Annotated in this window: 55 protein-coding genes (2 of these 55 only partly in view); 25 read left to right on the forward strand and 30 right to left on the reverse strand. The window is 71.2% G+C overall.

Features of this window, described 5'->3' with window-relative positions; genetic code table 11:
- The 8 genes from AB5J73_RS10480 to AB5J73_RS10515 all read right to left on the reverse strand — a co-directional run.
- Window positions 1-96, reverse strand: partial view of an ABC transporter substrate-binding protein gene (locus AB5J73_RS10480; protein ID WP_370969500.1) — the start only. Its footprint begins 684 nt before the window's first position; 96 of the gene's 780 nt are visible here — the first part of the coding sequence; the start codon lies at window positions 94-96; its stop codon lies off the left edge, out of view.
- 7 nt (window positions 97-103) lie between these two features.
- Window positions 104-871 (reverse strand): ABC transporter substrate-binding protein, encoded by a 768-nt coding sequence (locus AB5J73_RS10485; RefSeq protein WP_370969501.1) that lies wholly within the window; start codon window positions 869-871, stop codon window positions 104-106.
- Between the two features lies 1 nt (window position 872).
- Entirely contained in the window at window positions 873-1,691 is an 819-nt protein-coding gene (locus AB5J73_RS10490; protein WP_160694923.1) for an ABC transporter substrate-binding protein, read from the reverse strand.
- Window positions 1,692-1,805: 114 nt separating this feature from the next.
- Window positions 1,806-3,233: an adenylosuccinate lyase gene (purB, locus tag AB5J73_RS10495; protein WP_370969502.1), complete on the reverse strand. Its 1,428-nt coding sequence runs from the start codon at window positions 3,231-3,233 to the stop codon at window positions 1,806-1,808.
- On the reverse strand, window positions 3,230-4,072 hold the full coding sequence (locus tag AB5J73_RS10500) for a DUF4380 domain-containing protein (protein ID WP_370969503.1): 843 nt from the start codon (window positions 4,070-4,072) through the stop codon (window positions 3,230-3,232). Before AB5J73_RS10500 ends, purB begins: the two co-directional genes overlap by 4 nt.
- On the reverse strand, window positions 4,066-5,211 hold the full coding sequence (gene dgoD / locus AB5J73_RS10505) for a galactonate dehydratase (RefSeq protein WP_370969504.1): 1,146 nt from the start codon (window positions 5,209-5,211) through the stop codon (window positions 4,066-4,068). Before dgoD ends, AB5J73_RS10500 begins: the two co-directional genes overlap by 7 nt.
- A gap of 13 nt (window positions 5,212-5,224) precedes the next feature.
- A complete protein-coding gene (locus AB5J73_RS10510; protein ID WP_370969505.1) occupies window positions 5,225-5,908 on the reverse strand; it encodes an SDR family NAD(P)-dependent oxidoreductase in 684 nt (227 codons plus the stop codon).
- Between the two features lie 16 nt (window positions 5,909-5,924).
- Entirely contained in the window at window positions 5,925-7,964 is a 2,040-nt protein-coding gene (locus AB5J73_RS10515; protein ID WP_370969506.1) for a hypothetical protein, read from the reverse strand.
- 112 nt (window positions 7,965-8,076) lie between these two features.
- On the opposite strand from AB5J73_RS10515, the gene AB5J73_RS10520 reads away from it, so the two are divergent.
- Both AB5J73_RS10520 and AB5J73_RS10525 read left to right on the forward strand, forming a co-directional pair.
- The gene (locus AB5J73_RS10520) at window positions 8,077-8,694 is read left to right on the forward strand and encodes a bifunctional 4-hydroxy-2-oxoglutarate aldolase/2-dehydro-3-deoxy-phosphogluconate aldolase (protein WP_370969507.1); all 618 of its coding nucleotides are present in this window, start codon (window positions 8,077-8,079) and stop codon (window positions 8,692-8,694) included.
- On the forward strand, window positions 8,687-9,688 hold the full coding sequence (locus tag AB5J73_RS10525; RefSeq protein ID WP_370969508.1) for a lactonase family protein: 1,002 nt from the start codon (window positions 8,687-8,689) through the stop codon (window positions 9,686-9,688). Before AB5J73_RS10520 ends, AB5J73_RS10525 begins: the two co-directional genes overlap by 8 nt.
- On the opposite strand, the gene AB5J73_RS10530 is transcribed toward AB5J73_RS10525, so the two are convergent.
- Genes AB5J73_RS10530 through AB5J73_RS10545 form a run of 4 tightly spaced genes read right to left on the reverse strand, consistent with a single transcriptional unit; the run spans window position 9,640 to window position 14,738 of the window.
- Entirely contained in the window at window positions 9,640-11,691 is a 2,052-nt protein-coding gene (locus AB5J73_RS10530; protein WP_370969509.1) for an alpha-galactosidase, read from the reverse strand. The genes AB5J73_RS10525 and AB5J73_RS10530 overlap by 49 nt on opposite strands.
- A 14-nt stretch (window positions 11,692-11,705) precedes the next feature.
- Complete coding sequence (locus AB5J73_RS10535; RefSeq protein WP_370969510.1) at window positions 11,706-12,524, reverse strand: carbohydrate ABC transporter permease; 819 nt, start codon at window positions 12,522-12,524, stop codon at window positions 11,706-11,708.
- Window positions 12,521-13,438, reverse strand: coding sequence for a carbohydrate ABC transporter permease (locus AB5J73_RS10540; protein WP_370969511.1), 918 nt, complete (start codon window positions 13,436-13,438; stop codon window positions 12,521-12,523). Before AB5J73_RS10540 ends, AB5J73_RS10535 begins: the two co-directional genes overlap by 4 nt.
- 1 nt (window position 13,439) lies before the next feature.
- A complete protein-coding gene (locus AB5J73_RS10545) occupies window positions 13,440-14,738 on the reverse strand; it encodes an ABC transporter substrate-binding protein (RefSeq protein ID WP_370969512.1) in 1,299 nt (432 codons plus the stop codon).
- A gap of 171 nt (window positions 14,739-14,909) precedes the next feature.
- Between AB5J73_RS10545 and AB5J73_RS10550 the strand changes: the two genes are divergently transcribed.
- Window positions 14,910-15,611 carry a FadR/GntR family transcriptional regulator gene (locus tag AB5J73_RS10550; RefSeq protein ID WP_370969513.1) on the forward strand — a complete coding sequence of 234 codons (702 nt, stop codon included), beginning with the start codon at window positions 14,910-14,912 and terminating at the stop codon, window positions 15,609-15,611.
- Between the two features lie 4 nt (window positions 15,612-15,615).
- Here AB5J73_RS10550 and AB5J73_RS10555 read toward each other — a convergent pair whose 3' ends face one another.
- Genes AB5J73_RS10555 through AB5J73_RS10565 form a run of 3 tightly spaced genes read right to left on the reverse strand, consistent with a single transcriptional unit; the run spans window position 15,616 to window position 17,459 of the window.
- Complete coding sequence (locus AB5J73_RS10555) at window positions 15,616-16,206, reverse strand: TetR/AcrR family transcriptional regulator (protein ID WP_370969514.1); 591 nt, start codon at window positions 16,204-16,206, stop codon at window positions 15,616-15,618.
- Window positions 16,207-16,240: 34 nt separating this feature from the next.
- A complete protein-coding gene (locus tag AB5J73_RS10560) occupies window positions 16,241-16,957 on the reverse strand; it encodes a hypothetical protein (RefSeq protein ID WP_370969515.1) in 717 nt (238 codons plus the stop codon).
- Window positions 16,950-17,459 (reverse strand): SigE family RNA polymerase sigma factor, encoded by a 510-nt coding sequence (locus tag AB5J73_RS10565; RefSeq protein ID WP_370969516.1) that lies wholly within the window; start codon window positions 17,457-17,459, stop codon window positions 16,950-16,952. The genes AB5J73_RS10560 and AB5J73_RS10565 overlap by 8 nt, the downstream gene beginning before the upstream one ends.
- A 136-nt stretch (window positions 17,460-17,595) precedes the next feature.
- On the opposite strand from AB5J73_RS10565, the gene AB5J73_RS10570 reads away from it, so the two are divergent.
- The 3 genes from AB5J73_RS10570 (at window position 17,596) to AB5J73_RS10580 (ending at window position 20,121) form a co-directional block, all read left to right on the forward strand.
- Window positions 17,596-18,618, forward strand: a complete 1,023-nt coding sequence (locus AB5J73_RS10570; RefSeq protein ID WP_370969517.1) for a low specificity L-threonine aldolase — start codon at window positions 17,596-17,598, stop codon at window positions 18,616-18,618.
- A 17-nt stretch (window positions 18,619-18,635) separates the two neighbouring features.
- A complete protein-coding gene (locus AB5J73_RS10575; RefSeq protein WP_370969518.1) occupies window positions 18,636-19,214 on the forward strand; it encodes an HAD family hydrolase in 579 nt (192 codons plus the stop codon).
- 91 nt (window positions 19,215-19,305) lie between these two features.
- Window positions 19,306-20,121, forward strand: coding sequence for an SAM-dependent methyltransferase (locus AB5J73_RS10580; RefSeq protein WP_370969519.1), 816 nt, complete (start codon window positions 19,306-19,308; stop codon window positions 20,119-20,121).
- A 3-nt stretch (window positions 20,122-20,124) separates the two neighbouring features.
- Here AB5J73_RS10580 and AB5J73_RS10585 read toward each other — a convergent pair whose 3' ends face one another.
- From AB5J73_RS10585 to purD, 9 genes are all read right to left on the reverse strand, one after another.
- Window positions 20,125-20,313 (reverse strand): hypothetical protein, encoded by a 189-nt coding sequence (locus tag AB5J73_RS10585; RefSeq protein WP_290050468.1) that lies wholly within the window; start codon window positions 20,311-20,313, stop codon window positions 20,125-20,127.
- 101 nt (window positions 20,314-20,414) lie between these two features.
- Entirely contained in the window at window positions 20,415-21,593 is a 1,179-nt protein-coding gene (locus AB5J73_RS10590) for a pyridoxal phosphate-dependent aminotransferase (protein WP_370969520.1), read from the reverse strand.
- Between the two features lie 15 nt (window positions 21,594-21,608).
- Window positions 21,609-22,748: a transglycosylase SLT domain-containing protein gene (locus AB5J73_RS10595; protein WP_370969521.1), complete on the reverse strand. Its 1,140-nt coding sequence runs from the start codon at window positions 22,746-22,748 to the stop codon at window positions 21,609-21,611.
- 20 nt (window positions 22,749-22,768) lie between these two features.
- On the reverse strand, window positions 22,769-23,080 hold the full coding sequence (locus tag AB5J73_RS10600) for a hypothetical protein (protein ID WP_364610656.1): 312 nt from the start codon (window positions 23,078-23,080) through the stop codon (window positions 22,769-22,771).
- A 134-nt stretch (window positions 23,081-23,214) separates the two neighbouring features.
- Entirely contained in the window at window positions 23,215-23,973 is a 759-nt protein-coding gene (locus AB5J73_RS10605) for an ESX secretion-associated protein EspG (RefSeq protein ID WP_370969522.1), read from the reverse strand.
- A 2-nt stretch (window positions 23,974-23,975) separates the two neighbouring features.
- Window positions 23,976-25,547 (reverse strand): hypothetical protein, encoded by a 1,572-nt coding sequence (locus AB5J73_RS10610; RefSeq protein WP_370969523.1) that lies wholly within the window; start codon window positions 25,545-25,547, stop codon window positions 23,976-23,978.
- A gap of 9 nt (window positions 25,548-25,556) precedes the next feature.
- Window positions 25,557-26,123 carry a DUF3558 domain-containing protein gene (locus tag AB5J73_RS10615; protein WP_370973057.1) on the reverse strand — a complete coding sequence of 189 codons (567 nt, stop codon included), beginning with the start codon at window positions 26,121-26,123 and terminating at the stop codon, window positions 25,557-25,559.
- Between the two features lie 25 nt (window positions 26,124-26,148).
- Window positions 26,149-26,529 carry a hypothetical protein gene (locus AB5J73_RS10620; RefSeq protein WP_370969524.1) on the reverse strand — a complete coding sequence of 127 codons (381 nt, stop codon included), beginning with the start codon at window positions 26,527-26,529 and terminating at the stop codon, window positions 26,149-26,151.
- 124 nt (window positions 26,530-26,653) lie between these two features.
- Entirely contained in the window at window positions 26,654-27,928 is a 1,275-nt protein-coding gene (gene purD, locus AB5J73_RS10625) for a phosphoribosylamine--glycine ligase (protein WP_370969525.1), read from the reverse strand.
- 212 nt (window positions 27,929-28,140) lie between these two features.
- On the opposite strand from purD, the gene AB5J73_RS10630 reads away from it, so the two are divergent.
- The 3 genes from AB5J73_RS10630 to AB5J73_RS10640 all read left to right on the forward strand — a co-directional run bounded on the left by AB5J73_RS10630 (window position 28,141) and on the right by AB5J73_RS10640 (window position 31,862).
- A complete protein-coding gene (locus tag AB5J73_RS10630; protein WP_370969526.1) occupies window positions 28,141-29,277 on the forward strand; it encodes a glycerophosphodiester phosphodiesterase in 1,137 nt (378 codons plus the stop codon).
- Window positions 29,278-29,317: 40 nt separating this feature from the next.
- On the forward strand, window positions 29,318-30,247 hold the full coding sequence (locus tag AB5J73_RS10635) for a serine hydrolase domain-containing protein (RefSeq protein ID WP_370969527.1): 930 nt from the start codon (window positions 29,318-29,320) through the stop codon (window positions 30,245-30,247).
- 70 nt (window positions 30,248-30,317) lie between these two features.
- The gene (locus AB5J73_RS10640; RefSeq protein WP_370969528.1) at window positions 30,318-31,862 is read left to right on the forward strand and encodes an amino acid permease; all 1,545 of its coding nucleotides are present in this window, start codon (window positions 30,318-30,320) and stop codon (window positions 31,860-31,862) included.
- Between the two features lie 76 nt (window positions 31,863-31,938).
- On the opposite strand, the gene AB5J73_RS10645 is transcribed toward AB5J73_RS10640, so the two are convergent.
- A complete protein-coding gene (locus AB5J73_RS10645) occupies window positions 31,939-33,174 on the reverse strand; it encodes an MFS transporter (protein ID WP_370969529.1) in 1,236 nt (411 codons plus the stop codon).
- Between the two features lie 150 nt (window positions 33,175-33,324).
- Here AB5J73_RS10645 and AB5J73_RS10650 point away from each other — a divergent pair, with 150 nt between their 5' ends.
- Complete coding sequence (locus AB5J73_RS10650) at window positions 33,325-34,959, forward strand: Na+/H+ antiporter (protein WP_370969530.1); 1,635 nt, start codon at window positions 33,325-33,327, stop codon at window positions 34,957-34,959.
- Here the strand turns inward: AB5J73_RS10650 and AB5J73_RS10655 are convergent.
- Window positions 34,940-35,842 (reverse strand): TIGR03564 family F420-dependent LLM class oxidoreductase, encoded by a 903-nt coding sequence (locus AB5J73_RS10655; RefSeq protein WP_370969531.1) that lies wholly within the window; start codon window positions 35,840-35,842, stop codon window positions 34,940-34,942. The two genes, AB5J73_RS10650 and AB5J73_RS10655, sit on opposite strands and share 20 nt — an antisense overlap.
- Before the next feature lie 120 nt (window positions 35,843-35,962).
- Here AB5J73_RS10655 and AB5J73_RS10660 point away from each other — a divergent pair, with 120 nt between their 5' ends.
- The gene (locus AB5J73_RS10660) at window positions 35,963-36,460 is read left to right on the forward strand and encodes an OsmC family protein (protein WP_370969532.1); all 498 of its coding nucleotides are present in this window, start codon (window positions 35,963-35,965) and stop codon (window positions 36,458-36,460) included.
- Between the two features lies 1 nt (window position 36,461).
- Here AB5J73_RS10660 and AB5J73_RS10665 read toward each other — a convergent pair whose 3' ends face one another.
- Window positions 36,462-37,748 carry an adenylosuccinate synthase gene (locus AB5J73_RS10665; RefSeq protein WP_370969533.1) on the reverse strand — a complete coding sequence of 429 codons (1,287 nt, stop codon included), beginning with the start codon at window positions 37,746-37,748 and terminating at the stop codon, window positions 36,462-36,464.
- Window positions 37,749-37,860: 112 nt separating this feature from the next.
- Here AB5J73_RS10665 and AB5J73_RS10670 point away from each other — a divergent pair, with 112 nt between their 5' ends.
- The 8 genes from AB5J73_RS10670 to AB5J73_RS10705 all read left to right on the forward strand — a co-directional run bounded on the left by AB5J73_RS10670 (window position 37,861) and on the right by AB5J73_RS10705 (window position 46,432).
- A complete protein-coding gene (locus AB5J73_RS10670; protein ID WP_370973059.1) occupies window positions 37,861-38,505 on the forward strand; it encodes a hypothetical protein in 645 nt (214 codons plus the stop codon).
- 140 nt (window positions 38,506-38,645) lie between these two features.
- Entirely contained in the window at window positions 38,646-39,284 is a 639-nt protein-coding gene (locus tag AB5J73_RS10675) for an HNH endonuclease family protein (protein ID WP_370969534.1), read from the forward strand.
- 126 nt (window positions 39,285-39,410) lie between these two features.
- Entirely contained in the window at window positions 39,411-41,018 is a 1,608-nt protein-coding gene (locus tag AB5J73_RS10680) for an ABC transporter substrate-binding protein (protein WP_370969535.1), read from the forward strand.
- The gene (locus tag AB5J73_RS10685; protein WP_370973061.1) at window positions 41,015-41,968 is read left to right on the forward strand and encodes an ABC transporter permease; all 954 of its coding nucleotides are present in this window, start codon (window positions 41,015-41,017) and stop codon (window positions 41,966-41,968) included. Before AB5J73_RS10680 ends, AB5J73_RS10685 begins: the two co-directional genes overlap by 4 nt.
- Entirely contained in the window at window positions 41,961-42,800 is an 840-nt protein-coding gene (locus tag AB5J73_RS10690; RefSeq protein ID WP_370969536.1) for an ABC transporter permease, read from the forward strand. The genes AB5J73_RS10685 and AB5J73_RS10690 overlap by 8 nt, the downstream gene beginning before the upstream one ends.
- Window positions 42,797-44,347, forward strand: coding sequence for a dipeptide ABC transporter ATP-binding protein (locus AB5J73_RS10695; RefSeq protein ID WP_370969537.1), 1,551 nt, complete (start codon window positions 42,797-42,799; stop codon window positions 44,345-44,347). The genes AB5J73_RS10690 and AB5J73_RS10695 overlap by 4 nt, the downstream gene beginning before the upstream one ends.
- Before the next feature lie 68 nt (window positions 44,348-44,415).
- Window positions 44,416-45,309, forward strand: coding sequence for a glycosyl hydrolase family 18 protein (locus tag AB5J73_RS10700; RefSeq protein ID WP_370969538.1), 894 nt, complete (start codon window positions 44,416-44,418; stop codon window positions 45,307-45,309).
- 16 nt (window positions 45,310-45,325) lie between these two features.
- The gene (locus tag AB5J73_RS10705) at window positions 45,326-46,432 is read left to right on the forward strand and encodes a glycosyltransferase (protein WP_370969539.1); all 1,107 of its coding nucleotides are present in this window, start codon (window positions 45,326-45,328) and stop codon (window positions 46,430-46,432) included.
- Here the strand turns inward: AB5J73_RS10705 and AB5J73_RS10710 are convergent.
- Window positions 46,416-48,302, reverse strand: coding sequence for an FAD/NAD(P)-binding protein (locus AB5J73_RS10710; RefSeq protein WP_370969540.1), 1,887 nt, complete (start codon window positions 48,300-48,302; stop codon window positions 46,416-46,418). The genes AB5J73_RS10705 and AB5J73_RS10710 overlap by 17 nt on opposite strands.
- Window positions 48,303-48,551: 249 nt before the next feature.
- On the opposite strand from AB5J73_RS10710, the gene AB5J73_RS10715 reads away from it, so the two are divergent.
- From AB5J73_RS10715 to AB5J73_RS10730, 4 genes are all read left to right on the forward strand, one after another.
- A complete protein-coding gene (locus AB5J73_RS10715) occupies window positions 48,552-48,791 on the forward strand; it encodes a hypothetical protein (RefSeq protein WP_370969541.1) in 240 nt (79 codons plus the stop codon).
- Between the two features lie 78 nt (window positions 48,792-48,869).
- Window positions 48,870-50,015 (forward strand): LLM class flavin-dependent oxidoreductase, encoded by a 1,146-nt coding sequence (locus AB5J73_RS10720; protein WP_370969542.1) that lies wholly within the window; start codon window positions 48,870-48,872, stop codon window positions 50,013-50,015.
- Between the two features lie 327 nt (window positions 50,016-50,342).
- Window positions 50,343-51,602 carry an MFS transporter gene (locus AB5J73_RS10725; protein WP_370969543.1) on the forward strand — a complete coding sequence of 420 codons (1,260 nt, stop codon included), beginning with the start codon at window positions 50,343-50,345 and terminating at the stop codon, window positions 51,600-51,602.
- Window positions 51,603-51,920: 318 nt separating this feature from the next.
- Complete coding sequence (locus AB5J73_RS10730) at window positions 51,921-53,090, forward strand: GGDEF domain-containing protein (RefSeq protein ID WP_370969544.1); 1,170 nt, start codon at window positions 51,921-51,923, stop codon at window positions 53,088-53,090.
- A 12-nt stretch (window positions 53,091-53,102) separates the two neighbouring features.
- Here AB5J73_RS10730 and AB5J73_RS10735 read toward each other — a convergent pair whose 3' ends face one another.
- Window positions 53,103-53,747 carry a TetR/AcrR family transcriptional regulator gene (locus tag AB5J73_RS10735; protein ID WP_370969545.1) on the reverse strand — a complete coding sequence of 215 codons (645 nt, stop codon included), beginning with the start codon at window positions 53,745-53,747 and terminating at the stop codon, window positions 53,103-53,105.
- A gap of 87 nt (window positions 53,748-53,834) precedes the next feature.
- On the opposite strand from AB5J73_RS10735, the gene AB5J73_RS10740 reads away from it, so the two are divergent.
- Window positions 53,835-55,058, forward strand: a complete 1,224-nt coding sequence (locus tag AB5J73_RS10740; protein ID WP_370969546.1) for a lipase family protein — start codon at window positions 53,835-53,837, stop codon at window positions 55,056-55,058.
- Between the two features lie 53 nt (window positions 55,059-55,111).
- On the opposite strand, the gene AB5J73_RS10745 is transcribed toward AB5J73_RS10740, so the two are convergent.
- Window positions 55,112-55,522 carry a DUF3151 domain-containing protein gene (locus tag AB5J73_RS10745; protein WP_370969547.1) on the reverse strand — a complete coding sequence of 137 codons (411 nt, stop codon included), beginning with the start codon at window positions 55,520-55,522 and terminating at the stop codon, window positions 55,112-55,114.
- Between the two features lie 220 nt (window positions 55,523-55,742).
- On the opposite strand from AB5J73_RS10745, the gene AB5J73_RS10750 reads away from it, so the two are divergent.
- Window positions 55,743-55,815, forward strand: the 5' portion of a protein-coding gene (locus AB5J73_RS10750; protein WP_370969548.1) for a hypothetical protein. The gene runs 1,100 nt beyond the window's last position; 73 of the gene's 1,173 nt are visible here — the first part of the coding sequence; the start codon lies at window positions 55,743-55,745; its stop codon lies off the right edge, out of view.

Below are 55,815 nucleotides of genomic sequence, written 5' to 3' on the forward strand. Positions count from 1 at the left end.
CCGCAGGGTCTTGCCGTCGCCGCTGTCCGAGCCGCCGCACGCGGTGAGCGCGGCCAGCAAGGTCGCGGTGAGCGCCGTGACCAGTGTCTTCTTCATGCTTCTCCTAACCCTGGAACCCGGCCGGCACCGGAGCGGTCGGCAGGAACTGCTGGTGCAGCTTAAGCCAGGTCCCGTCGGAGATCACCTGCTTGAGCCCGTCGTTGACCTTCCCGAGCAGTTCGGCGTTGCCCTTCTTCACGGCGAAACCGTGCGGCACGTCGGTGACGAAGCTCTTCACGACGACGAGCTTGGCGTCCGGGTTGTCGGTGACGTTCTTCTCGGCGATGCTCTGGTCGAGGATGTACGCGTCGACGGCGCCGGTCTTGAGCGCGGTCAGCGCGGCCGCGTAGTCGGGGAAGCGCACGGCCTGCGCGGCGGGCACGGTGCTGGTCAGCCAGTGGTCGCCGACGGTCGCCTGGATGACGGCGACGCGCTTGCCCGCCAGGCCCTTCTCGTCGGTGACCGGGGTGCCCTGCTTGGCCTGGATGCTCATCGTCTCGAAGTCGTAGGCCGCGGAGAAGTCGACCGTCTTCTTGCGCTCGTCGGTCTGCGCGATCGCCGAGCTGGCGATGTCGAAGCGGCCGGAGGCGACCTGCCCGAGCAGCGCGGAGAAGTCGGTCGAGGCGAACTCCAGCTTCAGGTTCTGCTTGGCCGCGATGGCCTTGAGCAGCTCGTTGTCGAAGCCGGTGTAGTTCCCGTCCTTCAGGTAGACGTTGGGCGGCGCGTCGCTCAGCGTCCCCACGCGCAGCGTCGAGGAAGCGCTCTCGGAACCCCCGCCGCACGCGGTGAGCGTGAGGGCGGCGGCCAGCACGGTGACGATCAGCTTCTTCATGTCACGCACCCGCGTTCTTGACCGGCAGCCCGGGGCCGCCCTGCTGGAGTTCCTTCGACAGCGGCGTGTTCTTGTAGAACTGGCCGTAGATCCGGGCGACCGTACCGTCGGCGACGGCTTTCCGCAGGCCGTCGTTGAGCTTGTTCAGCAGATCGGTGTTCGTCTTGGCGACCGCGAACGCCGACGGGGTGTCCTTGTCCTCGACCGTGTAGCCGAGCTCCAGCGGCACGCCGGGGTTCTGGTCCAGGTACTTCTGGCCGATGTCCTGCGGCACGACCCAGCCGTCGAGCGTGCCGTTCTTCAGCTGCGCGAAGCCCGCGTTGTAGTCGGGGAAGCGGACGACCTGCGCACCGGCGGTCTTGCCGGCGAGCTCGTCCTGCACCGAACCCTGGACCACGCCGAGGCGCTTGCCCGACAGCGCGGCGACGTCCTTGAGGTTGGCGCCCTTCGCCGTGACGACGGTGGTGAAGCCGGTGTTGTAGCCGTCGGAGAAGGCGACCGTCTTCTTGCGCGCCTCGGTGCTCGAGATCGTCGAGCTGCCGATGTCGAACTTGCCGGTCGCGACGCCGGCCAGCAGGCTGGAGAACTCGGTGCCGACGAACTCGACCTCGAAGCCCTCACGCTTGGCGATGTCGCGCAGCAACTCGTTGTCGTAGCCGGTGAAGCGGCCGTTCTCCAGGTAGATCGACGGCGGGGCGTCGCTCAGGGTCCCGACGCGCAGGGTCTTCGTCCCCGCGTCGGAACCACCGCAGGCGGCCAGGGTCAACGTCAGCGCGCCCGCGGTGAGGGCGGCGGCGATCTTGGACAGCGTGGATCTCATCGCTTCTTCCATGGTGAGGACTGGCGCTTCACAGCGCTCCGTGGTCAGCGATCGAGATTAGGGATTTCGCCCGTTCGAGTGGATTCGTTCCATTCTGTGGACGGGTGCGTCAGCTCACAAGATCGGCTGCGGCGCGTAGCCCGCCGCTTCGGGGAACCGCTCGAGCAGCTGCGTGACGCGCTCGGCCACCTGCGCCACCTGGCGCCCGGCCGTCCCGGTGAACGAGATCCGGTCGGCGAGGAGTTTGTCCAGCTCACCGCGGTCGAGCGGGATGCGCTCGTCGGCGGCGAAGCGGTCGAGGAGGTCGTTGTCGGCGCGGCCTTCGCGCATCTCGAGCGCGACGGCGACGGCGTGCTCCTTGATCGCTTCGTGGGCCGTCTCACGCCCGACGCCACCGCGGACCGACGCCATGAGCACCTTCGTCGTCGTCAGGAACGGCAGGTAGCGATCCAGCTCACGCTCGATCACCGCCGGGAAGGCGCCGAACTCGGTGAGCACCGTGAGGAAGGTCTCCAGCAGGCCGTCGAGCGCGAAGAACGCGTCCGGCAGCGCGACGCGGCGGACGACCGAGTCGGAGACGTCGCCCTCGTTCCACTGGTCGCCGGCCAGCTCGCCGATCATCGACAGGTAGCCGCGCAGCACGACGGCGAGGCCGTTCACGCGCTCGCACGAGCGGGTGTTCATCTTGTGCGGCATGGCCGACGAGCCGACCTGGCCGGGCTTGAAGCCCTCGGTGACCAGCTCGTGGCCCGCCATCAGCCGGATCGTCTTGGCCAGGCTGGACGGCGCCGCGGCGAGCTGGACCACAGTGGACAGCACGTCGAAGTCGAGCGAGCGCGGGTACACCTGGCCGACGCTGGTGAACCGGCGGTTGAAGCCGAGGTGCTGCATCACGCGGTCTTCGAGCTGGTCCAAAGTGGACTCGTCGCCGAGCAGGTCGAGCATGTCCTGCGCGGTGCCGACCGGGCCCTTGATGCCGCGCAGCGGGTACCGCTCGATCAGGTTGTCGAGCCGCTCGAAGGCGACCAGCAGCTCGTCGGCGGCGGTGGCGAACCGCTTGCCGAGCGTGGTGGCCTGCGCGGCGACGTTGTGCGAACGCCCGGCCATGACGGTGTCCGTGTGCTCGACGGCGAGCGCGGCCAGCCGCGCCAGCACCGCGGCGACGCGGGTGCGGACCAGCTCGAGCGAGCGGAGCAGCTGCAGCTGCTCGACGTTCTCGGTGAGGTCGCGCGAGGTCATGCCCTTGTGGACGTGCTCCTGCCCGGCGAGCTCGCTGAACTCCTCGATCCGCGCCTTGACGTCGTGCCGGGTGACGCGCTCCCGCTCGGCGATCGAGTTCAGCCGCACGTCGTCGACGACCCGCTCGTACGCCTCGACGACCCCGTCGGGCACCTCGACGCCGAGGTCCTTCTGCGCCTTGAGGACGGCGAGCCAGAGCTGCCGTTCGAGGACGACCTTCTGCTCCGGCGACCAGAGCGAGACCAGCTCCGCCGAGGCGTAGCGGGCGGCGAGCACGTTCGGAATGCGGGGCTTGTCCGTCACGCCCTAACGATACCTGTGCAGGTCAGGCTCATCGAAGCACCCGGGGCCAGCACGGTCAGCGGGCCGAGCACCTCCAGCTCGACGATCCGCGCCGGCGGGTCCAGGTCACCCAGCTCCGCGAGCGGCGAAGGCAGCGGGTGCTCCAGCCAGATCTCCAGCGGCGAGCCCTCGTCCGGGTACTCCCCGGCCGGATCCACGTCGAAGGAGAGCGTCAACGCCCCGTACGTCACCCACCCCGCCGTGCCCGGCACGCCCAGCTTGCCGACGACGTCCTGCGGCGGCACGACCAGCCGGTCACCGTCCACTGTGTACTCCGGCGTGCCGGTGCCCGCCACCAGCGCGACGACCTCGGGCGTCCGGAGCCCCGCGGTGACCGCGCCGCCGCCCGGGAGCTGGGTCACGTTCCACAGCGCCCAGCGCACCCGGCGCCCGGACACGTTCTCCGCGCGCAGGTCCAGCCGGTAGCCGTCGTCGAGGATCGTGATCGCGCGCGTGAGCCGCAAGCCGGTGCGCGGGTCCGGTGCGCTGGTCATGGTCACCGTGTCGCCGTTCGTCACCGCGGTGTACGGGCCGGAGTCGAGGACCGGGTCGGGCGGGCCGGGCCACTGGTCCGGACCATCCCACCCCTGCGGCGCGGGCCACGTCTTGTCGCCGCCGTAGTTGACCCAGTCGCCCATCCGGCCGGAGTTCGGGCCGTACTCGCCGCGCAGGTCGTCGCCGAGCAGCGCCGGGTCGCGCCAGAGCAGCTCGGCGTCGCGGTACCGCACCGACAGGAGCCGGCCGCCCAGCTCCGGGACCAGGCCGAGGCGCAGGTCGCCGCGCTCGAGCCAGGTCACCATTCGGCGAGGCTCCCGTCGTCGTGGCGCCACACCGGCGAGCGCCACGCGTGCCCGGTTTCGTCGGCGCGGCGGACGGCCGCTTCGTCGACCTCGATGCCGAGCCCGGGCTTCAGCGGCCGGGCCGCGTAGCCGTCCTGGAAGGCGAAGAGCGACGGGTCCACGAGGTACTGGTGCTCGCGGCCCTCGTGGTAGTGCATGCCGACGCTCTGTTCCTGGATCAGGAAGTTCGGCGTCGCGAACGCCACCTGCAGCGAGGCCGCCAGGGAGATCGGGCCCAGCGGGCAGTGCGGTGCGAGCGAAGCGCCGTACACCTCCGCGAGCGCGCCGATCCGCCGCAGCTCGGAAATGCCGCCGGCGTGCGAGGGGTCCGGCTGGACCACCGCGACGCCGGCGTCGAGCACCGGCTTGAACTCCCAGCGCGAGTAGAGCCGTTCGCCGACCGCGATCGGCACGGTGGACGCCTCGACCACCGAGCGCAGCGCGTCGCCTTGGGTCTCCGGCAGGATCGGTTCCTCGACGAACATCGGCTGGACCTCTTCGAGCAGCCTGACCAGCCGCCGGGCCATCGCCGGGGAGACGCGGCCGTGGAAGTCGATCGCCAGGTCGCGGTGCGGGCCGAGCACCTCCCGCGCCTCCCACGCGCGCGCCACCGCCGCCTCGGCTTCGGCGGGCGACGCGATCGCCGTCAGCGGGCCGGCGACGTTCATCTTCACCGCGGTGAACCCGGCTTCGACCTGCGCGGACACGGCTTCGCGGATGCCGGACGGCCGGTCGCCGCCGACCCAGCTGTAGACGCGGACGCGGTCGCGGACCGGGCCGCCGAGCAGCTCGTGGACCGGCGCGTCGCGGACCTTGCCCGCGATGTCCCACAGCGCGTGGTCGTAGCCCGCCAAAGCACTCGAAAGCACCGGCCCGCCGCGGTAGAAGCCGCCGCGGCGCAGCACCTGCCAGTGGTCCTCGATCCGCAGCGGGTCCTGGCCGATCAGCAGCTCGGACAGCTCGTGCACGGCCGCGCGCACGGTCTCCGCGCGGCCCTCGACCACGGGCTCGCCCCAGCCGCAGACGCCCTCGTCGGTGCTGAGCTTGAGGAACAGCCAGCGCGGCGCGACCAGAAACGTTTCAACCCCGGTGATCTTCACCCGTGTCCCCCATCTACGCGGAATCCTTGGCGGCGGACCAGCCGCCGTCGACGGTCAGCTCGGCCCCGGTGACGAACGACGCGGCGGCCGAGAGCAGGAAGGCGATCACGTTCGCCACCTCGGCCGGGTCACCGAGCCGGCCCACCGGCGTCGCCCGCGCGCTGCGTTCGCGGTCCGCCGCCGAGATGCGGTTCCAGGCTTCGGTCAGCACCGGCCCCGGCAGCACGGAGTTGACGCGCACGTCGGGCGCGTATTCGACGGCCAGCTGCCGGGCCAGCGCGACCAGCGCGCCCTTGCTCGCGGCGTACGCGGGGTGGCCCGGCAGCCCGAAGTGGGCGTGCACCGACGAGACCAGCACGACCGCGCCGCGCCGTTCGCGAAGGGAGGGCAGGCAGGCTTTCAGCGCGAGGTACGTGCCGGTCAGGTTGACGTCGAGCTGGCGCTGCCACTCGGCGCGGTCGATCTCGTGCAGGGGCCCGGTGCTGGGGACGTAGGCGTTGCTGACCAGGGCGTCCACCTCACCGATGCCGGCCCAGGTCGTTTCGTCGGTGACGCTGCCCCGGATCGGGACGACGCCGTCGGGGAGTTCGGCGATGTCCACGCCCAGCACGCGGTAGCCGTCTGCGAGGAGCTTCCGGGCGGTCGCTTTGCCGATCCCGGACGCCGCTCCGGTCACCACCGCGGTGCGCGTGGACATCGCCGCTCTCCTGTTCCTAGAACTTCGCTACGTGGACATGGTCGTCCGGTCCGCGGGCGGCGAACCACAGCGACGCGCCGTCGGCCGCCGCCCCCAGGGTGCCCACGATGCTCCCGCTCGGGTACTCCGGCCGCTTGAACCAGCCCGCCCAGGAGCCGGTCCAGTCGTTGGCCCACAGCGTGTAGTCGCTCGCGGACGCGGTGAGCGCGACCTTCGCGCCGACGGCGACGAGCGTCGGGCTGCTGCTGACCGTGCCGCCGATGGACGTCCAGTCGGACCAGCTGCCGCCGGTCTTCGTGCGAGCCCAGACGCTGTCGTCGGCGGTCCGGACGGCGACGACCGTGCCGCTCGTCGACGTCGCCGCGCCGGGCCGGCCGTAGCTCGGCTTGCCACCCGGGGCGCCGAGACCGGACCACTGACCCGTGCTGGTCCGCTGCCAGACCTGACCGTCGGCGCCACGCGCGAAGACCGTTCCGTCGGTGGTCGCGGACGGCGAGTCGGTGAGCGTGCCGCCGAGCCGCTTCCAGTCGCCCCAGCTCTTCTGGTAGCTGCGCTGGTAGAGGGCGTTGTCGAGGCCGCGAACGTAGACGTCGACGCCGGTCGCGGTGGCGATGGCGGCGGGCTGGCCGAGGAACCCGCCGCCGACCTGGCGCGGCCCGTCGAGACCGGTCTGCTGGAGGTTCCCGGCGCGGTCGCGGAAGAACGTGACGGTCTTCCCGCCGGTGCGGACCACCGCGGGGCTGGCCGACGCGGGCCCGGCCACGTCGGCGCCGGGGACGAGGTCGGTGCCGTGCAGGCGCAGGAACGCCGTTCCGTGCGCGGGCACGGTGACCGAGTACTCGCCGGTGGCGCTGCCGCGGTCGGCGCGGGCCCGGAGGTCGCGAACGGACACCCGGCCGGTGAGCCCGGCGTCGGCGAACTGGAGCGTCATCCGCGTCGGCGCCTCACCGCGGTTGAGCAGCACGACCGCGCGGTCGCCGGAGCGGGAGAGGACCTTGCTGTAGGTGTCCGTGGTGCCGGTCGTCGCGACGCGGACGCCCTGGGTGCCGAGGCCGTCCTGGTTGACGCCGATGATCTCCGGGTTCTTCAGGGTCTTGAGCATCGACGGGGGCAGCGTGCGCGGGTCCGAGCCGAGGATCAGCGGGGAGGCCATTTCCGCCCACATGACGAACTGGGTGGTCGACTCCTCTTCGTTCAGCTCGTAGGTGCCCTGCTCGGTCTTGCGCATCGGGATCAGGTAGTCGGGGTCGTTGTAGTGGCCGGGCCCGTTCGCCTCGGGGTGCGCGGCGTTGGCGTCCATGTTGCGCAGGACGTCCTTCCAGATGCCTTCGTACGGCGTGCCGAACGCGATGTCCGTGCTGGTGCGCCAGGAGTCGGCGACGAGCGGGCCGTAGCTGTAGGCGATGCCGGCGACCTGGTCCGGGCCGTGCGGGACGCCCCACTCGTCGGTGACCGGGTTGCAGACGTTCAGCACCATCGGGCGGCCCGCCTTCGCGAGGGCCCGGCTGAACTGCGTGAACGCCTCGGCGGGCTTGAGGTTCTGGGCGATGCCGCAGAGGAAGTCGACCTTGACCGCGTCGAACTTCCAGCTCGCGAAGCGCTTGGTGTCCTGCTCGTAGTAGCCGCCGGAGCCGGCCGCGCAGTTCTTGCCGTCGGAGGCACCCGCGTCGGTGTAGATGCCGGCCTTGAGGCCCTTGCCGTGCAGATAGCTGACCAAAGTGGACAGTCCGCTGGGGAACTTGGCGGTGTCCTCGTGGAGGTTTCCGCTCGCGTCACGGGGTTCGGGCGCGGTCCAGCCGCCGTCGATCCAGACGTAGCGGTAGCCGGCGTCGCGCAGGCCGCCGGCGACGAGGAAGTCCGCGACGGACTTGACGGACGCCTCGCTGGGCGCGCCGAGGCCGTAGTAGGTGTTCCAGCCCATGTACGGGGTCCTCGCGACCCCGCTGTCGTAGTAGTCGGGTGCGCCTTGGTCTGCCGCCGGGGTCGCGTGCGCGGGTACCGCCGTGCAGGTGGCGGCGACCGCGGCGACCACCGCGAGGGTTCTCTTCAGGAGCATGTGCCGGACGCCTTTCTCCGGTGAACTGCGAGCCGGGAGCAGCATGCCGGGGCGCCTCGGCCGCCGTCAAGAATAAATCCTAAATTAAGATTTCACGCGGTAGGCTGGCCCGATGAGCTATCGATGGGAGATCACCGCGAACGCGTTGCGCCAGGGCGTCGTCGGCATCGTCCGGACGCACGACGCGGAATCGGCGGTGTCCGCGGCCCGCGCGATCCTGGAGGCCGGGTTGCGCTCGGTGGAGCTGCCGCTGACCAACCCCGGCGCGCTCGACGCGATCTCCGGGCTCTCGGCGGCCTACCCGGACGCGACGATCGGCGCCGGCACCGTCCTCGACGAGGCCTCCGCGGTGCTCGCGATCCGCGCGGGCGCCCGGTTCCTCGTGTCCCCGTCGGTCGACGCGGGCGTGATCCGCACCGCTCACCGGTACGGCGCGGCGGCGTTCCCGGGCGCCGGCTCGGTGACCGAAATCGTTCAGGCGCTGACGGAAGGCGCCGACGCGGTGAAGGTGTTCCCGGCCTCCGCGTTGTCGCCGTCGTGGGTGTCGGACGTGCGGGCGGCGCTGCCGCAGGCCCCGCTGGTACCCACCGGCGGCATCGCGCCGGAAGACGTGCCAGGCTGGCTGGCAGCGGGCGCGGTGGCGTGCGGGGTCGGTTCGGCGCTGACCCGGGGCACCGCCGCGGAGATCGCCGCCCGGGTCGGAACGCTGTTGAGGAGCGCGCATGGCTGAACTGGTCTTCGTCGGGTGCTACACCGGTGAAGCGGGGAACGGCACGGGGATCACGACGTTCTCCCGGTCCGCCTCCGGTTCGCTGACGGAAGTGGCGTCGCTGCCGCTGGAGTGTCCTTCGTGGCTGGTGCGGCACCCGTCGCTGCCGGTGCTGTACGCGGTGAACGAGACCGCGACCGGGTCCGTGACGGCGTTGTCGTTCGACGCTTCGGGCTCGTTGTCCGTGCTCGGCGCGCTGGAGACGGGCGGGGCGCACCCGTGCCACCTGGCGGTGACCCCGGACGGCCGGTTCCTGCTGTGCGCCAACTACACCGGCGGCAGCCTCGCGGTGTTCTCGCTGTCGCCCTCGGGCGCTTTGCTTTCGCGGACCGCGCTGGCGCAGCACACCGGCAGCGGGCCGCGCACCGATCGCCAAGAGGCGGCCCACGTCCACATGGCGCTCCCCGGCCCGGGCATCGTGAGCGCGGTCGACCTGGGCACCGACGAGATCCGCAGCTACACGCTCACCCCGTCGGGCGGCCTGGAACCGCTGGCGGTGTCTTCCCTGCCGCCGGGCACCGGCCCGCGCCAGCTGGTCCGGCGGCCGGGAACGGACCTCGCCTACGTCGTCGGGGAGCTGGCCGGCACGCTGGTGACGGTCCGGGAAACGGCCCCGGGCGCGTTTTCGGTGGTCGCTTCGACCGCGTCGACCGTCAAGCCGCCTTCGGTGCCGAACCTGGTGGCGCACGTGGAACTGGCCGACTCGCGCCTGTACCTGTCGAACCGCGGCCCCGACTGCGTGACGGAGTTCGCCCTCGACGAGGCGGCCGCGGTGGCGGACCAGCCGTGCGGGGCGAATCCCCGGCACTTCGCGTTGGTGGACGGGACGTGCTACGTGGCGGCGCAGTCGGAGGACGCGATCACGGCGTTCACGCTGACCGCGTCCGGGGAGTCGGAGCTGCGGTACTACCCGACGGGGTCACCGACGTTCGTGCTGCCGGTTTCCCTGCCCTGACGGCGCAGGACCACGACGTCGGCGTCGTGGTCCGCCGTCCAGTCGAACGGGAGGCCCGCGTACTTGAGGTGCGCACCCGAGTACCGGGCCCCCTTTCCGTCCACATAGGACGACTCCGCGCACACCGCGAGCCGCACCCGGGAGGACCGGGCCGGGGTCAGTGGGGCCCCCGTCAACGGGCCCGTGCTCCACGCGAGCACGACCACCGTGTCGCCGTCCTCCGAGGTGTACTGCGTGGCCGCGGTCGGCGCCGTGGGGGCCGACCGCACCCGGGCCGTGCCGTGGTGGAGCACGTCGCGGATCGACTTGTACGCCGTGATCAGCGCGGCCGCCTCGGAATTCTGCGCCGGGGTCCAGCGTGAGAGATCCGCGCCGATGCCCAGCACGCCCGCCATCGCCGTGACGAAGCGGAAGCGCAGCGAGCGGGGGCGGGGGTCGAAGACGCCCGGGGAGTCCGTCACCCAGGAGCTCATCAGGTGCGGTGCGTGCATCAGCAGGAACCCGTCCTGGATCGCGAGGCGGTCCAGCGGCCCGGTGTTGTCGCTCGGCCACACCACGTCCGCGCGGGCCACCGTCGCCAGGTCGGTCCGGCCGCCGCCGCCCGCGCACGCCTCCACCGTCACGTGCGGGTGGGAAGCGCGCAGGTGGTCCAGCACCGACAGGTACCCCGCGACGTGCTCGGCGTCCAGGTCCGCGAACGGCGAGCCCGGGCGGCCGCGTTCGGTCGGCGGGCGGTTCATGTCCCACTTCAGGTACGAAATCGGATACGTCGTCAGCAATGAGTCCAGAGTGGACTTCACGAAGTCCACCACCGAAGGAAGCCCCAGGTCCAGCAGCAGCTGGTTGCGGATCAACGTCAGCGGGCGGCCGTCGATGCGGTACACCCAGTCCGGGTGCTCCGCGTACAGCCGTGACTTCGGGCTGACCGCCTCCGGCTCGACCCACAAGCCGAACTCCAGGCCCAGTTCCCGCACCGAGTCGACGAACGCGCCGAACGCCGGTTCCGCGGGCGTCCAGTCGCCGAGGCCGCCGGTGTCGTCGTCGCGGCCGGTGAACCAGCCGTCGTCCACCACGAACAGCTCGACGCCGAGGTCCGCCGCCCGCTTCGCCAGCTCCAGCTGGTGCGAGGCCCGGACGTCGAAGCCGGTCGCCTCCCACGAGTTGTACAACACCGGACGCGGGCGCTGCCACCGCGAACCCGCCAGGACACGGTCGTAGTCGTGCCACACCGCGGCCAGTCCCGCCAGTCCGTCCGCACTGGACGCCAGAGCGACGCGCGGGGTGGCCAGGGTGGCACCCGGTTCCAAGAGAACCGGGCCCGGTGAGGGCAGCCGCCCGGCCCGGACGCGCGTCAACCCCGAAGGCTCGACGTCCGCCTCGATGGACCACGAACCCGGCCATTCCAGCGAGACGCCGAAAGCGGGCCCACCGGACGCGTCCTGCACCGCCAGCCACGGCACGTGCGCGTGCCCGGGGACGCCGAAGCGGCTCTCCATCCGGAAGCCGCCCGCGGGCAGGTCCAGCGAGCGGCGGGTGAACTCCTGCGACCACTGGCCGGTCAAGTACGTCAAGCGGGCGCCGGAAACCGTCGGCACGCAGACGCCCGCCGAGCCGAGCCGGTCGAACTCCAAAGTGGACGATCCCGTGTTCTCGAACTCGACCCAGCGGGTGAGCACGTCGGTCTCCGGGACCGCGCGGTAGCAGAGCACGGCCCGCAAGCCGGAAACCTCGTCCACGAAGGCCAGGCGCAGGTCAGCACCCGAAGAAGCCGAGTCGAACCGCCACCACGAGCCACCGCGCACGGCGACGTCCGCGCCGGAGAACGGGCGCAGGCCCAGCGGGGCGTACTCCACCGGCGCCGCGTCGGCTTCGGTGATGAAGTGCACGGCACCGCGGTTGGCGAACACCGACGGCCCGTCCTCGATCCCGGCCGGTCCCCACGCGATGAGCTCGGCCCACCGGGCGGACGGATCCAGCGCCACGGTGTACGAAGTCGTCGCCATCGACACGGTCCACGTCACTTGATCGCCCCGATCGCGAGCCCGGAAATGAAGTGCTTCTGGAACCGCAGGAACACGGCCACGGTCGGGACGGCCGCGAGGACCGACCCCGCCGCGATCACGTTCCAGTTGGACACGTACTGCCCCTGCAGGCCGAGCAGCGCCGGCGTCACCGGCATCACCGAGCCGGTGCGCAGCACGGTGATCGACCACAGCAGGTCGTTGAACGTCCAGGTGAACGCCAGCGCGCCGAGCGCCGCGAGCGCCGGGCGGGTCATCGGCAGGATGATCCGCCAGAAGATCTGGACGACACCGGCGCCGTCGATCAGCGCGGCCTGCTGCACCTCGTCCGGGATCGACCGCATGAACCCCTGCAGCACGAACGTGTAGAACCCCAGTCCGAACCCGACCTGGACGACGATCAGCGCGGTCAGCGTGTCGTAGATGCCGAGCAGCTCGGCCAGCTTCGCCACCGGTACCAGCAGGATCTGCGGCGGCAGCAGGTTGCCGGACAGCATCACCAGGATCAGCGTGCGGCGAAACGGGATCGCGTACCGGCTCAGCGCGAACGCCGCCGCCGCGCTCAGCAGCAGCGCGAGCAGCACCGTCGGGATGGTGACGAGCAGGCTGTTCAGCATCGCGTGCCCACCGCCGCCCTCGCCCCACGCCTGGCCGAAGCCGTCGAGCGTGAACGACGAAGGCAGCGCGCCCAGCCCGTTCGACGCGATGTCCGGAAAGGACCGGACGCTCGTGGTCAGCACGAGCAGGATCGGCAGCAGCCACAGCACCGCGAGCCCGCCCGCGACCAGGTGGAAACCGAAGGTCCGCGGCTTCACGAGTCCTCCCGGAAGGCACGCACGAGGTAGGTGACGATCACGCCGAACGCCAGCACGAAGATCACCACGGCCAGCGCGGACGCGTAGCCGAGCCGCAGCGACTGGAACGCCGTCGCGTACATGTACGTGCTGAGCAGCTCGGACGAGTGGTACGGCCCGCCCTTCGTCATCGACCAGACGACGTCGAAGGAGCGCAGGGAGTCGATGATGATCACCGACAGGACGACGGAGTTGACGCTGCGCAGCTGCGGCCACGTCACGTTGCGGAACTGCTGCCACGCGGTGGCACCGTCCAATTTGGCCGCCTCGTAGAGCGCCGGGTCGATGCCCTTGAGCCCGGCCAGGTACAGCACCATGACGTACCCGACCTGGCGCCACAGCGCCGGCACGAGCACCGCGTACAGCGCGGTCTTCGGGTCGGCCAGCCACGAGTGCTGCCAGCTTTCCAGCCCGAGCGCGCCGAGCACCTTGTTGAAGACGCCGTCCGGCTGGTAGATCACCTGCCAGATCAGCGACGTCGCGACCAGCGAGAACACCACCGGCGTGAACAGCGCGGCCCGGTAGAACCCGACCCCGCGCCGCTCGCGCTGCAGGAGCGTGGCCAACGCGAGCCCGCCGGCCGCCGAGAGCCCGCCGAAGAGCACCAGCCAGATCACCGTGTCCAGCGCGGCGGTCTTGAAGATGTCGTCGGAGAACATCTCGGCGAAGTTCCCGAAGCCGACGAACGCCGGCGCCGAGACGCCGTCCCAGTTCGTCAGCGCCAGGTAGAACCCCTGCAGCGCGGGCCAGAACACCCAGAACCCCTCGACCAGGAGGGGTACCAGGACGAACGCGAGCAGCACGGGCGAGACGCGGCGACGGCGCTTCGGGGCCCGCGCCGCCGTCTTCGGCCGTTCGGCGGTCAGCACCGCCATGTCAGGACTGCCAGACCTTCTGCGCGGCGGTCTGCCAGTCGGCCAGGATCGAGTCGAGCTCGTTCGGCTTCTGGATGAACCGGATCAGCGCGGCGTCGGCGGTCGGCTGCAGCGCGTCGGAGGAGTCGCGGTTGAAGAACTGCGTGATCTCCTTGGCGTCCGCGAGCATCTTCCGTCCCTTTTGGACCAGTGGTGTGCCGGTGTCCTTCGCGGACGGGTTGGTCGGCAGCACGGTGCCGGAGGAGTTCTTGATGTAGAGCTCCTGCGCCTCGGCGGTCGCGACGTAGGAGAACCACTCCTTGACCTCGGCGACGTGCGGCGTGCGCGCGCTGGCGAAGAAGCCGTCGGTCGGGCCCTCTTCGGCGACCGGCACCGCGGGGTCGAGGATCGGGAACTGGAAGAAGTCGAGGTCGCCGAGCGCGTCCTTCGGCGCGGCGTCGGCGAAGAACGTGCCGGTCAGGACCATGCCGGTGCGGCCCTGCAGCAGCACGGTGGTGGCGTCCTGGAACGCGATCGCGGTGCCGTTCGGGTCGAAGTACGGCAGGGCCTGGCGCCACGGGTCGAAGACCTTCTTGACGCGCGGGTCGTCGAAGCGCTGCTTGCCCGCGAGCAACTCGCGGTGGAAGGGCGCGCCGTTGATCCGGATGTTCAGGTAGTCGAACCACGCCGACGCGGTCCACGGCGTGTTGCCGCCCGCGCCGAGGCCGATCGGCGCGATCCCCTTGCCCTTCAGGGTTTCGCAGAGCGCGAGGAACTCGGTCCAGTTCGTCGGCGGCTGGACGCCCCACTTCGCGAAGTTGGACTTCCGGTAGAAGAAGCCCCACCAGTAGTAGGACGTCGGGACGAAGACCTGGTGCCCGGCACCGTCGCCGGAGAGCGCGCGGAAGGCGGCGCTGTAGCCGTCCATGGTCTGCCAGACGTCGCCGATGTCGAGAAGCAGGCCCTTGCGGGCGTAGCCGGACAGCAGCGAACCCGGGTACCACGTGTAGGTGTCGGGCGGGTTGGCCGCGGTGAGGTAGCTGGGCAGCTGGGTGCGGAAGGTTTCCGACGCCACCGTGTTCACGGTCGCCGTCGCGCCGCCCTTCTCGCCGAACGCCTTGGCCAGCGCCTCGATGGCCTTCTTGGCTTCGGGCGAGGACAGGTTCGACTGGACGGTGACCGCGCCGGCGGCCTGCTTGACCGGGCCGTTGGACGCGGAAGTGGCGCAGGCGGCGAGGAAGCTGCTCGAGCCGATGGCCCCCAGCCCGGCGAGGCTCGCGTTGCGCAGGAAACGACGGCGGGACAGGCCGGCACTCGTCATGTCGTGACCCCTTTGTCTTGGCGCGCTGTCTAGGTGCCCGCACGGGCGTGACTGCTGCCAAAGAGTGCAACCGGGCGCCGCCGCTGTCAAGATGTATTCATAATTTATGACGACTTCGCAGGCAGCGTAGGATGACGGTCCGCCAGTCCGCCAGCTGAGAGGGCCCCTCCATTGACCGAACACCGGCCACGCGGGTTGCACGGCCAGACCGTGGAGGCACTGGCCAGCCGGATCCTCTCCGACGAGTGGGGCGAGGGAACCGTCCTCGACCTGCCGGCACTGCGCGAAGAGCTCGACATCAGCCTGACCGCGCTGCGCGAAGCGCTGAAAGTGCTGGCCGCGAAGGGCATGATCGACGCCCGGCAGAAGCGCGGCACGTTCGTCCAGCCGCGCGAGAAGTGGAACATGCTCGACGCCGACGTGATGCGCTGGCAGACCGCGGCCGCCGACGACCCGGGCCTGCTCGACGAGCTCACCGAAGTCCGCGCGGTCGTGGAGCCCGCCGCGGCCCGGATCGCCGCCGGGCGCGCGTCGGAGGAGGACGTCGAGGGGCTGCGGGAAGCGCTCGCCGACATGGCCGCGGCCGCCGGCGACGCGGAGGCGAGCGTCCAGGCCGACCTCGCCTTCCACCGGCGGCTGATGGCCGCCACCCACAACAACTTCCTGATGCGGATGGAGCGGGTCATCGCGATCGGCCTGGCCGAGCGCGACAAGCTGGTGCACGGGGCGTCATCGGCGGAGGACCCGGTGCCGAGCCACCGGAAGGTCTTCGACGCGATCGTGTCCGGCGACCCCGCGGCAGCCGAGCAGGCGATGCTGGCCCTGGTCACGAAGTCCCGCGACGACCTCGAGCGGGCTCAGCGCAAGTCGTGAGCGCTCAGGCCAGCGCGGCCTGGAGCATGCGGGCCGCGGCCGCGCGGGGTTCGGGGTCGATCTCGATCAGCGCGTTCACGACCGCGCCGTCGACCAGGGCGATCAGCCGCTCGAGGTCGGTGGCGGAGACCGGCGTGCCCGAGCGGGCGAAGATCTCCGTCAGCAGCTCGTTGAGCTGGGCCGACAGCGTCCGCATCAACGGCCGCAGGTAGGGCCGGCGGCCGGTCGCGACCAGCCGCTCGTAGCGCAGGAGGACGGCTTCGGCGTCGGCCTCCGGGTCGCCGCTCTCCGGGCCCAGCAGCATCTCCAGCACCAGCTCGACCGTCGCCTGCACGCCGCGGTTGCGGGTCGCCAGCTCCTCGAGCCGGCGGCGACCCGTCTCCAGCTCGGCGTTCGCGTGGTGCTCGACGGCCGCCGTGACGAGCTCCTCGAGCGAGTCGAAGTAGTACGTCGTCGACGCGAGCGGCAGGCCGGCCCGTTCGGCGACCGCCCGGTGCCGGACGGCGTCGAACCCGCCCTCGGCGAGCAGCTTCGCGGCGGCCTCGACGAGCGCGGCGCGGCGTCGCTCCCCCTTCGGGGTGGTCGCTCCGGTCATGGCCGGTCATTCTGCCAACCGGGCGAACCCGGGCTCAGAAGCGGGCCGCGAGTGCGCGCGCGAACTGGTCCACTTGCCCCGCGTACGGCGCTGTCGCCCCGGCGGCAGGCACGCTGACCAGCAGGAGCTGCCCGCCGGACGCCGTGGGGACCTGCGCCGTGACCGTGCCGGCCGGCTGGGACTTGAAGACCACCGGGATGCCCTTCGGGTACACCGCCGCGGCCACTTCGCCACCCGGCACCGGGAACCCGGCGGATCGCGAGGCCGTCGAACAGGCGCCGCCCGGGGACGCCTGGGAAGCGGCGACGGGGACGGGGAGCTCGCCAGCGAGGGCGATGGCGAGCTCCCCGTCCACCTGTTCGCACCCGGAGGCGCCTTCGGCCAGGTGGCCGGTCTTCCCGCCCCCGTCACCCCCCTGCTGAGGTGGCTGGGCCGGGAAGTTCGGTGACTCCCCACCGACTTGAGGACGCATCGAGCCGTCCCCGGGTTGCGCGGAGCCGGCTTCCGATTGCGCCGACACGGCGTTGTCCTTGGCCGCGGTCAACGATCCCGGGGTACCCCCGGACAGCACTCCGTACGCACCGAATCCGACGACGACCAGCGCGGCGGCGCTCACGCCCGCCGTGATCCGGTTGCGGCGGCGCACGGTCTGGCGGCGGGACTCGCGGACGACGTCGTCCTGGGAGAACGTGGGTGCGGGCGCCTCCGGCGGCGCGGCGGAGAACAACGAGCGCAGCTCCTGCTCATCCATTGGTCTCCACCTCCCGTTCCAGCACCTGCTTGAGGTTGGCCAGCCCGCGCGCGGTCTGGCTCTTCACGTTGCCTTCGCTGCAGCCCAGCGCCTTCGCCGCGCTGGTCACGTCGAGTCCTTCGAAGTACCGCATGACCAGCACCGCCCGCTGCCTGGGCGGCACTTCCTTCAACGCCGCGAGCAGGTCTTCCCTGGTCGCGACGAGGTCGTCGAGGCCGGGCGAGTCGTCGGCCGGTTCCGGCAGCGTCTCGGTCTGCCACTCCCGCCGCCACGGACGCCGCGATTCGTCGATCGACGCCCGGACGAGCGTCTTGCGGACGTACGCGTCGGTCGCCGCGCGATCCCTGATCTTCGTCCACCTCCGGTGCAGTGCGACGAACGCCGTCTGCGCGAGGTCGTCCGCCCGGTGCCAGTCTCCGCAGAGCATGTACGCGGTCCGGCGCACGGCGTCCCGCCTGGCGGCGAAGTACTCCGCGAACTCCTCCTCGTCGCGCTGGTCCACGCGCAGTCGTGCTCCGCTCTGTTGTCGTTCGCCCATGAGGACGGAATCAGGGGCGTCCACGGTTGCACGGACCGAGTGGGTTCGACCACCCGAGGGCTGATTGATCCCCGCGAGGTGGGTGTGATGTGATCGCTCTGTGACCTTCACCCTGCCGCCGCTGGATTTCCGCTCCGACACCGTCACCCGTCCGGATGAAACGATGCGCGCGGCGATGGCGTCGGCCGAGGTCGGCGACAACGTCCTCGAGCACGACCCGACGGTCGCCGCCCTGGAGGAGCGGGCCGCCCACGTCCTGGGCATGGCCGCCGCGCTCTGGGTGCCGAGCGGGACGATGGCCAACCTGATCGCGCTCAGCCTGCACCTGCAGCGCGGCGACCGGTTCCTGGCCACCCGCGGCGCGCACGTGCTGAACAACGAGCTGGGCTCGGCCGCGTGGCTGGCCGGCGGCATGCCGGACATCCTCGAGCACGACGGCGGCCCGGGCCGCCCGTCTCCCGACGCCCTCGCGGCCGCGATCGGACAACCCGGGCCGTACTTCACATTACGGACATCGCTGCTCTGCCTGGAGAACACCCACAACGCGGCCGGCGGCGCCGTGACCCCGCCGGACGAGCACGCCCAGCTGCTGTCCGTCGCGAAGGAAGCCGGCCTGACCGTGCACCTCGACGGCGCCCGGCTCTGGCAGGCCGCGGTGGCGCTGGAGGTGCCGCCCGCCGCGCTGACCGTCGGCGTCGACACCGTGTCGGCCTGCTTCAGCAAGGGCCTCGGCGCGCCGGTCGGCTCGGTGGTCGCCGGCAGCAAGACGTTCGTCGAGCGGGCCCGCCGGATGCGCCAGATGCTCGGCGGCGGCGTCCGGCAGGGCGGCGTGCTGGCCGCGGCCTGCCTGGTCGGGCTGGACCGCGTCCCGGAGCTGGCCGACTCGCACGAGAACGCCGCGCGCCTCGCCGACGGGCTGCGCGAGTACGGCTGGCCGACGAACTCGCCGGACACCAACATCGTGCTCGCCGAGGTCCCCGACATCCCGACCGCGCTGAACTGGCTCGACTCGCTCGGGATCCGCGCGGTGCCGATGGCGGGCAAGGTCCGGTTCGTCACCCACCGGGACCTCAGCGCGACCGACGTCGAAGAAGCCCTGCGCCGGATCAAGGCCGGCGCCTGAAACACCCGGGGGACCCCGTGAACTGGATCGTGTTCGACTACGGCGACGTGCTGAGCAAGCCGAGCGCCGCCCGCCCCGACCTGGCCGCGGCGATGGGCGCGCCGCTGCCGGAGTTCGAAAAGGCGTACTGGGACCTCCGGCTGCCGTACGACGCCGGCGGCACGCCGCTGGAGTACTGGCAGACCGTGGGCAAGGCGCTCGGCGTGCCGGTCGACGAAGCGCTGTCGGCCGAGCTGACCCGCATCGACGTCGAGGGCTGGGGCCACCTGGAGCCGTCGTCGGAAGCCCTGCTCGAGACGCTCTCCGAAGCCGGCGCGGCGCTGGCGCTGCTGTCGAACGCGCCTTCGGTGTTCGGCGAATGGGTCCGCGCGCAGGACTGGGTGCGGCACTTCCGCGTGACGCTGTTCTCCGGCGACGTCCGGTGCGTCAAGCCGGACGCGAAGATCTTCCACCTGCTGCTCGACGAGCTCGGCGCGGAGCCGGCGGACTGCCTGTTCTTCGACGACCGGGAGTCCAATGTGGACGGCGCACGGGCGGTGGGGCTCAAGGCCCAGGTGTGGAACGGCGCCGACGCGGCCCAGGCCTGGCTGGGCTGAAACTCACCCACCCCGCACGGCCGCCTACCCGCCGTGATCCACGTGTCCTAGGCTGGGCGCGTCCCCCGCCGACTTACCCGGTAGGTAGCCCATGGCGACGAGCGAACGACCGTCGGCCCGCGTCGACTTCGACCGGCCGAGCATCGCTCGCGTCTCGGACGCGTTGCTGGGCGGGCAGAACAACTACGAGGCCGACCGCGCCGTCCTGCGGCAGATCCTCGACATCGCGCCGGAGGCCCCGGCGATGGCGCGGGAGCTGCGGCAGTGGCTCGTCCGCGCCGTCCGCTACCTGACCGAACGGCTGGGCGTCGACCAGTTCGCCGACCTCGGCTCGGGCTTCCCGACGGTGGAGAACACCCACCAGGTGGCGCAGAAGTACAACCCGGAAGCGCACGTCGTCTACGTCGACGACGACCCGGTGGTGGAAGCGCACGGGCGGGCCCTGCTCGTCGACAACGACTTCACGCACTTCTGCGGCACCGACCCCCTGAACCCCGGCGAGACGCTCGCCGGGCTGGGGCGGTTCCTCGACCTCGACCGCCCCGCCGGGCTCGTCCTGTGCGGGGTCGTCGACCACGTCGCCGACCTCCAGCAGGCGCAGCAGGTGGTCAAGTCCTACGCCGGCGCGCTGGCCCCGGGCTCGTACCTGCTCCTGCTGCACCGCCACAACCCGCTCGACGCCACCGAGGCCGCCACCGTCGCGGCGGCGCTGGAGGACCGGTTCGGCCGTACCGATCTCGCCACGCGCTACCGCTCGCGGGCCGAGATCGCGTCCTTCTTCGACGGGCTCGAGCTGCTCGAACCCGGCTTGACCGAGCCGCACCTGTGGTGGCCGGACGGGCCGCGCCTGGCGCCGCTGACGCCGGTCAACCGGACGGCGCTGGGCGGCGTGGCGCGGATCCCGTAGAACTCAGTAACGGTTGATGCGCTTGGTGTCCTTGTTGCCGGTGATCGCCTTGTAGCCGGCCGCGCCGAGGAAGGCGATGCCGCCGATGATGGCGATCCACAGGACGGCCTTGAACACGAACCCGATCACGGCGCCCAGCACCATGAACGCCACCCAGGCGACGATCAGGCCGCCGACGATCTTCCAGAACATGGTTCCTCCGCTGTGTCCCCGTGGCCCCACCGGCCCGGTGACTCCAATGTGCCACCTCCGGCGGGGAAACTCCCTCTCGACGGCCAACGTTCGGGGTTAAATCAGGGTTCCCCCTGGCCGAGCCACGCGCCGAGCCGCCGGACGCCTTCGTCGATGTCCTCGGCGCTGCCGGCGAAGGAGAACCGCACGTACTTCCCGCCGTCGACCGGGTCGAAGTCGACGCCGGGGGTGATGGCGAGCCCGGTGTCGGCGAGCAGCCGCTGGCACCAGCTCAGGCTGTCTTCGGTGTACGCGCTGACGTCGGCATACGCGTAGAAGGCGCCGTCCGCGGGCGCGAGCTCGGTCAGGCCGATGCGCCGCAGGCCGGCGAAGAGCCGGTCGCGGTTGGCACGGTACCGCTCGACGTGCGTGTCGGCTTCCGCGTACGCCTCGGGCGTGAAGGCGGCGAGGGCCGCGTACTGCGAGACGGCGGGCGGGCAGATGGTGAAGTTGCCGGTCAGGACGTCGATCGCGCGGTGGAGGCGCTGCGGCGCGAGCATCCAGCCGAGCCGCCAGCCGGTCATCGCGAAGTACTTGGAGAAGCTGCCGAGCACGATCGGCTCCCGGCCGTACTGCCACGCGCAGTCGAGCTCGGCACCGTAGGAGATGCCGTGGTAGATCTCGTCGCTGATCAGCTGCACGCCGTGCGACGCGCACCACCCGGTGATGGCGGCCAGCTCCCCGGGCGGCAGCACGGTCCCGGTCGGGTTGCCGGGGCTCGCGACGATCAGGCCGTCGATCGGCCCGAGCTCGTCGAGGAGCCCGACGGTCGGCTGGAAGTTCGTCTCGGCGGTGGTGGCGAACTCGACGACTTCGCAGCCCAGCACGGAGAGCAGGTTGCGGTAGGCCGGGTAGCCGGGGCGCGCCATGGCGACCTTCGCGCCGGGGTCGAAGGCGCTGAGGAAGGCGAGCAGGAAGCCCCCGGAGGACCCGGTCGTCAGGACGACGTCGTGCGCCTGGACGTCGACGTCGTACCGCTGCCGGTAGTGCCCGGCCACGGCCTCGCGCAGCTCGGGGATGCCGAGCTGTTCGGTGTAGCCGAGGGTGCTGTCCCGCAGGGCGTTTGCCGCGGCTTCCAGCACCGGCTTCGGCGCGGGCGCGGAGGGCTGCCCGGCCGCGAGCGACACGAGGTCACCGTGGCTGCGCTGCCGCGCACCGGCCGCGGAGAGGACGTCCATGACGTGGAAGGGCGGCACGCCGGCCCGCAGCGCGGGACCGGCGAAGGCTCCGAGGTCGACCATGCGGCCAGGCTAGTTCTAGTAGCCCCGGTAGGCACCGCCGTGGGCCATGGCCTTGATGCCCGGCACGTTGTCGAGGCTGCCGTACCGGTCGAACGAGTACCGGACGCCCGCGATGATGTTGTCGACCGGGTTGTAGATGTTGTCGTGCCCGGCCAGCTTGTGCGCGTTGAAGGTCGAGTCGATGCACTGCATGAGCCCCTTGGATGGGTGCCCGGCGGCGGCATTGGAATCCCAGTTGTTTATAGCGTTGGGGTTCCCGCCCGACTCGTGCTGGATGATCGCCCAGATCTTGGGGATGTCGGCGTCGGTCACCGGGATGCCCGCGGCCTGGAGGGCCTTCATGGCTTCCTGGATCCACTGCTGGACGTTGCCCGGGGGCGGGGAAGAGGGCGGGCCGCCGCTGGGGCCGAGGCCGCCACCGCCCCCGCCGCCACCACCGCCGCCTCCACCACCGCCACCGCCGTGGGAGGAGCCGTTGCTGTGGATGCCGCCGGTGCTCTTGGGGGCCGCGGCGGAGCTGCTCGGCAGCGGGACCTGGTCGTAGCCGCCCTCGATCTGCTGGGACATCAGCTTCTGCGACGCCTTGATCGCGGTGTCGGCCTGGGTCTGCAGGCCGGTCACGTCCCCGTCGAAGCCCGCGGTGATGGTGTGGATGTCGGCCGCGGCCTTCGCCTTGATCTCCGCGGAGGTCTGGGCCGGCGCCGGCTGGTTCTGATCGCGTTCGTGCGCCGCGGCCGCCTGGTCCGCCGCCTTCATCGCGGTCTCGGCCGTCGCGTTGCGCTCGTTGACCGCCTTCTCCGCGGCGAGCTGCTTGTCCCCGACGTTCTTCTTGATCTGGTCGAGGGTCGACGCGAGGTCGTCGAGGTCCTTGGCGACGTCCTCGAGGTGGGTCTGCACCTTGGTCCCGGCGTCGCGGACCTGGCGGACGTACTTGAAGAATTCGTCGGCCGCCGGACCGGCCCACACGCCGCCGTTGAGCGCTTCCGTCGAATTCTTCAGCGACGCGGTGTGGTCACCGGCGTTCTTGCCCGCCTCGCGGAACTGCGTCGCGGCAGCGGTGATTTTTCCCAAATCGACCTTTTCGACCTGATCGACCTTCTTCATGAAGGCTTCCCAGTTGTCCGGCGTTCCGGCGCCGCCCGGGTTCAATCCCACTCTGGTGCCCCCTGCTCAGTTCACTTGTCGACGTGCAGCTTGAGGTCGCTCGCCCCGACCTGGTCGGTCTCGGCGATCAGCCCCGCGGCCTTGCGCATGGCGAACCCCAGTGCCTCCATGTGCTTGCCCGCGGCGTCGAACTGGCTGTGCACGCCGTCCTTGAACTTGCCGACCGCGCCGTGCGCGTCACCCTTGTCGTCCATGCCGCCGAAGGGGCTTTCCTTCTCGTGGTCCAAGCCGGTGACCTTCTGCTTGGACTTTTCGAACTCGTCCTTGAGCTTCTCCACCTGGCCGGCCGCGATGGCCATCGAGTCGGCGTCGTAGACAGGCACGGTTCGTCATCCCCTTCGGAAAACTTGTGTCCGCCCGGTCAGACGTCGTCATGACCAAGACGGTTCCCGCGCTTACTTTATGACTTCCCGAGGGGTGCGCGTACGGTTCCCGGCCAACTTCCACCCGGCGGGGCTCAGGCCTCCGCCATCAGTTCCCGGATCCTCGTCGCGAGCAGGGCGTTGTCCGCCGGGGTCACCGTCGCCCACTCGCGGCCGTCCCGGTCGGTCTCCACCTGGAACAGGTAGCGGCCCGAGTCCGTGTCGAAGAACGCCACGACCCGGCCCGCGCGGTGGACGACGCCGTCGCGGCCCACGCGCTCCGCGCCGAACTGGCCGCGGGCTTCCTGGCCCAGCAGCATCCCCGACAGCTCCTGGGCCTGGAACAGCGCCACGCCGCGGTCCTCCAGCGCCGTCACCAGCGCCTTCGGGTCGCCCTTCGCCGCCGCGTCGGCCGACTTCAGCGTCGAATACGGGATGCTCACCGTCTGGCCGACGCCCGGGGCCAGGTCGCCCGCCACCGAGACCGCCGCCTCCGGGAGGGCGTCTTCCGTGGCCGGGATCAGCCACACCTCCGCGTTGTCCACCACCGCCAGCACCGCCTGGCCGCGGTGGCTGACCGCGCGGCCGCGGATCTCGCGTTCCGCCCAGACCCAGACGTCGACGCCGAACTGGGGGCGGGCCAGCAGGTGGAGCAGGTCGGTCAGCTCGCCGGACGGGCGGCGGTTGCGGGCCAGGCGCCGCTCGCCGAGCGACGCCCACGCCGACTCGACCAGCTCCGACCGCTCGGTGCGGGTGGTTCCTTCGCTCGGCACGTCGATCGCGACGTGCCGCCGGGGCAGTTCGAACGACTCCCAGAGCACGTCGAACTCGGACGCGGACAGCACCAGCGACACGGTCAGCGACCGTCCGAACCGTGGTCGCCGATCACGTCGGGGGAAACCATCCGCTGGTCGGCGAACAGGTCCTGGTCGTCGACGCCGAAGCGGCGGACGTGCTCGGCGTCCTCCTCCTGCGGGGCCGCCTCCGACAGGAACTTCGCCTCGCCGCGCTGCTGCTTCGGGCTGATCTGCTCGGACTTCCGCAGCGCGACGGCCTCCTCCTCGGGCAGCTCGCCGACCGGCAGCGGCCGCACCGGGCCCTTCGGCTGGCTCTTTTCCCGCCGCTGGCGTTCCTTGTCGCCGCTGAGCGCGCCACCGGCGGCGCCCGCGCCGACCGCCGCCGCGCCCGCGCCGATTTCGCCCGGGGTCGCGCCCGGCTTCGCCACGAAGCCGCGTTCGGCCGTGAACTGGCCGGGCTGGAGCGGAGCCTGCGGCATCGAGCCGACCGTGCGGCCCTTGGCCAGCAGGCCGTCGGGGCCGCGGCTGAGCGAGCTGTCGACGCCGCCCGAACCGGTGGACGTGCCACCGCCCCCGAGGGACTTGATCGGCGCCGTCGCCGGGTTCGAGCCGGGCGGCAGGGAACCGGGCGCGCCCGGCGGGACGAACTGCTCGCCGCCGCCGACGGCCAGGCCGGGCGAGAAGTGCGTGGAATCGCCGCCGGACGGGCCGCGGCCCGGGGTGTTGACCCAGCCGGGCGCGGGCGTCGACGTCGGCGGCTTCACACCGGACGGCGTCGTCGTCGACGAAGGTGTCGTGTGCTGCGCGGCCGGCGCGGTCACCGAGCCGGTCTGCCGCGACGACCCGATGGGCCGGGACGGCGGCTGCTGCTGCGCCGCGACGCCGTAGACCGGGGTCGGCGGGTCGGCGTGCACCTGGTGCGCGACCGGCTGCACCACCGGCGGGTCGACGTGCACCGACCGGACCTTGTCCGACGCGGGCCGCACGCCGCCGTCCGGCGTCACCGCGACCGCCGCGCCGGCGACGTCGAGCACGCCCGGCGTGACCCCCGGTGCGGCCAGCTTCAGCGACTCGGGGTCGGACAGCGACTGCGTCGAGAGCAGGTTCGTGCCGCTCTCCTGCGCGTACTCGTTGAGCGCCTGCTGCGCCTGCGCCTTGGCGTTGTTCGCCGCCTCGACCTGCCGGGCGTGGTCGGTCTCGAAACCGATGAGGGACAGCAGCAGCCCGTCGGTCAGCGTGTAGCCGCCCGCGCCCTTCCGGACCGTCTCGGCGTCCGGGAGCTTGTACTTGGTGCGGTTGAAGGACTCGCCCTGCTCGAAGACCATTTCCGCGGCGTGCGCGACCTTCGTGGTGGCGTCCTGGGAGAACCCGGCCTGCTCGGTCAGCACCTGGCCGGCCGCGCCCCCGGCCTGGCTCTGCCACTCGACGCCGAGCTTCAGCAGCTGCGCGCGCAGCGTCTGGTCGGTGTGGGCGAGCGCGGTCGCGACGGCTTTCAGCGCGTCGACGGCGGTGCCGATGCTGCCGGTGCCGTCGCCGTTGACGATCCGCGTGATCTGGTCGGCGATCGCGGTGTTGGTCCAGCCGTCGAACCGGTGGTTCTGGATCCCGGCCGCGAGCTCGGAGAATTCCACGCGCCCTCCCTAGTTGCGTGCTTTCAAGGTCTGCAGCGCCAGGTCGGCGGCGTGCGCCGACATGTCGCACAGCTGCGGCTGGGTGAGCTTGCCGCGGGTGATGGGGAACGTCCGGATGGTCAGCGTCCGGCCCTTCGCGACGCCGACGAGGGTGCTGCAGTCGGCCGGATCGGCGGCCGCGCGGTAGCTCGTCAACGCCGGGTAGCCACCGATCGCCTTCGGTTCGGTGGTCATGCTGTTCTTGCGCCGGGCCCCGGTGATCCACTCGTCGAGGTCCGCGGTCACCGCGCCCACCTGGTAGCCGTGGAACGGCTCCTCGCGGTCGGCGTCGAGCACGCAGACCGGTCCGTCGGCGCTGTCGGCCTGCCGGGGCGTGCTGCTGATCTTCATCGCGTCGAGCTGCACCTGCGGGAAGAGGTCGCAGAGGTCGACGCCCTGCACCGGCAGGTCGGCCGGGCGCTGCGGCAGCTGGGCGGCCTTCGCGCTCTGCGACGCCGCGGTGGCGGCCGTCTCGATCGGGTACGGCGTGCCGTCCTTGTCCGCGGAGCAGCCGGCGAGCGCCGCCGTCGCGAGCACCCCGCCGGTGATCAGCACCGCGCTGTTACGCACCGTGCTTGCCGCGGTCACCGAACACCGCCGCCTTTTCCTCGTCGCTGACCTTGTAGTCCTTCGCGGCTTCGCGCAGCTGCGACACCAGGCGCTTGAGGCCCGCGACGTACTCGCGGACCTGGCCGGCGTAGGACCGGTCGCCGTCGGCGATCAGGGAGTTCCACGCTTCGATCGACTGGGTGCTGACGACGTCCGCCGAAGGCGCGTCGACCCGCAGCTGGTCCAGGCGGGTGATCAGCTGGTCTTCGAGGGCGTTGGCCTGCTCTTCGACGATCCGGGCGACGTCGAGGAGCTTGTCCGGGCGGACCAGGACGTCCGCCACGGCCGGCGCCACCGGGACGGCCGGACTCAGGTCGTACGAGGGTCCTGACATGCTCTCCCCTGACGTCATACGGACAGTGACCGGCCGGCTCCTCGTCGAGGCTACCAACGCAAGTGTGGCAGCAGCCTGAAGTTGGACGAAGTCCGTGCCCGGCCGGTTCCCCGTTCCCGTGAAATCAGGCGCGTTGCTTCGCGGCCGGGGCGCCGATCTCGCCGTTCGCCGCCTTCAGCGCGATGTCCGTGCGGTGGTGCGACCCCGCGAGGTGCACCTTCTCCACGGTCTCGTACGCGTGCTTGCGCGCCGACTTGAGCGTCTTGCCGGTGCCGACGACCGACAGCACCCGGCCGCCGGCGGAGACGACGGCGCCGTCGTCGCGGCGGCGCGTGCCGGCGTGGAGCACGCCTTCCAGCTCGGCCCCGGTGATGATGTCGCCGGTGCGCGGCTTGCCCGGGTAGCCGTCGGCGGCGACCACGACGGTCACCGCCGTGCCGCCCGCCCACTCCAGCGGCGGGTGGTCGGCGAGCTTGCCGGTGGCGGTCGCGTGCATCAGCCCGGCGATCGGGGTGCGCAGCAGCGCCAGCACGACCTGGGTCTCCGGGTCGCCGAAGCGGCAGTTGAACTCGATGACCTGCGGGCCGTCGGAGGTCAGCGCGAGCCCGGCGTAGAGCAGGCCGGAGAACGGCGCGCCGCGGTTCACCAGCTCGTCGGCGACCGGCTGGACGACCTTCTCGACCAGGTCGTCGACCAGGTTTTCGGGTGCCCACGGCAGCGGCGCGTACGCACCCATGCCGCCGGTGTTCGGGCCCGCGTCGCCGTCGCCGACGCGCTTGAAGTCCTGCGCGGGCAGCAGCGGCACGACGGTGTTGCCGTCGACGAAGCAGAACAGCGACGCTTCCGGACCGTCCAAAAAGGACTCCAAGAGCACCGGGTGGCCGCCGTCGAGGAGCATGATCGCGTGCTTGCGCGCGACGTCGTAGTCGGTGGTGACGACGACACCCTTGCCGGCGGCGAGCCCGTCGTCCTTGACCACCCAGGTCGGGCCGAAGCGGGCGAGCGCGGCGTCGAGGCGGGCCGGGTTGTCGACCACCTCGCTGCGCGCGGTCGGCACGTTCGCCGCGGCCATGACGTCCTTCGCGAACGCCTTGGAGCCTTCGATGCGGGCCGCCGCGGCCGACGGTCCGAAGCAGGCGATGCCCACCTTGCGGACGGCGTCGGCGACGCCGGCGACGAGCGGGACCTCGGGCCCGACCACGACGAGGTCGGCCTGCCAGCTCTTCGCGAGCGCGGCGACCGCCTCCGGGTCGGCCGCTTCGACGCCGAGCTGCTCGGCCACCGAGGCGGTCCCGGCGTTGCCGGGGGCGCAGGCCAGCGCCGTGACGGCGGGGTCGCCGGAAGCCGCGAGGACGAGGGCGTGCTCACGAGCGCCGGAGCCGATTACCAGTACGCGCACGCAGCACAGCGTATCCGGCCGGGTTCGCGCCGGACATTTCGCGGCCCCCGGGCACCCGGGGTGAGGGACGTGGCGCCGTCCGTGACGAGCGGTGCGCAGGAGTCCACGCGCCGTTTACCGCCCCGACCGCCCAGATACCCCCGCGAGACGCTTGCGGCATCGAAGGTGACGCGGGTAGTCAGGGCACACCCTGTGTGAAAAGAGGTCACCAGATGAAGCGCAAACGTGTGGGTGTACTGGCATTGGCCGGACTGGCGTTGCTGAGCGTCACCGGTGTCGCGATCGGGTCGGCGAACGCCGCCGAGACCGGGTCCGCCGATGCGGCCGCGCACGGGCGGGGCCACGATGACCCCGTGATCATCGGACACCGCGGCGCGCCCGGGTACCGGCCGGAGCACACCCTCGCCTCGTACGAGCTCGCCTACCGGATGGGCGTCGACTGGGTCGACGTCGACCTCGTGCCCACGAAGGACGGCCAGCTCGTCGCCCGGCACGAGCCGGAGATCGGCGGCACCACCGACGTCGCCAAGCACCCGGAGTTCGCGAGCCGCAAGAAGACCGTCGTGCTCGACGGGGTCACCACGACCGGCTGGTTCACCCAGGACTTCACGCTGGCCGAGCTGAAGACGCTGCGCGCGGTCGAGCGGATCCCGGCGAACCGCCCGCACAACACGCTCTACAACGGCCGCTACCAGATCGCCACCTACCAGGAGGTGCTCGACCTGACCAAGCGGCTCGGCCGGGAACTGCACCGGACGCTGGGCACCTACCCCGAGGTCAAGCACTCGACGTTCTTCTCCTCGATCGGCAACCCGACCGAGCCGAAGCTGGTGTCGATCCTCAAGCGCAACGGCCTCGACCGGCCGGACGCGCCGGCGATCATCCAGTCGTTCGAGGTGTCGAACCTGATCGACCTGCACAAGCAGGTCCGGACGCCGCTGCTGCAGCTGACCTCGGCCACCGGCGCCCCCGCGGACTTCGTCGCGAAGGGCGACAAGCGGACCTACGCCGACCTCGTGACCCCGCAGGGCCTGCGCGACGTCGCGAAGTACGCGAAGTACCTCGGGCCGGAGAAGGCGCAGATCATCCCGCTGGACGCCGCCGGGAACCTGACGAAGCCGACCGCGCTCGTCGCCGACGCGCACAAGGCGGGCCTGAAGGTGCAGCCGTACACCTTCCGGAACGAGAACCCGTTCCTGCCGGCGAACCTGCGGTCCTCGGCCGAGCCGGACGCCTACGGTGACGTCTTCACCGAGGAGTCGGCGTTCTTCAAGGCCGGCGTCGACGGCTTCTTCGCCGACCAGCCGGACACCGCGCTCGAGTCGCTGCACGCGTTCCTGGGCCGGTAATCGGCTGGTCACGAGGGGCACCTTCGTGGACGCTTGAGCCATGAAGGTGCCCCTCACGGACTTCTCCGGGGTCGTGCTGGTCAGCCGCGGCGACGAGACGCTGTTCGCCGAAGCGTCCGGCTACGCGCACATCGCTTACGGCGTCGAGAACACCGTCGACACGCGGTTCGCGATCGCCAGCGGCACCAAGGGGTTCACCGCGCTGGTCGTCGTCGGCCTGGTCGCCGAGGGACGGCTGGAGCTGAAGACCCCGGCGCGCGAGGTGCTCGGCGCCGACCTGCCGCTGATCGACGACCGCGTGACGGTCGAGCACCTGCTGACACACACGTCCGGCATCGGCGACTACTGCGACGACGAAAACCCGCCCGAGACACCGCCCGGCCTGGTCACCTCGGCCGACTACCTCGCCGCGCTCGACGGTTATCCGCAGCAGTTCCCGCCGGGCCAACGCTTCCACTACCACAACGGCGCCTTCGCGGTCCTGAGCCTGATCGCCGAACGGATCGCGGGCATACCTTTCGCCGAGCTCGTCCGGACCCGCGTGACCGAACCCGCCGGGATGACGGACACGGCGTTCCTGCGCTCCGACGCGCTGCCCGCCCGCACGGCCACCGGCTACCAGGAAGACGGCCGCACCAACGTGTTCAGCCTGCCCGTCGTGGGCTTCGGCGACGGCGGGATCTACAGCTCCGCGCCGGACTTCCGGAAGTTCTGGCCGGCCCTGCTCGACGGCCGGATCGTGCCCCGCGAGTGGGTCGAGCGGATGCTCCACCCGCACGCGGACGGCTACGGCCTCGGCTTCTGGCTGCCGCGGCCCGGCGCGGTGCACCTCGACGGCGGCGACCACGGCGTCACGTTCTGGAGCACGCACGTGCCGGCGGCCGGGCTCACCGCGACCCTGATCTCGAACGACCACCGGGGTGGCGGGCCCCTGCTGAGGCAGCTGGACGAGTTCTTGACGAAAGCTTGACACACCTCGGGACCAGGGCTACTTTCGGCGAATTCAATGGTCTGGCCGCATACCTTTCAAGAGGTGCCCGATGGACGTTTCCGACCAGCAGACCACTCCCGACCACGCTGACGAAGACAGCGCCCGCCTGCACCAGCTGGGGTACGCGCAGGAACTCAAACGGACGATGTCGGCGTTCTCGAACTTCGCCGTCTCCTTCACGATCATTTCGATCCTCTCCGGCTGCCTGACGCTCTACGGCTTCGGCATGAAGACCGGCGGCCCGGCCGCGATGATCTGGGGCTGGCCGCTGGTCGGGGTGTTCGTCATCCTGGTCGGCCTCGGCATGGCCGAGGTCTGCTCCAGCTACCCGACCGCGGGCGGCCTCTACTACTGGGCGGCGAAGCTGGCGCCGGGCAGGTCCGGGCCCGCGTGGTCGTGGTTCACCGGCTGGTTCAACCTCATCGGGCAGATCGCCGTCACCGCGGGCATCGACTTCGGCGCGGCGCTGTTCCTCAACGCCTTCCTCGACCTGCAGTGGGGCTTCGCCGCGACCCCGGGGCACACGATCCTGCTGCTCGCGGTCATCCTCGTGGTGCACGGCCTGCTGAACACCTTCGGCGTCCGGATCGTCGCGATCCTCAACAACGTCAGCGTGTGGTGGCACCTCATCGGCGTGCTGGTGATCGTCGGCGTGCTGGTCTTCGTGCCGGCCAAGCACCAGGACGCGTCGTTCGTCTTCGGCAGCTTCGTGAACCAGACGGGCTGGGGTTCGACCTTCTACGTCTTCGCGCTCGGGTTGCTGGTCGCCCAGTACACGCTGACCGGGTACGACGCCTCCGCGCACATGACCGAGGAGACGAAGAGCGCGGCGACGGCCGGGCCGCGCGGGATCGTCATGTCGATCGTCGTGTCGCTCGTCGCGGGCTGGATCCTGCTGATCGGCCTGACGTTCGCGATCCAGGACTACGACGGCGCGGTCGGGTCCGCGACCGGCGTCCCGCCCGCGCAGATCTTCATCGACGCCACCGGCGCGGTCACCGGCAAGTTCCTGCTGCTGATCTGCATCGGCGCGCAGCTGTTCTGCGGCATGGCGTCGGTGACGGCGAACTCGCGGATGATCTACGCGTTCGCCCGCGACGGCGCGATCCCCGGGTCCGGCTTCTGGCACAACATCAACAAGCGCACGCAGACGCCGACCAACGCCGTGTGGCTCGCCGCGGGCGGCGCGCTGGTCCTGGCCCTGCCGTACCTCTGGAGCGCGACGGCCTACGCGGCGGTGACGTCGATCGCCGTGGTCGGCCTGTACGTGGCGTACGTGATCCCCGTGTTCCTGCGCGTCCGGCGCGGCGACTCGTTCGAGCCGGGACCGTGGACGCTCGGCCGCTGGGGCAAGCCGATCGGCATCATCGCGACGGTGTGGGTCGCGCTGATCTTCGTGCTGTTCATGCTGCCGCAGGTGTCGCCGGTGACGGTGGATTCCTTCAACTACACGCCGATCGCGTTCCTGGTGGTGCTCGGCGGCGCGGCGCTGTGGTGGGCGCTCTCGGCCCGCAAGTGGTTCACGGGCCCGAAGGTCCAGGGCTCCGAAGCCGAACTCGCGGCGGTGGAACAGGAACTGAAGGACCTCGGCTGACGTTCGGCGCAAGTCGTCGTGAGTGAGAAACAGGGTTGGAACCTGTTTCTCACTCACGACCACCCGCACGGCACGCTCAGGGAGTCGCGTGGCTTTCCGGGGCGGGGACGGCATCGGGAGTCGGGGACTGGCGGCCCGGGCGGACCATCGTGACCGCGGCCGCGCCCAGTGCGCCGACGCCGGCGAACGCGTAGAAGCCCCACGGGTACGCGATGCCGGCCGTCAGCAGGGCGCCGCCGAGGAGCGGGCCCGAGATCGCACCGATGCGGCCGATGCCGGCGGACCAGCCGAGGCCGGTCGCGCGGATCGCGTCCGGGTAGATGCGGCCGATGTAGGCGTACACCAGCACCTGGGCGCTGAACACGAAGCAGCCGGTCAGGAACACCGCCGCGTACAGCCCGACCGCCGGCAGCTTCACGCTCAGCAGGGCCAAGAACACCGCGCCCGCGACGAACCAGACCCGCGCCGACGGGCGGATGCCGACGCGGTCGGCGACCCGGCCCGCGACGAGCAGCCCGACGATGCCGCCGACGTTCAGCGTCAGCAGCAGGCTCAGCGCGGCGCCGAGCGGGTAGCCGGCCTGGCGCATGATCTCCGGCAGCCAGGTGTTCAGCCCGTACACCAGCAGCAGGCCCATGAACGACGTGATCCAGAAGGCGATCGTCGCGCGCAGCAGGCCGCCGCGGAACAGGCCGGCGACGGCGTGCCCGGCCGACCGCTCGGTCTCGCGGACCCGCTGGAACGACTCGGACTCCGGCAGGAACTTCAGCATCAGCGGGATCAGCACCACGGCCGGGATCGCCCCGGCGACGAACATCGCGCGCCAGCCCAGCGGCGCGATCAGCACGATGCCCAGCAGCGCCGTCAGCACCGCGCCGACGTGGTAGCCGGTCATCACCGTGGTCGTCGCGCTGCCGGCCTTGCCGCGGCGCGCGTACTCGGTGACCAGCGTGATCGCCGTCGGCAGGCAGCCGCCGAGGCCGAGCCCGGCGACGAAGCGCAGCAGCCCGAAGACGAACGTCGACGGCGCGAACGCGCACAGCAGCGTGCACAGGGAGAACAGCGTCACGGAGATGATCAGGGACTTCCGGCGCCCGATGACGTCGGTGATCGTGCCGATCGCCAGCCCGCCCAGCATCATCCCGGCCAGCCCGACCGTCGACACGAGCGACGCCGTGCCGGGGGTCAGGCCCCAGACGTGGTCGCGGAGCAGCACGGGCAGCACGGTGCCGAGCACGACCAGGTCGAACCCGTCGAGCAGGACGGCGGTCCAGGCCAGGGGCACGACCCAGGAGCGAGTGCCAGGGGACATGGGAGAACCTCCGGATGTGCGTCGGTGCACGTGATCCGCACAGGTGTGCGTATTGCGCACAAGTATGCACAGCGGCTCCGGCGTAAGCCAGGTCACTTCCATTGAGCGGAAGCCGAGCGCAGCGCTTCTACCTGCGGGAAGATCACGCGAGTGGAGACCCTGACGCTGATGGGCGTGCTCGCCGGCTCGCTCGCGCTGACCGCTCTGGCCCGGCGCTACAACCTGTCCGCGCCACTGCTGGTGGTGGTCGTCGCGCTCGGGGTCGCGCTGATCCCCGGCGTGCCGCGGTTCGAGCTCGAACCGGAACTGGTCCTCACCGTCGTGCTGCCGCCGTTGCTCTACTCGACGTCGCTGGAAAGCTCGCTGACGCACTTCAAGCGGGCGCTGCGGCCGATCGTCGCGCTCGGCGTGGTGCTGGTGGCGGTGACCGCCGTGGTCGTCGCCGTCGTCGTGCACCTGCTGCTGCCGGACGTGCCCTTCGCGTCGGCACTGGTCCTCGGCGCGGTCGTGGCGCCGCCGGACGCGGTGACGGCGGTGGCGATCGGCCGCAAGCTCGGCCTGCCGCGCCGGGTGATGACCGTGCTGACCGGGGAAAGCCTGGTCAACGACGCCGCCGCGCTGACGCTGTACAAGGTCGCGCTCGCCGCGGTCGCGGGCACCGCGGGCTCGGCCGGGCACGGGTTCGCGGTGTTCGGCGTCGCGACCGTGCTGGGCATCGGGGTCGGGCTGGCGATCGGCGCGCTCGTCGTGCTGATCCGCCGCCAGCTCGACGACCCGCTGATGGAGTCGGCGTTCGGCATCATCGTGCCGTTCGCCGCGTACGTCACCGCCGAGCACCTGCACCCCTTCAGCGAAGACTTCAGCGGCTCCGGCGTGCTCGCCGTCGTGGCGGCGGGCTTGCTCCTGGGGCATCGCGCGCTCTACGCATCTCCCGCGACGCGCATGCAGGACAGATCCGTGTGGGCCTCCATCGACGTCCTGCTGGAAGCACTGGTGTTCGCGCTGATGGGGCTGCAGCTGCCGTTCGTGCTCGAAGGCGCGCAGCACGCGGCCCGCGACAACGGGACGCTCGCGCTGGTCGCGGTGATCGTGCTCGGCGTGACGATGCTCGTGCGGGTCCCGGCGGTCTTCGTTTCCGCGTACCTGCCGCAAACCGTCCGGCTGTTCGGCCGGGACCGCGCCACGCCCTCGTGGCGGACGCTGGCGGTGGTGTCGTGGACCGGCATGCGCGGCGTGGTCACGCTCGCCGCCGCGGCCGGTGTCCCGGCCGCGACCCCGGGCCGCGAGGAGATCCAGCTCTTCGCGTTCACCGTGGCGATCGGGACGGTGCTGATCCAGGGGCTGACACTGCCGCCGCTGATCCGGGTGCTGAAGGTGGAGGACCCCCAGGAGGCGTCGCGGGACGAGGCCGAGGAACTCGCCGCGCGCGAGGTCGCGAAGAAGGCGGCGCAGGAACGGCTGCGCGAGATCAGCCACGAGCGGCTGGCTTCGCTGGACCTGCCCCAGGAGAAGGTCGACCGGCTCAAGGAGCGGCTCCAGCGGCTGATCGACACGCGGTACCGCTTCGCCAAGGCCGCGATCACGTTGTCCGGCGAAGACCGGACCGGCAGCCCTCAGGCCCAGTTCGCGAAGGCCCGGCGCGAGCTCCTGATCACCCAGCGCAAGGCGATGATCGAGGAGAACCGCGCCGGACGGCTCGACGACGAAGTCCTGCAGAAGGTGCTGCGGGAGCTCGACCTCGAGGAGCTTTCGGTGTCGGCGACCCTCACGAACCGGCTGAGCTGATCACCTCCCACGTCCGCAGCCGCTCCTCGGCGGAGCGGATGCCGGTCTGCGAAACGAGGACGTCGGTCGCGCCGGCGTCGTAGTACCGCTGGAGTCCTTCCAGGACGGTCTTCTCGTCGCCGATGATCGCCAGCTCGGCCGCGTGCTCGACGCCTTCCGCGGCCAGGATCCGCTGGTACGACGGGATCTGGCTGTAGAACGCCATCTGTTCGAAGGCGAGCGCGCGCACGGCGTCGGGTTCGTCGGTGACGATCGCCGGCACGGCCGCGAGGATCCGCTTGCCGTCGGGCAGGTGCGGGACGATCTGCTCGGAAAGCGCTCTCGGCCCGGCCAGGAACGGCAGCGTGCCGTCGGCGAGCTCGCCGGTCACCCGCAGCGCCTGCGGCCCCATGGCGGCGACGACGATCCGCACGTCCCCGCCCACAGTGGACGGTCCGGGCGGGTGCGCTTCGAGCGTCTCGCCGTGGAAGTCGACGGTTTCGCCGTCGAAGACCCGCCGCAGGACCGTGAGGTACTCGCGCAGGTGCCGGATCGGCGGCGGGTACTCGACGCCGTAGACGGGCCCGAGGAACCCCTTCGACCCGAGCCCGATCCCGAGCGTGAACCGGCCACCGGTGGCGGCCTGCGCGGTCTGCGCCGCGCTCGCGACCAGCAGCGGGTGCCGCGGGTAGGTGGGCACGACGGAGGTCCCGACCTCGATGCCCGGGACTTCGCGGCCCGCGAGCGCGGCGACGGTGATGGCGTCCTGGCTCAGCGGCAGCTGCGAAAACCAGACGGACTTCAGCCCGGCGTCGGCGGCCTGGCGGGTCTGGGCGATGAGCTCGTCGACGAGGTTCGCCGCGGCCCCGGTGTCCCCGGCCGGCAGCGTGACTCCGATGGTCATGGTCCCAAGCTAGCGAGCGGCGCCACCGATTTCCGGCTTCCCAGGAGTTGAGAACCCGAGCGGGCGCGGCGGGATTCGCCCACCCTGTGGCACATCCCTCACGATCTTCAGGAGAGCCCCATGTCGCTGACCGAAGTCATCGAAGGCACCCGCAAGGCCGTCGACGCCGATCCGCACAACGCCGCCGTTTCCTTCAGCGTCGACCACACCCTCAAGCCCGGCACCAGGACCGAGGTCGAGGTCAAGGTGCGGGACCACGGCTTCACCGTCGACGAGCCGCCCGCGCTCGGCGGCGCGGACCAGGCCGCCAACCCCGTCGAGTACGCGCTCGCCGCGCTCGGGTCGTGCCAGGTCATCACCTACCAGTTCTGGGCGGCGAAGCGCGGGATCCCGATCGACTCGATCAAGGTCACCGTGGACGGCGACCTCGACCTGCACGGCTTCTTCGGGTTCGCCTTCAACACCCGCCCCGGGTTCGGGGACGTCCGGGTGTCCGTCGAGCTGGAAGGCCCGGCGAGCCGGGAGCGCTACGAAGACCTCAAGCGCGAGGTCGACGAGCACTGCCCGGTGCTCGACCTGTTCCGCAACGAGACGCCGGTGACGACGAAGCTGACCTGACTCAGACGAACTCGTGCCGCACGATCGTCTGGTCGCGGCCCGGGCCGACGCCGATCGCCGAGATCCGCGCGCCGGACAGCTCTTCCAGGCGCTCGACGTACGCGCGCGCGTTCGCCGGGAGCTCCTCGAACGTGCGGCAACCCGAGATGTCCTCGAACCAGCCCGGCAGCTCTTCGTAGATCGGGATCGCGTGGTGCACGTCGGTCTGCGTCATCGGCATGTCCTGCGTGCGGAAGCCGTCGACTTCGTAGCCGACGCACACCGGCACCTTTTCCAGGCCGGACAGCACGTCCAGCTTCGTCAGGAAGTAGTCGGTGATGCCGTTGACGCGGACCGCGTACCGCGCGATCACCGCGTCGAACCAGCCGGTGCGGCGCGAACGGCCGGTGGTGACGCCGAATTCGCCGCCCTGCTTGCGCAGGTACTCGCCGGACTCGTCGTGCAGCTCGGTCGGGAACGGGCCGGAGCCGACGCGGGTGGTGTAGGCCTTGAGGATGCCGAGCACGGTGGTGATCCGGCCCGGGCCGATGCCCGAACCCGCGCTCGCGCCGCCGGACGTCGGGTTCGACGACGTCACGAACGGGTAGGTGCCGTGGTCGACGTCGAGCAGCGTGCCCTGCGACCCCTCCAGCAGCACGGTCTCGCCGCGCTCGAGCGCCTGGTTGAGCTGCAGCCGGGTGTCGGCGATGCGGTGCGAGAACTTCTCGCCCGCCGCGAGCACCTCGTCGGCGACCTGGTCGGCGTCGAGCGCCTTGCGGTTGTAGACCTTCACCAGCACCTGGTTCTTGAACTCCAGCGCCGCCTCGACCTTCTGGCGGAAGATCTTCTCGTCGAGCAGGTCCTGCACGCGGACGCCGACGCGGGCGATCTTGTCCTGGTAGCACGGGCCGATGCCGCGGCCGGTGGTGCCGATCTTGCGGCTGCCGAGGTACCGCTCGGTGACTTTGTCGATGGCCACGTGGTACGGCATGATCAGGTGCGCGTCGGCCGAAATCAGCAGCTTGGACGTGTCCACGTCCCGCGCTTCGAGGCCGGAGAGCTCGTCGAGCAGCACACCCGGGTCCACCACCACGCCGTTGCCGATGACGTTGGTCACGCCCGGCGTCAGGATGCCGGACGGGATGAGGTGCAGGGCGAAGTTCTCACCGTTCGGCAGGACGACCGTGTGACCGGCGTTGTTGCCACCCTGGTAGCGGACGACCCACTGGACGCGGTCACCCATCAGGTCGGTGGCCTTGCCCTTGCCTTCGTCTCCCCATTGGGCACCGATGAGCACGATGGCCGGCATGTGACACTCCAGGTGTTCGACGACTGAGGTTAAGTGTCCCGGACGGACACCGGTGGCGCTGACGAAATGCCGGTGCATGACTTTAACGGAGGACCTGCGGGTGCGCGGAATCGTGGTGGCCTGTGGTGATGGCGCGGCGGGCTTCGAAGAAGTCGACGACGTCGAATCGATCCGCGTCCCGAGCCTCCCCGGCAAGGCGGAAATCGACCCCTTGCTGGGCGAACACGATCACCTGGTGGTGTCGGGCACGGACGCGGACCTGGCCGCCGTCGTGCTGCGGCTGCTCCGGAAGGACGCGCTCTCCGGCGTGTCGGTCGGGTTCGTCCCGTCGGCGCCGGACTCGTCGGTCGCCGCGCTCTGGGGACTGCCGAAGACGCCGCTGCAGGCCCTCGCGCTCGCGCTGCGCGGGGAGGTCGACCCGGTGCCGCTGATCCGCGACGACGTCGGCGGTGTGCTCGTCGGGCGCGGGCAGCTGCGGCTGGTCCGCGGCGTGGCCTACGCCGACGAGCAGGTGGCGCTGCGCGGGCCGGCCGCGTCGATCGAGGTGACGCCGGACCCGGACGGACCGGGCATGGCGGTCCGCGTGGTGAAGGGCACCATCTTCAAGCGGCCGGCGACGCTGTACTCGCGGGCCTTCCAGATCGGCTGCATCCCGACCCGGCCGGTGCGCGACGACGTCGTCTACGAGCGCGCGGTGAACAAGTGGACCTGGTACCGGCACACGGAAGACCTTCGGCTGGTCCGCGGCGCCGTCTGACCTGCTATTTTCACGGTCGAGTGAGCCTGCGGACACGCCGTGTTCACCGACGGACAGCAACATGTCACCTATACGTGTTGCATACGCCACTCCCGTGTATCAGGGTTAGCTGTCCCCACACCTGACACGGAGGCAGCAAAATGCCAACCAGGCGTGCTGTTCGTCATTCGTTCACCATCCTCGCGGCCACCGCCGTGCTCTCCGGGACGCTGGTCAGCGTCGCGGAGGCCACCCCGCCGGGCATCCCCTCGGCGACCACGGCGAAGTCCGAGCTCGCGTCCCTGACCGTCAAGGCCGACGGTTCGCAGGACGGCTACAGCCGCGACAAGTTCCCGCACTGGATCGACCAGGGCAGCGGCTGCAACACCCGTGAAGTGGTGCTCAAGCGCGACGGTACGAACGTGGTCACCGACTCCAGCTGCGCGGCGACGTCCGGCAGCTGGAAGAGCCCGTACGACGGCGCGACCTGGACCGCGGCGTCCGATGTGGACATCGACCACGTCGTGCCGCTGGCCGACGCGTGGCGCACCGGCGCGTCGTCGTGGACGACCGCGCAGCGCCAGGCGTACGCGAACGACCTCACCGACCCGCAGCTGATCGCCGTGACGGACAACGTCAACCAGGAGAAGGGCGACAAGTCGCCCGACCAGTGGAAGCCGCCGCTCACGTCGTACTGGTGCACGTACGCGAAGATGTGGGTCGCCGTGAAGTACAAGTTCAAGCTGACGATCAACACCGCGGAGAAGACGGCGTTGACGGACATGCTGGGCCGCTGCTGATCCCTGTCAAGGGCGAATCCCCGCGGTGCCAGGGAATGGGACCGAGGTTCGCCTGCTGGGACGGCCTTCAGCGCGAGATTAGCGTCGCCGGTTGAAGACGCAACCACTCCCGCTGGAGGCCGTCCGGTGTCCCCATCCCCCCGCGCCCGCACTGCCGCGGCCTTGCTCGCCCTGCCCCTGCTGCTGACCGCGTGCTCCGCCGCCGGCACCGGACAAGCCGCTTCCGGTCCACCGAAGGCCGGCGGCACGCTGCGGCTCGGCATCTCGTCCGCGCCCGACTGCATCGACCCGCAGCAGACGTCCACGAACGCCTCGATCAACGTGTCCCGGCAGCTGGCGGACTCCCTCACCGACCAGGACCCGAAGACCGGCGAGATCAAGCCGTGGCTGGCCGAAAAGTGGGAGAGCACCGCGGATTCGACGGCGTTCACCTTCCACCTGCGTGCCGGCGCGACCTTCTCCGACGGCAGCCCGGTCGACGCCGCCGCCGTCAAAACCAGCTTCGACGGCCTGAAGGCGCTGGGCACCAAGGCACCCCTCGGCTACGGCTACCTCGCCGGGTACCGGGGCACCACCGTCGTCGACCCGCGGACCGCGCGGATCGAGTTCTCCGCGCCCAGCGCCCAGTTCCTGCAGGCCAGTTCGACGGTTTCGCTCGCCGTCCTGGCGCCGGCGGCGTTCAAGAAGACGCCGGAACAGCGCTGCCAGGGCGACGGCCTGATCGCGTCCGGCCCCTTCGTCTTCGAGAGCCTGAAGCAGAACCAGGAGATCGTCCTGGCCAAGCGCAAGGGGTACGCCTGGGGCTCGTCGCTGTTCAAGCACCAGGGCGAGGCCTACCTCGACAAGATCGACTACAAGATCGTGCCGGAACCCGGCGTCCGCACCGGCAGCCTCGCTTCCGGCCAGCTCGACGCGATCACCGACGTGCAGCCGGTCGACGAGCCGCAGTTCACCGGCAGCGGCTTCAGCGAGAACATCCGGCCGAACCCGGGCGTGGTGTTCAACCTGCACGCCAACACCACCCGCGGGGTGCTCACCGACGAGAAGGTGCGCCAGGCCGTGCTCAAGGGCGTCGACCGCACCGAGGTCGTGAACACCGTGCTGACGCCGAACTACAAGGCCGCCACGAGCATCCTCGGCTCGGCGACGCCGCTGGTCAGCGACCTGTCCGCCCAGCTCGCCTACGACCCGAAGGGCGCGACGGCGCTCCTCGACGGCGACGGCTGGGTGCCCGGCGCAGACGGGATCCGCGCGAAGAACGGGCAGCGGCTGAGCGCGGCCGTCGTGTTCTCGCCGGTGTTCAACCAGAACCGCAGCGCGCTGGAGCTGATCCAGCAGCAGCTGCGCAAGATCGGCTTCGACCTGAAGATCGAGCAGCACACCAACGCCGAGACCACGCAGATCCAGCTGGCCGGGAACTACGACTTCCTCTGGTACAACGTCACCCGCGCCGACCCGGACATCCTGCGCGGCCAGTTCTCGACGAAGGCGGGCAACCGCAGCCGGCTCGCACCCGGCAACCCGCTCGACGCCGCCCTCGACGCCCAGTCGTCCACAGTGGACACCGCGAAGCGCAAGCCGTCCGCCGAGGAAGCCCAGAAGCTGATCATCGAGCACGCCTACGCGGTCCCGGTGTTCGAGCTGACCCAGGTGGTCGCGCTGAGCTCGAAGGCACACGCCGTCGACTTCGAAGCGTCGTCACGGCTGCAGCTCTTCGACGCGTGGCTCTCGTGAGGCGCTACCTGCTCCGCCGCGTCGGGCAGGCGGTGTTCGTGCTGTGGGCGGCGTTCACGCTGTCGTTCCTGATCCTCTACCTGCTGCCGGGCGACGCCGTTTCGGCGAAGCTCGCCGGCGGGGAGGCCGGCGCGTCGATGACGCCGGAGCAGGTCGCCGCGGCCCGCACCGAGTACGGCCTCGACTCGCCGCTGCCGGTCCAGTACCTGAAACGGCTGGTCTCGGCGCTGCACGGCGACTTCGGGCGCAGCGTGGCGACCGGCGACGACGCGACGCACATGGTCGTCACCGCGCTGCCGCCGACGCTCGCGGTGACCGGGCTGGCGCTCGTGTTCGCGGTGCTGTTCGGCGGCGGCTCGGCGTTCCTCGGCACGTTCACGCGGTTCCGCTGGCTGCGGCAGGCGCTGCTGTCCCTGCCGTCGCTGGCGATCTCGCTGCCGCCGTTCTGGGTCGGGCTGCTGCTGATCCAGTTCTTCTCGTTCCGCCTGCGGCTGCTGCCCGCGCTCGGCACCCAGGGCTTCGAGACGATCATCCTGCCCGCGCTCACGCTGGCCCTGCCGACCGGCGCGATCATCGGCCAGGTGCTGGCCAAGAGCCTGGCGACGCAGCAGGAAGAGCCGTACGCGGAGATCGCGGCGGCCAAGGGTGCCAGCCGCTGGCGCGTCCACTTCGGACACCTGCTGCGCAACGCGGCCGTGCCGACGCTGACCGTCGCCGGGGTCGTCGCGGGCAACCTCGTCGCGGGTTCGGTGATCACCGAGACGGTGTTCTCGCGCGACGGCGTCGGCCGGATCACCGCCTCCGCCGTCACCGCGCAGGACGTCCCGGTGGTGCAGGCGGTGATCGTGCTGGCCGCGCTGGTGTTCGTGGTGCTCAACCTGATCGTCGACCTGCTCTACCCGCTGCTCGACCCGCGCATCGCCCGGACGCCGGAGGTGGCCCGTGGTTGACCTCGCCAAGACCCCCGAGCCGCACTTTCACGTGAAAGTGCGGCTTCCGGCCGGGCTCGTGCTCGCGGTGGCGGTGTTGGCGTTCGTGCTGCTCGCGGCCTTCGTGCCGGGGCTGCTGACCGGCTACGACCCGATCGCCGGCGTCCCGGCCGAACGCCTGCAGGGGCCGTCGGTGCACCACCTGTTCGGCACCGACGAGACCGGCCGTGACGTCTACGCGCGGGTGATCCACGGCGCGTCGCTCTCGTTGCGGGCCACCGCGATCGCCGTGCTCGTCGCGCTGGTGGCCGGCTCGGCGCTCGGCCTGCTGGCCGGGTTCCGCGGCGGCTGGGCGGACACGGTGATCATGCGGGTGGTCGACGTCTTCCTGGCCATCCCGCCGATCCTGCTGTCGCTGGCGCTGGTCACGGCGCTGGGCTTCGGCACGACGAACGTCGCCATCGCCGTCGGCATCGCGAACCTCGCGTCCTTCGCGCGGGTGATGCGCGCGGAGGTGCTCCGCGTGCGCAACGGCGTGTTCGTCGAAGCCGCGCGGGCTTCCGGCGTGCGCTGGTCGGGCGTGCTGCTGCGGCACGTCCTGCCGAACGCGGCGGGCCCGGTGCTCGCGCTGGCGACGGTGACGCTGGGCACCGCGGTGCTCGAGGTGTCGGCGCTGAGCTTCCTGGGCTTCGGCGCGACCCCGCCGACCCCGGAGTGGGGCTCGCTGGTCGCGGGCGGCCGCAGTTTCCTGGCCACGGCCTGGTGGATGACGACGTTCCCGGGCCTGACGGTGGCAGCGGTGGTCCTCGCCGCGAACCGGCTGTCCCGCGCGCTGGACGGAGGCGAACGATGACCCTGCTGCGGATTTCGGACCTGGCGGTGTCCTACCGGGGCGTCCCGGCGGTCCGCGACGTCGGCCTGACCGTCGACGCGGGCGAAGTCGTCGCCGTCGTCGGCGAATCGGGCTCGGGCAAGTCGACCACGGCGCACGCGGCGATCGGCCTGCTGCCCCGCGGCGGCCGCGTCGACGGCGGCTCGATCACGTTCGACGGCCGGGACCTGCTGGCGTTGTCGGACAAGCGGTGGCGCGGGGTGCGCGGCCGGGAGATCGCGCTGGTGCCGCAGGACCCGGCGGTGTCGCTGAACCCCGTGCACCGCATCGGCGACCAGGTCGCGGAGGTGCTGAAGATCCACGGCCTCGCGGACCGCCGATCGGCGTCAGCGCAGGCCATCGAGCTGCTGGAACGGGCAGGCGTCCCCCGGCCGTCGTTGCGCGCCCGGCAGTACCCGCACCAGCTGTCGGGCGGGCTCCGGCAGCGCGTGCTGATCGCGGCCGCGCTGGCCGGGCGGCCGAAGCTGATCATCGCGGACGAGCCGACGTCGGCGCTGGACGTCACGGTGCAGCGCCGGATCCTCGACCACCTGACTTCGCTGGCCGCCGAGGCCGGGACGGCGATCCTGCTGATCACGCACGACCTCGGCGTCGCGGCCGACCGCGCGTCGCGGATCGTGGTGCTGTCCCAGGGTTCGGTCGTGGAAGAGGGTTCGTCGGTCGTCAGCGCGCCGGCGCACCCGTACACGCGGCAGCTGATCGCGGCGGCGCCGAGCCTGTCGAGCACCCCGCGCCCGCCCGTCCCGCCCGCCGAGCCGCTGGTCTCGGTGCGCGACCTCGCGAAGACGTTCGACGGCGGCATCCGCGCGGTCGACGGCGTTTCGTTCGACGTCCCGCGCGGCCAGACCCTGGCCCTGGTCGGCGAGTCCGGCTCCGGCAAGTCGACGACGGCGCGCATGGTGCTCCGGCTGGAGACCCCGTCCGCGGGCTCGGTTTCCTTCGACGGCCGGGACATCACCGCGCTCGCGGGCCCCGAGCTGCGCCGGCTGCGGCGGCGGATGCAGGTCGTGTACCAGAACCCGTACGCGTCGCTGAACCCGAAGTTTTCGATCGAGGACGTCGTCGCGGAGCCGTTGCGGGCGTTCGGGCTCCCGCGCACCCGGGTCCCGGAGCTGCTGGAACAGGTGGCGCTGCCGTCGTCGGTCGCGCGCCGAAAGCCGTCGGAACTGTCCGGCGGCCAACGCCAGCGGGTGGCGATCGCGCGGGCCCTGGCGCTGCGACCGGACCTGGTGGTGTGCGACGAACCGGTGTCGGCGCTCGACGTCTCGGTACAGGCCCAGATCCTGAAGCTGCTGGCGGACCTGCAGTCGGAACTCGGGCTGTCGTACCTGTTCATCTCGCACGACCTCGCGGTGGTCCGGCAGCTGGCGGACCAGGTGGGCGTCATGCGGGACGGCGTCTTGGTGGAGCTGGGCCCGGCTTCGCAGGTGCTGACGGACCCGCGGGCGGAGTACACGAAGGAGCTGCTCGACGCGATCCCCGGGCGTTCGGTGCAGGAGGTGGGCTGAGACAAGAACCGGACAGGATCGACGGTGTGTGTTTCCCCAACCACCCACCGCGACGTATGGTCTGGACCATGCGGAGGATCGGTGTGGCCTTCGTGGCCTTGGTGCTGATGATTTCGGGTGCGGTGCCGGCTTCGGCCGCCGCCGGGCGCAGGGTTGTCGTCTACTACCAGACCATCTACAACGGCTCGACCTACGTCTCGCCGCTCACCCTCCAGGGCACCGGTGTCACCGATGTCATCGTGGGCGCCATCCACCTCGACGCCGGCAGCGTCGTGCACCTCAACGACGATCCGCCGAACGCCGCGAAGTTCACCAGGATGTGGCAGGACCTCGCCACCCTCAAGAACAGCGGTGTGCACGTGCTCGCGTTCGTCGGCGGCGCCGCCGCGGGCAGCTTCCAGCGGCTCGAAACGCAGTTCGACACCTACTACCCCCTGCTGCGCAACCTGATCCGGACGTACTCGCTCTCCGGCATCGACCTCGACGTCGAAGAGCACATGTCCAACGCCGCGCTGAACAAGGTCATCGACGCGCTGCGGGCCGACTTCGGCAGCTCGTTCCTCGTCACGCTCGCGCCGGTCGCGACCGAGCTCAGCGGCGGGGGCGGGCTCTCCGGGCTGAACTACGACACCCTCTACCGCGAGCGCGGCGCGCAGATCTCGTGGTTCAACGCGCAGTTCTACTGCGGCTGGGGCTCGCTGAGCAGCACCTCGGGCTACGACAACATCGTCCGCCGCGGCGTCGTGCCGGCGAGCAAGGTCGTCGCCGGGACCGTGACCAACCCGGCCAACTGCAGCGGTTACGTCGCCATGTCGACGCTCCAGTCCACCGTGCGGAGCCTGATCGGCAAGTACCCGGACTTCGGCGGGGTCGACGGCTGGGAGTACTTCAACTCCCTGCCCGGCGGCACGTCGGCGCCGCAGCAGTGGGTGCAGCAAATCGCTCCGGTGGTCAAGGGCTGAGCGGTACGCTCGGGCGGTGCGGATCCTCTTCACGTGCCGCCCGGCGTACGGCCACCTCTTCCCCTTGCTGCCCTTGGCGAACGCGGCCGCGGAAGCCGGGCACGAAGTCGTCTTCGGCACCGGCGAGGCGTTCGTGCCCAAGGTGCGCGACCTCGGCTTCGCGGTCCACCGCGCCGGGATCTCGATCGGTGCGGCGGAGGCCGAGGCCAAGCGGCGGCACGGCGAGGACGCGGGGTTCCTCGACCTCGGCATCACGATGTTCGCCGAACTGCTCCCCAATTCGCTGCTCGACGACCTGACGCCGCTGCTCCCGCGACTGCGCCCGGACCTGGTGGTCTACGAGATGAGCGACGTCGGCGCCGCGATCGCCGCACGCCGGGCGGGTGTTCCCGCCGTCTCGGTCGTGATCGGGCGGTCCATGCCGCCCGCGGTGCTGGCCGTCGCCGCCGATCGGCTGCGGCCGCTCTGGGGGACGCTGCCCGCGGACGCGCTGCTCGGCGACGCCTGCGTCGACGTCTGGCCCGACCGGCTTCGCGACCCGGGCACCGCGGGCGTGCCGAAGGTGTTCCGGATGCGCCCGACGCCGTACGACCCGGACGTCCCGCTGCCGCCGCTCCCGGCCGACGGCTTCGCCTACCTCACGCTGGGCACGGTCGTCTTCGGCGCGACGGACGTGCTGCGCGGCGCGATCGCCGCGCTGTCGCGTCTGGACATTGACGTGCTGGTGGCGCTCGGTCCCGGCGACCCGGCCGCGCTGGGTCCGCTGCCGGACCGGGTGCGGGCCACCGGGTTCGTGCCGCAGGCCCGGGTCCTCGCGCACGCCGGCCTGGTCGTCCACCACGGCGGCACCGGCACGGTGCTCGCCTCGCTCGCCGCCGGCCTGCCGCAGCTGGTGCTGCCCCAGGGCGCCGACCAGTTCGCCAACGCCGAAACCCTCGAAACGCTCGGCGCGGCGAAGTCGCTGGTCGGCGCCGCGATCCGGATCCCCGCCGTCGAAGCCGCGGTCCGGACCCTGCTCGACGACCCGAAGCCGCGCGAGGTCGCGCGGGGCGTCGCGGCCGAGATCGCGGAAATGCCTTCGCCGGAACAGGTGCTCGGCGAGCTCGTCAGCTGGGCGGGTTGACCAGCGCCAGGATCTCGCGCGCGACGGAGTCGTTCTGGCGGAAGGACAAGGCGTTCGTCCGCGGCCGCGTGAACGCCGCCGCCGAGCGGGCGCTCGTGTGCGGTCCCACGGCGAAGCGGTGCGGGTGGGGCCGGCCGGTGCCGTCGAGCAGGCGGGAATCCGAGACGCGCGTGTGGATGCGGCCCGACGGCAGGTGCGCGCCGGTGACCGGGTCCGCCACCGTTTCCTCGGCCAGCTCGCCCGCGTCGCGCAGCTGCCGCAGCAGGCCGTCGGCCGCCCGGGTCACGCTCGGGCCGGGCAGCCGCGCTTCGACGAGCGTCCGGGCCTCGACGGTCCCCGGGAAACTGGCGCTGGCCGCGACGAAGGCGCCGCGCTCCGCCGTCACCTCCAGGTCCGCGCCCGCGAAGGAAACGATCCCCGCGTCGTGCAGCGCCAGCAGCTCCTCCAGCCGGCGCGGCGGCGGACCGCTCGCGTAGTAGGAGAAGAAGCCGTGGAACCAGCCGTCCATATCGGACACCTGGGAGGCCGCACCCAGCCGTCCTTTTTGGACCAACGCGGGCAGCTGGCTGTACACCGAAAGCAACGCCGTGAACGCACCCAGGTCGGCGCTGAACTCCTGGTCGGCGCGGCGCGCCAGGTCGCCTTCGACGTATTCGCGCAGCTCCTTGCCGAACTCCTCCGGCGTGCCGAACACGCGCCCCGCCATCGGGCGGTCGATGCGGTCGAGGTCGAGCCGGTCCGCTTCGGCGGGCACCGCCCGCGCGACGAGGTCGCGCATGCCCGGCGAATCCCAGTCCAGGTCGGCGAAAGCGTCCGCGAACACCGCGAAGTCCAGGCGCACCCGGTCCGGGTGGCCGGTGAACAGCTCGCTGTAGTAGCCCCAGGCCAGTTCCTTCGCGATCAGCGGCCAGACGTCGGCGCGGAAGTCCAGCGCGCCGGGTGCGCCGGCCAGCGCGTCGATGGCGTAGGCGTCGAAGAACCTGGGCAGCCGCGCCGGTTTCCCGCGCGGCCGGTAGCCGATCTTCGCGTGGTACGGGACACCGCGCCGCGAGCCGACGTGCAGGATCGGTTCGGCGCCGCTCGGGTGGTAGCGCAGTCCGCCGCAGGCCAGCTCCTCGAAGCGGCCGCCGCGCCCCTCGGTGAGCAGCAGCATCAGGTCGACGAACGCCAGCCCGAACCCCCGCACCAGCACCGTTTCGCCGGGGGCGATGGCGGAGTAGTCGACGTCGGCGGTGTAGCCGGCCGGGTAGTAGGCCAGCCCGTGCCGCGCGGCGAATGACACCAGCTCGCGCTCGCGGTCGTCCGGTTCCGCGTCGAGGTGCCCGACGGTGAACACCACGGCGTCCGCCCGCACGGCCGTCCCGTCGGACAGGCTGACGGTGTACCCGTCGACGCCGACCGCCCGCGCGGCGTGCTCGACCACGTCGACGCCGTCCGGGAGGTCCTCGACGACCGTCCGGTAGACCCAGGTCAGGTAGGCGCTCTGCAGGCGCCGGGTGGGGAAGTCGAAGGGGTCGAGCGCGGTCAGCTCGGCGACGACGTCGGGCGGGACCTCGGCGTCGAGGCCGCCGTCGCGGACCTTGCGGGCCCAGTCGAGCAGCGTCGGCCCCGGACGGACCGGGCCGGTCATCTGCACCGATTCGTCGGTGAACATCGTGACGTCCTCGGGCATGGAGTTCATGCGCAGGAGCGGTGACTGGTCGTAGCGCCACACGCGGCCGGGGCCGGGCGGGAAGGGGTCGATCAGGTGCACCTCGAGCCGCCGGCCGCCGAGCAGCTCCGCGGCGTTGGCACCGAGCCGTTCGAGGACGCCGACCCCACGGGGTCCGGCGCCCACGACGGCAAGGGTGAACGGCGGGAGATCGGCCACGAATCCGAAGCTACGCCGGGGTTGCCGCCGGAAACGGCCTTCCCACAGAGCGGAACCCACCCGCCTCGGCATTCGGGCGACGCGACCAAACACCCGCGGGACCGGCTCCGAATGCCCGCGGCACGCCGACGGAAGGAGCCGAGTTGTCCCTCGTCCACCCAGGCGCCCGGGCCTCAGCCGCACCGCCCCACCGGCGAAGACGTGGCCGCTGAGACAGGTCCACCACACCGCGTCCACACCGCGCAGGACGTGGTCGACACCCTCCTCGGGGGGAACTGGGCGATCCTCGCCCACGAATGGGCCGGTCCGGCCGGGATCGACCCCGAGCACTGGCAGGACGTCGTCGAGGCCGCCGCGGAGGCGGCCGGCGTCGACGTCGAATTCGTCGTGATCCCGCGCCGGTCCCTGACCGTCGTGTTCAACCGGGCGGCGCCGCCCACCTTCGCGCAGGTCCGCGCGTCGATCGAGGTCATCGAGCGGCACCGGTGAGCGTTCCACCCTGCGGACGTCGTTGCCGCCCCCGCCTGCCCGGCGTAGCCGTTGCAGTAGCGACGGTTGGAGGACGGCATGCCAGTGGAGTTCCTGGGCATCGGGGGCACGCACGACGGGTCCGAAACGCACGCCCGCACGGGCGGGGTGTTCGACAAGGAGTACACGCTGCGCCTGGCCCGCGCGCACGAGGACTTCGGCTGGGACCGGGTGCTGTTCGCCTACGGTTCCGGCTCGCCGGACCCCGCGCAGGTGGCCGCGTACGTCGCCACGAAGCTCGACAAGCTGCAGATCCTGCTCGCTCACCGCCCGAACGTCTCGTACCCGACGTTCGCCGCGAAGACGTTCGCCACGCTCGACCGGATCTCCGACGGCCGCCTCACGGTCCACTTCATCACCGGCGGCAACGACCACGAACAGCAGCGCGAAGGCGACTACCTGGGCAAGGACGACCGCTACGGGCGCACCCGCGAGGCCATCCAGATCATCAAGAAGGCCTGGACGTCCGACGAGCCCTTCGGCTTCGAGGGCCAGTACTACCGCTTCGCGGACTACGTCAGCGACGTCAAGCCGGTCCAGCAGCCGCGGCCCGGCGTGTCGTTCGGCGGGTCGTCGCCGGCCGCGTACGCCGCCGGGGGCGCCGAAGCGGACATCTACTGCCTCTGGGGCGAGCCGCTGGCCCAGACCGCGGAGCAGATCAGCTCGGTCAAGGCCGCGGCGCTGGCCGCCGGCCGCTCGGACGTGCCGCGGATCCAGGTCGCGTTCCGGCCGATCATCGCGCCGACCGAGGAGCTGGCCTGGGAAAAGGCGTACGCGACGGTGGGCGCGATCAAGGACCGCACCAAGGGCGGTCAGCCGCTGACCCGGCGGCACAAGCTCACCGAGCCCGAGAACACCGGCTCCCAGCGGCTGCTGGAGATCGCGGCGAACGGCGAGCGCTTCGACCGCGCGCTCTGGACGCCGACGGCGGCCGCGACCGGCGGTGCGGGCAACTCGAACGCACTGGTCGGCACCCCGGAGACGGTCGCGCAGGCGCTGCTCGACTACTACGACCTCGGCGTGGAGATCCTGTCCGCCCGCGGTTACGACATGCTCGGCGACACGATCGACTTCGGGCGGTACGTGATCCCGATCGTCCGCGAAGAGGTCGCCAAACGCGACGCCGCCCGGGCCGCGATCGCCGCCCGCGCACCGCGGGAGGACGCCCTCACCGTCGACGGCTGAGCGCCGCCCCACCGGTCCGACCCCAGGTAGCCACCTCGCGAACGCGAGGTGGCTACTTTTGCCTCTGGTCCTCCGGCCATCGGGTACGGAATGATCCATTGGTGACTCCTGGGCCACCGGTCAGACACTGCGGGCTATCGTCTGATCCGTTCGGGAAAGCTCCGTGACACCTTGGATACCAGCGAAAGAACCTAGAGATTTACCAACAGTCACGGGACACTGGCTGGGGTAACTCACGTACCGTGACTGCCCCATGACCGACTGGTCGTCTCGTCACCGGCGGTCATGGGACTGACTCGGTCTGCACAAGAGGTCGGGAGAAAACGCATGGCAGCACCGCCGGATCGGGTCACGTTCCGCGAGGTGTTCGGGATCGCCGAGTTCCGGGCGCTGTGGTTCGGGGAACTGCTGTCGATCGCCGGTGACCAGCTGGCCAGAGTCGCGCTGTCGATCCTCGTCTTCACCGGTACCAACTCCGCGACCCTGACCGGCCTGACGTACGCCCTGACCTACGCCCCGTCGCTGCTCGGCGGCATCTTCCTGACCGGCTTCGCCGACCGCTTCCCCCGCCGCACCGTGATGGTGCTCGTCGACCTCCTGCGCGCCGCGCTGATCCTGCTCGTCGCGCTGCCCGGCATGCCGTTCTGGCTGATGTGCGTGCTGGTCGGCGGGGTCTCCCTGGTCAACCCGCCGTTCAAGGCCTCCCAGCTGGCGCTGCTGCCGCAGGTGCTCGAAGGCGACCGGTTCGTCGTCGGGATGGGCATCCGCAGCATGACGGTGCAGAGCGCCCAGCTGCTCGGGTTCGCCGGCGGCGGCGCGCTGCTGATCGCCCTCGACCCGCACGTCGCGCTCGTCATCGACGCCGCCACGTTCCTGCTCTCGGCCGCCTTCGTCCGCTTCGGCGTCCGCGCCCGGCCGGCCGCGGCGAGCGGGGAGCAGCGCAAGTCGTTCTTCGCGACGCTGGGCGGCGGCGGCCGGACGGCGTTCGCCAGCGCACCACTTCGGACACTCGTGCTGTTCACCTGGCTGATGGGGCTGCTGCCGGTCTACGAGGGCATCGCCGCGCCGTACGTCTCGGCGGCGGGCGGCGGGCCCGAGGCGATCGGCCTGCTGCTCGCGGCCGACCCGATCGGCAGCGTCATCGCGACCTTCGCCTACACGCGCTGGGTGCCCGCGCGGCTGCGGCCGCGGTTGATCGGCCCGCTGGCGGCGCTGTGCGCGGTCCCGCTGGTGTTCTGCTTCCTGAACCCCGGCCCGGTGTCCTCGATCGTCCTGTTCATCGTGTCCGGCGGGTTCGGCACGGTCTGCCTGCTGCAGGCGACCGCGTCGCTCACCCTCGCCGTGCCCGACGAGCAGCGCGCGCAGGTGATGGGGCTGTCCAACACCGGGCTGACCACGATGATGGGCATCAGCCCGCTCATCGGCGGCGTGCTCGCGGATCAGCTGACCCCGCACGGCACGGTCGGCATCTTCGGCATCGTGGGAGTGGTGCTCACCCTGCCGCTGGCGGCGCTGTGGGCACGATCGTTATCGACCGAACCCGAGCGGTGGCACGACAAAGAAGCCGCACGCGCCGAACATGCTTGACATGCTCCGCGCGTGGGCTCGACCTGCGCGACCTTGCGGTGCGCTGTGCGGTCACTGATCTTTGCCGCGCATCGCTGGCCACCTCTCGTTCCGGTGTCAACCAAAAAGTACACACCGAAAGCCCTTGTGGACAGCTGGCAAACGGTCTGAAACTGTCCGTGAGTAGATTGTCACTGATCACCTGCGCAAGGGGCTGGGGGAAAAATGGTCACATCGGGGGAACGGTCTGGACAAGCCTCGGTTCGTGGTGTTGCCGACTGGGCACTGTGGTCACGACCACGGGCCTGGGTCGCCGTCACACTCACCGCGATCGCCGTCATGCTGGCCTGGACCACCGCGGCCACGCTCACGATTCCGGTCACGCTCGCGAACCTGGGGACGTTCGCGCTGCTCACCGCACTGGCGGTGACCCAGACCGAGGTCAGCAGGCGCATCGAGCGCCAGCGCCGGATCCTGAGCAACGGCCCGCACGTCAACATGACTTCGGTCTGGCTGCTGCCCGCCGGGCTGCTCGTGCCGCCGCAGCTGGTGGCCGTCCTGGGCACGGTGCTGTACGTCTACCTCGCGTTCCGCAGCTGGTCGGGGTTCCGGCCGGGTGAGTTCCACCGCGTCGCGGCCAACGCGACCACGATGATCCTCTCCGGGTTCGCCGCCAACTTCGTCGCGGACGCGCTGCACGGGCACGGGATGACCGCCGTGGCGCTCGCCGCCACCGCCTTCTTCGCCACGAACACCGCGCTCACCGGGCTCGGCCTGTACCTGGCCGCACCGGAGAAGGCGACTGTCGAAGGCTGCCTGGGCAACATGGACGACAACCTGCTGGAGCTGGCCACCCTGTGCGTCGGCGGCCTGCTCGTGATGGTCTTGACCACCGAGCCGCTGCTGTCGGTGCTGGTGATCCTGCCGCTCTACGTGCTGCAGCGGTCCGTGCTGATCAAGCGGCTCGAGGAGCTCGCCACGACCGACCAGAAGACGCAGCTGCTCAACGCCACCACCTGGCAGGACGGCGCGCAGCGCGAGATTTCGCGCGCTCAGCGGGAAAACGGCAGCTTCGGCGCCATGATGATCGACCTCGACCACTTCAAGCGGATCAACGACACCTACGGGCACCTCGCGGGGGACGACGTGCTCAAGGCGGTCGCCGCCGTGGTCAAGCAGGAGACCAGGGCGCACGACCTGGTCGGGCGGTTCGGCGGCGAGGAGTTCGTCGCGCTGCTGCCCGCGACGTCCAAAGAGGACGCGATCGTCACCGCCGAGCGGATCCGGCAACGGGTCAGCGAGCTGGTGATCAGCACGAAGACCAACGAAGGCGCGGCGGTCGACATCGAACGCCAGACGGCGTCCATCGGCGTCGCCGCGTACCCGCTCGACGGGTCGTCGATCGAGGAAGTGATGTCGTCCGCCGACGCGGCCGTCTACGCGGCCAAGCACGGCGGGCGGAACCGGGTGGTCGGCTCGGTCGCGCTCCCGGAGATGGCCGTCGCTTAGCTGCGCTCCGGGTCAGCGCAGCCGGTCGATGACGTCGCTCGCCTTGGTCTGGAGGCGGGCGACGCCGCCGACGGTGAATTCGGTCAGCAAGTCGATCAAGGCCTCCTGGTCCGGCGGCTCGCCGTCCCAGGTGGCCTGGACCAGTGACTCGGTCATCGCGAAGAAGAGCGTCACGAGCGCGCGGTCCGCGCGGCCGGAGTCGATGCCGTGCGCGGCCCACCGCTTGCGGCTGGCTTCGGCGTAGACGACGGCCAGCCGCTCCCTCAACCGGGTGAGAGCGGGGTCGCCCGCGCGCTCGGCCGCGCGGAGCACGCCGTACCCCTCGGGGTGATCGGCGACGAAGGTGACCATGTTCGCGTAGTTGGCCCGCGCCCAGGCCCGCAGGCCGGGCTGCTCGTCGGCCACCGAAGGGCCCGCGATGGCGGCGAAGGCGCTTTCCTCGGTGGCCGCCACGACCTCGGCGAACAGCGTCGCCCGGTCGCCGAACTGCTCGTAGACGGCCTGCCGGGAGACGCCGGCTTCGCGCGCGATCTGCTCGATCGTCGCGCCCTGCATCCCGTGCTGCGCGACGACCCTCGCCGTCGCGGTCAGCACGCGGGCGCGCTGCTCCCCGACCGGGAGCTTGCGCGGCCGCCCGCGCGGAGCGGGGCTTGACATGGTGGTCCACCTCACGTGATTCTTTTTTCGACACCTCTGTCTGAAAAGGTGTTCCCCGCGCACTCGTCTGCTCAACGAGGAGCAAGCATGCGTATCTTCCCCCGTCGCGCCCTCGCCGCGGCCGTCGCCACGGTTTCGGTGCTGGCGTTGACGACGCTCGGCCCGCCGCAGGCCTCCGCCACGTCCTTCTACGACCCGCCGTCACCGCTGCCCGCCGGCCGCAACGGCGACGTCATCCGGCACGAAGCGTCGACGTTCTACATCGACCCGATCAAGCTGCTCAAGGCCGATGCGGCCGTGCAGCGGATCATGTACCGCAGCACCGACACGCACGGCTCGCCGATCGCCGTCACCGGCACGGTGCTGACGCCGCGGTCCGCGTGGCACGGCGCCGGCGTGCGCCCGATCGTCTCCTACGCCGTCGGCACGCAGGGCGAGGGCGACGACTGCGCGCCGTCGAAAGCGCTTGCCGCCGGCTTCGAGTACGAAGGCCCCTTCATCGCCGGGCTCCTGACGCGGGGCTACGGCGTCGTCGTCACCGACTACGAAGGGCTCGGCACGCCGGGCGACCACACGTACGTCAACCGCGCCGCGGAGGGGCACGCGGTGCTCGACGCGGTCCGCGCGGCGCAGCGGCTGCCGGAAGCGGGGCTGCCGGACGACGGCCCGGTCGCGATCGCGGGCTACTCCCAGGGCGGCGGCGCGTCGGCCGCGGCGGCGGAGCTCCAGCCGAGCTACGCCCCCGAGCTGAAGCTGAAGGGCGCGTACGCCGGGGCGGTGCCGGCGGACCTGGCTTCGGTGGCGAAGAACCTCGACGGCCACTACGCGGTCGGCTTCCTCGGCTTCGCGCTGGTGAGCATGAACTACGCGTACCCGGAGCTGAACGTCCCGGCCCTGCTCAACGCGCGCGGGAAGCAGCTGTTCGAGCAGGTCCGGACCGAGTGCACGGTGGAGGCGATCGCCGCGCACGCGTTCACGCAGTCGTCGACGCTGACGAACGACGGCCGCTCGCTGACCGCGTACCTCGGCGAGGAGCCGTACGCGTCCAGGGTGGCGGAGCAGAAGATCGGGACGCTCAAGCCGTCGGTGCCGGTGCTGATCGTCCACAGCGCCCTCGACGACATCGTGCCCTACGCGCAGGACCGCGACCTGGGCCGGACGTGGTGCGGCAAGGGCGTGAAGGTGCAGTTCAGCACGTCGCTGGTGCCGACGCACGTGCTCACCGCGGTGCGCGCGTTCCCGGAGGCGTTCGCGTGGCTCGAAGGCCGCTTCGCCGGTCTCCCGGCCCTCTCCAACTGCGGCCTGTTCTGATCACGAGGGGCACCCTCATGGCTTTCGAGTCCGTGGAGGTGCCCCTCGTGGCGTTACTTCAGGCCGGTGGCTTCCGCGGCGGCGGGGTCGGAGTCGGCGAGGAACGTCCGGCAGCGGTCGTACTCCTCGGTCTCGCCGATCTTGCCGGCGGCCTTGCCCAGGACGGCAAGGGCGCGCAGGAAGCCCTGGTTGGGGCGGTGCGCCCACGGCACCGGGCCGAAGCCCTTCCAGCCCGCGCGGCGCAGCTGGTCGAGACCGCGGTGGTAGCCGGTGCGGGCGTACGCGTAGGCGGCGACGGTCTCACCCGCGTCGAAGGCCTTCTCGGCCAGCGACGCCCACGCCTCGCTGTAGTAGGGGTGTTCGGCCGCGACGGTGGCCGGGTCGCTCCCGGCGTCGAGCGCGGCCTGGGCGGCGGTGTGCTCGGGCAGCAGCGTCGGCTCGGGGCCGAGCAGGTTGTGGGTCATGCCGCCCATTCTGCCCTCAGAACAACAGGGCCCCGAGCACCCCGCCACCGGCCAGCACCAAGGCGCCGATCAGGACGGCGGCCACAACTCGTTTCGGCATCATGGCGGCACACCATGCCAACCCGCGCCGGGTGGAAGCAAGTTCGCCACCCGTAGGGGTGAACCCCGGTTTTCGACGGTCTTAGCCCGCTCGTGACCATGACCGGCCATGATGTCGGGCATGGCCAAGGCAGTCGACGTCCCGGTGGACGTGATCCCGCGCAGCCCTATCGGCAAGACGCGGCTGTTCTTCA

The sequence above is a fragment of the Amycolatopsis sp. cg9 genome, assembly GCF_041346945.1.
In the GTDB taxonomy this organism is placed as follows: Bacteria; Actinomycetota; Actinomycetes; order Mycobacteriales; family Pseudonocardiaceae; genus Amycolatopsis.

Excerpts from the sequence above, each read along its gene's own strand:
- AB5J73_RS10485 (WP_370969501.1), bottom strand. The coding sequence starts at position 871 with ATGAAGAAGCTGATCGTCACCGTGCTGGCCGCCGCCCTCACGCTCACC.
- AB5J73_RS10490 (WP_160694923.1), bottom strand. The coding sequence starts at position 1,691 with ATGAGATCCACGCTGTCCAAGATCGCCGCCGCCCTCACCGCGGGCGCG.
- AB5J73_RS10500 (WP_370969503.1), bottom strand. The coding sequence starts at position 4,072 with ATGGTGACCTGGCTCGAGCGCGGCGACCTGCGCCTCGGCCTGGTCCCG.
- AB5J73_RS10510 (WP_370969505.1), bottom strand. The coding sequence starts at position 5,908 with ATGTCCACGCGCACCGCGGTGGTGACCGGAGCGGCGTCCGGGATCGGC.
- AB5J73_RS10515 (WP_370969506.1), bottom strand. The coding sequence starts at position 7,964 with ATGCTCCTGAAGAGAACCCTCGCGGTGGTCGCCGCGGTCGCCGCCACC.
- AB5J73_RS10520 (WP_370969507.1), top strand. The coding sequence starts at position 8,077 with ATGAGCTATCGATGGGAGATCACCGCGAACGCGTTGCGCCAGGGCGTC.
- AB5J73_RS10525 (WP_370969508.1), top strand. The coding sequence starts at position 8,687 with ATGGCTGAACTGGTCTTCGTCGGGTGCTACACCGGTGAAGCGGGGAAC.
- AB5J73_RS10530 (WP_370969509.1), bottom strand. The coding sequence starts at position 11,691 with ATGGCGACGACTTCGTACACCGTGGCGCTGGATCCGTCCGCCCGGTGG.
- AB5J73_RS10540 (WP_370969511.1), bottom strand. The coding sequence starts at position 13,438 with ATGGCGGTGCTGACCGCCGAACGGCCGAAGACGGCGGCGCGGGCCCCG.
- AB5J73_RS10545 (WP_370969512.1), bottom strand. The coding sequence starts at position 14,738 with ATGACGAGTGCCGGCCTGTCCCGCCGTCGTTTCCTGCGCAACGCGAGC.
- AB5J73_RS10555 (WP_370969514.1), bottom strand. The coding sequence starts at position 16,206 with ATGACCGGAGCGACCACCCCGAAGGGGGAGCGACGCCGCGCCGCGCTC.
- AB5J73_RS10560 (WP_370969515.1), bottom strand. The coding sequence starts at position 16,957 with ATGGATGAGCAGGAGCTGCGCTCGTTGTTCTCCGCCGCGCCGCCGGAG.
- AB5J73_RS10580 (WP_370969519.1), top strand. The coding sequence starts at position 19,306 with ATGGCGACGAGCGAACGACCGTCGGCCCGCGTCGACTTCGACCGGCCG.
- AB5J73_RS10585 (WP_290050468.1), bottom strand. The coding sequence starts at position 20,313 with ATGTTCTGGAAGATCGTCGGCGGCCTGATCGTCGCCTGGGTGGCGTTC.
- AB5J73_RS10590 (WP_370969520.1), bottom strand. The coding sequence starts at position 21,593 with ATGGTCGACCTCGGAGCCTTCGCCGGTCCCGCGCTGCGGGCCGGCGTG.
- AB5J73_RS10620 (WP_370969524.1), bottom strand. The coding sequence starts at position 26,529 with ATGTCAGGACCCTCGTACGACCTGAGTCCGGCCGTCCCGGTGGCGCCG.
- AB5J73_RS10630 (WP_370969526.1), top strand. The coding sequence starts at position 28,141 with ATGAAGCGCAAACGTGTGGGTGTACTGGCATTGGCCGGACTGGCGTTG.
- AB5J73_RS10635 (WP_370969527.1), top strand. The coding sequence starts at position 29,318 with ATGAAGGTGCCCCTCACGGACTTCTCCGGGGTCGTGCTGGTCAGCCGC.
- AB5J73_RS10640 (WP_370969528.1), top strand. The coding sequence starts at position 30,318 with ATGGACGTTTCCGACCAGCAGACCACTCCCGACCACGCTGACGAAGAC.
- AB5J73_RS10645 (WP_370969529.1), bottom strand. The coding sequence starts at position 33,174 with ATGTCCCCTGGCACTCGCTCCTGGGTCGTGCCCCTGGCCTGGACCGCC.
- AB5J73_RS10655 (WP_370969531.1), bottom strand. The coding sequence starts at position 35,842 with ATGACCATCGGAGTCACGCTGCCGGCCGGGGACACCGGGGCCGCGGCG.
- AB5J73_RS10660 (WP_370969532.1), top strand. The coding sequence starts at position 35,963 with ATGTCGCTGACCGAAGTCATCGAAGGCACCCGCAAGGCCGTCGACGCC.
- AB5J73_RS10665 (WP_370969533.1), bottom strand. The coding sequence starts at position 37,748 with ATGCCGGCCATCGTGCTCATCGGTGCCCAATGGGGAGACGAAGGCAAG.
- AB5J73_RS10675 (WP_370969534.1), top strand. The coding sequence starts at position 38,646 with ATGCCAACCAGGCGTGCTGTTCGTCATTCGTTCACCATCCTCGCGGCC.
- AB5J73_RS10695 (WP_370969537.1), top strand. The coding sequence starts at position 42,797 with ATGACCCTGCTGCGGATTTCGGACCTGGCGGTGTCCTACCGGGGCGTC.
- AB5J73_RS10700 (WP_370969538.1), top strand. The coding sequence starts at position 44,416 with ATGCGGAGGATCGGTGTGGCCTTCGTGGCCTTGGTGCTGATGATTTCG.
- AB5J73_RS10720 (WP_370969542.1), top strand. The coding sequence starts at position 48,870 with ATGCCAGTGGAGTTCCTGGGCATCGGGGGCACGCACGACGGGTCCGAA.
- AB5J73_RS10725 (WP_370969543.1), top strand. The coding sequence starts at position 50,343 with ATGGCAGCACCGCCGGATCGGGTCACGTTCCGCGAGGTGTTCGGGATC.
- AB5J73_RS10730 (WP_370969544.1), top strand. The coding sequence starts at position 51,921 with ATGCTGGCCTGGACCACCGCGGCCACGCTCACGATTCCGGTCACGCTC.
- AB5J73_RS10735 (WP_370969545.1), bottom strand. The coding sequence starts at position 53,747 with ATGTCAAGCCCCGCTCCGCGCGGGCGGCCGCGCAAGCTCCCGGTCGGG.
- AB5J73_RS10740 (WP_370969546.1), top strand. The coding sequence starts at position 53,835 with ATGCGTATCTTCCCCCGTCGCGCCCTCGCCGCGGCCGTCGCCACGGTT.
- AB5J73_RS10745 (WP_370969547.1), bottom strand. The coding sequence starts at position 55,522 with ATGACCCACAACCTGCTCGGCCCCGAGCCGACGCTGCTGCCCGAGCAC.